This window comes from Streptomyces sp. NPDC003016 (assembly GCF_053591455.1).
In genome coordinates this window covers 147,506-204,865 of the sequence record NZ_JBSFTV010000002.1, presented here as the reverse complement: position 1 = coordinate 204,865, position 57,360 = coordinate 147,506, and the positions used below count along the sequence as shown (strand labels likewise).

General features: G+C 73.0%; 47 protein-coding genes and 1 pseudogene (1 of these 48 running past the window's edge). 26 read left to right on the top strand and 22 right to left on the bottom strand.

Annotated elements, in window-relative coordinates; genetic code table 11:
- A protein-coding gene (locus ACWDZ4_RS02350; RefSeq protein ID WP_451506582.1) for a phosphocholine-specific phospholipase C crosses the window boundary here: on the bottom strand, positions 1–1,464 show its 5' portion. 600 nt of this gene lie to the left of the window's left edge; only the first 1,464 of its 2,064 coding nucleotides appear in the window; the start codon lies at positions 1,462–1,464; its stop codon lies off the left edge, out of view.
- 316 nt (positions 1,465–1,780) lie between these two features.
- On the opposite strand from ACWDZ4_RS02350, the gene ACWDZ4_RS02345 reads away from it, so the two are divergent.
- The 5 genes from ACWDZ4_RS02345 (at position 1,781) to ACWDZ4_RS02325 (ending at position 6,259) form a co-directional block, all read left to right on the top strand.
- The gene (locus ACWDZ4_RS02345; protein ID WP_451506581.1) at positions 1,781–2,098 is read left to right on the top strand and encodes a zinc-ribbon domain-containing protein; all 318 of its coding nucleotides are present in this window, start codon (positions 1,781–1,783) and stop codon (positions 2,096–2,098) included.
- 144 nt (positions 2,099–2,242) lie between these two features.
- On the top strand, positions 2,243–2,680 hold the full coding sequence (locus ACWDZ4_RS02340; protein WP_451506670.1) for an SH3 domain-containing protein: 438 nt from the start codon (positions 2,243–2,245) through the stop codon (positions 2,678–2,680).
- A 195-nt stretch (positions 2,681–2,875) separates the two neighbouring features.
- Positions 2,876–4,255, top strand: a complete 1,380-nt coding sequence (locus ACWDZ4_RS02335) for an FtsW/RodA/SpoVE family cell cycle protein (protein WP_451506580.1) — start codon at positions 2,876–2,878, stop codon at positions 4,253–4,255.
- On the top strand, positions 4,252–5,709 hold the full coding sequence (locus tag ACWDZ4_RS02330; protein ID WP_451506579.1) for a penicillin-binding transpeptidase domain-containing protein: 1,458 nt from the start codon (positions 4,252–4,254) through the stop codon (positions 5,707–5,709). The genes ACWDZ4_RS02335 and ACWDZ4_RS02330 overlap by 4 nt, the downstream gene beginning before the upstream one ends.
- 67 nt (positions 5,710–5,776) lie before the next feature.
- Complete coding sequence (locus ACWDZ4_RS02325; RefSeq protein ID WP_451506578.1) at positions 5,777–6,259, top strand: DUF3291 domain-containing protein; 483 nt, start codon at positions 5,777–5,779, stop codon at positions 6,257–6,259.
- On the opposite strand, the gene ACWDZ4_RS02320 is transcribed toward ACWDZ4_RS02325, so the two are convergent.
- Entirely contained in the window at positions 6,260–7,096 is an 837-nt protein-coding gene (locus ACWDZ4_RS02320; protein WP_451506577.1) for a hypothetical protein, read from the bottom strand. It lies immediately after the preceding gene.
- A 472-nt stretch (positions 7,097–7,568) separates the two neighbouring features.
- On the opposite strand from ACWDZ4_RS02320, the gene ACWDZ4_RS02315 reads away from it, so the two are divergent.
- From ACWDZ4_RS02315 to ACWDZ4_RS02280, 8 genes are all read left to right on the top strand, one after another.
- The gene (locus ACWDZ4_RS02315) at positions 7,569–8,498 is read left to right on the top strand and encodes an AurF N-oxygenase family protein (protein ID WP_451506576.1); all 930 of its coding nucleotides are present in this window, start codon (positions 7,569–7,571) and stop codon (positions 8,496–8,498) included.
- A 29-nt stretch (positions 8,499–8,527) separates the two neighbouring features.
- On the top strand, positions 8,528–9,256 hold the full coding sequence (locus tag ACWDZ4_RS02310) for a TetR/AcrR family transcriptional regulator (RefSeq protein ID WP_451506575.1): 729 nt from the start codon (positions 8,528–8,530) through the stop codon (positions 9,254–9,256).
- A 126-nt stretch (positions 9,257–9,382) separates the two neighbouring features.
- Positions 9,383–9,658 (top strand): hypothetical protein, encoded by a 276-nt coding sequence (locus ACWDZ4_RS02305; RefSeq protein ID WP_451506574.1) that lies wholly within the window; start codon positions 9,383–9,385, stop codon positions 9,656–9,658.
- Between the two features lie 75 nt (positions 9,659–9,733).
- Positions 9,734–12,436, top strand: coding sequence for an outer membrane protein assembly factor BamB family protein (locus tag ACWDZ4_RS02300; protein WP_451506573.1), 2,703 nt, complete (start codon positions 9,734–9,736; stop codon positions 12,434–12,436).
- Between the two features lie 221 nt (positions 12,437–12,657).
- Positions 12,658–13,428 carry a hypothetical protein gene (locus ACWDZ4_RS02295; RefSeq protein ID WP_451506572.1) on the top strand — a complete coding sequence of 257 codons (771 nt, stop codon included), beginning with the start codon at positions 12,658–12,660 and terminating at the stop codon, positions 13,426–13,428.
- Between the two features lie 217 nt (positions 13,429–13,645).
- Complete coding sequence (locus ACWDZ4_RS02290; protein WP_451506571.1) at positions 13,646–14,848, top strand: NlpC/P60 family protein; 1,203 nt, start codon at positions 13,646–13,648, stop codon at positions 14,846–14,848.
- Positions 14,849–14,961: 113 nt separating this feature from the next.
- Positions 14,962–15,624 (top strand): histone deacetylase, encoded by a 663-nt coding sequence (locus tag ACWDZ4_RS02285; protein WP_451506570.1) that lies wholly within the window; start codon positions 14,962–14,964, stop codon positions 15,622–15,624.
- Between the two features lie 109 nt (positions 15,625–15,733).
- Positions 15,734–15,979, top strand: coding sequence for a hypothetical protein (locus tag ACWDZ4_RS02280; protein WP_451506569.1), 246 nt, complete (start codon positions 15,734–15,736; stop codon positions 15,977–15,979).
- 110 nt (positions 15,980–16,089) lie between these two features.
- Here ACWDZ4_RS02280 and ACWDZ4_RS02275 read toward each other — a convergent pair whose 3' ends face one another.
- Positions 16,090–16,248: a hypothetical protein gene (locus ACWDZ4_RS02275; protein ID WP_451506568.1), complete on the bottom strand. Its 159-nt coding sequence runs from the start codon at positions 16,246–16,248 to the stop codon at positions 16,090–16,092.
- Between the two features lie 215 nt (positions 16,249–16,463).
- Here ACWDZ4_RS02275 and ACWDZ4_RS02270 point away from each other — a divergent pair, with 215 nt between their 5' ends.
- Both ACWDZ4_RS02270 and ACWDZ4_RS02265 read left to right on the top strand, forming a co-directional pair.
- A complete protein-coding gene (locus ACWDZ4_RS02270; protein WP_451506567.1) occupies positions 16,464–17,081 on the top strand; it encodes a dihydrofolate reductase family protein in 618 nt (205 codons plus the stop codon).
- A gap of 4 nt (positions 17,082–17,085) precedes the next feature.
- The gene (locus ACWDZ4_RS02265; RefSeq protein ID WP_451506566.1) at positions 17,086–17,928 is read left to right on the top strand and encodes an alpha/beta fold hydrolase; all 843 of its coding nucleotides are present in this window, start codon (positions 17,086–17,088) and stop codon (positions 17,926–17,928) included.
- A 444-nt stretch (positions 17,929–18,372) separates the two neighbouring features.
- Here the strand turns inward: ACWDZ4_RS02265 and ACWDZ4_RS02260 are convergent, their stop codons facing one another.
- The 5 genes from ACWDZ4_RS02260 to ACWDZ4_RS02240 are packed head-to-tail and all read right to left on the bottom strand — an operon-like array spanning position 18,373 to position 24,106.
- A complete protein-coding gene (locus tag ACWDZ4_RS02260) occupies positions 18,373–19,608 on the bottom strand; it encodes a styrene monooxygenase/indole monooxygenase family protein (protein WP_451506565.1) in 1,236 nt (411 codons plus the stop codon).
- Positions 19,609–19,649: 41 nt separating this feature from the next.
- On the bottom strand, positions 19,650–20,351 hold the full coding sequence (locus ACWDZ4_RS02255) for a GTP-binding protein (RefSeq protein ID WP_451506564.1): 702 nt from the start codon (positions 20,349–20,351) through the stop codon (positions 19,650–19,652).
- Positions 20,332–20,751, bottom strand: coding sequence for a DUF742 domain-containing protein (locus ACWDZ4_RS02250; RefSeq protein WP_451506563.1), 420 nt, complete (start codon positions 20,749–20,751; stop codon positions 20,332–20,334). Before ACWDZ4_RS02250 ends, ACWDZ4_RS02255 begins: the two co-directional genes overlap by 20 nt.
- A complete protein-coding gene (locus ACWDZ4_RS02245; RefSeq protein WP_344492940.1) occupies positions 20,748–21,233 on the bottom strand; it encodes a roadblock/LC7 domain-containing protein in 486 nt (161 codons plus the stop codon). Before ACWDZ4_RS02245 ends, ACWDZ4_RS02250 begins: the two co-directional genes overlap by 4 nt.
- Positions 21,230–24,106: a nitrate- and nitrite sensing domain-containing protein gene (locus ACWDZ4_RS02240; protein ID WP_451506562.1), complete on the bottom strand. Its 2,877-nt coding sequence runs from the start codon at positions 24,104–24,106 to the stop codon at positions 21,230–21,232. The genes ACWDZ4_RS02245 and ACWDZ4_RS02240 overlap by 4 nt, the downstream gene beginning before the upstream one ends.
- A 380-nt stretch (positions 24,107–24,486) precedes the next feature.
- Here ACWDZ4_RS02240 and ACWDZ4_RS02235 point away from each other — a divergent pair, with 380 nt between their 5' ends.
- Positions 24,487–25,275, top strand: a complete 789-nt coding sequence (locus tag ACWDZ4_RS02235; protein WP_451506561.1) for a hypothetical protein — start codon at positions 24,487–24,489, stop codon at positions 25,273–25,275.
- Positions 25,276–25,397: 122 nt separating this feature from the next.
- Here ACWDZ4_RS02235 and ACWDZ4_RS02230 read toward each other — a convergent pair whose 3' ends face one another.
- Complete coding sequence (locus ACWDZ4_RS02230) at positions 25,398–25,892, bottom strand: MarR family winged helix-turn-helix transcriptional regulator (RefSeq protein ID WP_451506560.1); 495 nt, start codon at positions 25,890–25,892, stop codon at positions 25,398–25,400.
- 257 nt (positions 25,893–26,149) lie between these two features.
- Between ACWDZ4_RS02230 and ACWDZ4_RS02225 the strand changes: the two genes are divergently transcribed.
- Positions 26,150–26,983 (top strand): lysozyme, encoded by an 834-nt coding sequence (locus ACWDZ4_RS02225; RefSeq protein ID WP_451506559.1) that lies wholly within the window; start codon positions 26,150–26,152, stop codon positions 26,981–26,983.
- 142 nt (positions 26,984–27,125) lie between these two features.
- Here the strand turns inward: ACWDZ4_RS02225 and lon are convergent, their stop codons facing one another.
- Positions 27,126–29,528: an endopeptidase La gene (lon, locus tag ACWDZ4_RS02220; protein WP_451506558.1), complete on the bottom strand. Its 2,403-nt coding sequence runs from the start codon at positions 29,526–29,528 to the stop codon at positions 27,126–27,128.
- Positions 29,529–29,716: 188 nt separating this feature from the next.
- On the opposite strand from lon, the gene ACWDZ4_RS02215 reads away from it, so the two are divergent.
- From ACWDZ4_RS02215 to ACWDZ4_RS02190, 6 genes and pseudogenes are all read left to right on the top strand, one after another.
- On the top strand, positions 29,717–30,523 hold the full coding sequence (locus ACWDZ4_RS02215) for a nucleotidyltransferase (protein WP_451506557.1): 807 nt from the start codon (positions 29,717–29,719) through the stop codon (positions 30,521–30,523).
- Positions 30,524–30,632: 109 nt separating this feature from the next.
- Positions 30,633–31,340, top strand: a complete 708-nt coding sequence (locus ACWDZ4_RS02210; RefSeq protein ID WP_451506556.1) for a GNAT family N-acetyltransferase — start codon at positions 30,633–30,635, stop codon at positions 31,338–31,340.
- 121 nt (positions 31,341–31,461) lie between these two features.
- Positions 31,462–32,183 (top strand): annotated as a pseudogene (locus ACWDZ4_RS02205) (spermidine synthase).
- Positions 32,184–32,258: 75 nt separating this feature from the next.
- Positions 32,259–32,996: a response regulator transcription factor gene (locus ACWDZ4_RS02200; protein WP_451506555.1), complete on the top strand. Its 738-nt coding sequence runs from the start codon at positions 32,259–32,261 to the stop codon at positions 32,994–32,996.
- A complete protein-coding gene (locus ACWDZ4_RS02195) occupies positions 32,993–34,102 on the top strand; it encodes a HAMP domain-containing sensor histidine kinase (protein ID WP_451506554.1) in 1,110 nt (369 codons plus the stop codon). The genes ACWDZ4_RS02200 and ACWDZ4_RS02195 overlap by 4 nt, the downstream gene beginning before the upstream one ends.
- 260 nt (positions 34,103–34,362) lie before the next feature.
- Complete coding sequence (locus ACWDZ4_RS02190) at positions 34,363–38,214, top strand: multifunctional oxoglutarate decarboxylase/oxoglutarate dehydrogenase thiamine pyrophosphate-binding subunit/dihydrolipoyllysine-residue succinyltransferase subunit (protein ID WP_451506553.1); 3,852 nt, start codon at positions 34,363–34,365, stop codon at positions 38,212–38,214.
- A gap of 125 nt (positions 38,215–38,339) precedes the next feature.
- On the opposite strand, the gene fxsT is transcribed toward ACWDZ4_RS02190, so the two are convergent.
- The 7 genes from fxsT to ACWDZ4_RS02155 form a co-directional block, all read right to left on the bottom strand.
- The gene (gene fxsT / locus ACWDZ4_RS02185) at positions 38,340–41,363 is read right to left on the bottom strand and encodes an FxSxx-COOH system tetratricopeptide repeat protein (RefSeq protein WP_451506552.1); all 3,024 of its coding nucleotides are present in this window, start codon (positions 41,361–41,363) and stop codon (positions 38,340–38,342) included.
- 67 nt (positions 41,364–41,430) lie between these two features.
- Positions 41,431–42,714, bottom strand: coding sequence for an aKG-HExxH-type peptide beta-hydroxylase (locus tag ACWDZ4_RS02180; protein ID WP_451506551.1), 1,284 nt, complete (start codon positions 42,712–42,714; stop codon positions 41,431–41,433).
- A gap of 105 nt (positions 42,715–42,819) precedes the next feature.
- Positions 42,820–43,023 carry an FxSxx-COOH cyclophane-containing RiPP peptide gene (fxsA, locus tag ACWDZ4_RS02175; RefSeq protein ID WP_451506550.1) on the bottom strand — a complete coding sequence of 68 codons (204 nt, stop codon included), beginning with the start codon at positions 43,021–43,023 and terminating at the stop codon, positions 42,820–42,822.
- A 100-nt stretch (positions 43,024–43,123) separates the two neighbouring features.
- Complete coding sequence (locus ACWDZ4_RS02170; RefSeq protein ID WP_451506549.1) at positions 43,124–46,342, bottom strand: SAV_2336 N-terminal domain-related protein; 3,219 nt, start codon at positions 46,340–46,342, stop codon at positions 43,124–43,126.
- Positions 46,343–46,349: 7 nt separating this feature from the next.
- Entirely contained in the window at positions 46,350–47,387 is a 1,038-nt protein-coding gene (locus tag ACWDZ4_RS02165) for an AAA family ATPase (protein ID WP_451506548.1), read from the bottom strand.
- Positions 47,388–47,571: 184 nt separating this feature from the next.
- Positions 47,572–49,779, bottom strand: coding sequence for a VMAP-C domain-containing protein (locus ACWDZ4_RS02160; RefSeq protein ID WP_451506547.1), 2,208 nt, complete (start codon positions 49,777–49,779; stop codon positions 47,572–47,574).
- A gap of 7 nt (positions 49,780–49,786) precedes the next feature.
- Positions 49,787–50,239 (bottom strand): CU044_2847 family protein, encoded by a 453-nt coding sequence (locus ACWDZ4_RS02155; RefSeq protein WP_451506546.1) that lies wholly within the window; start codon positions 50,237–50,239, stop codon positions 49,787–49,789.
- Between the two features lie 137 nt (positions 50,240–50,376).
- Here ACWDZ4_RS02155 and ACWDZ4_RS02150 point away from each other — a divergent pair, with 137 nt between their 5' ends.
- On the top strand, positions 50,377–50,562 hold the full coding sequence (locus ACWDZ4_RS02150; RefSeq protein WP_010061466.1) for a DUF6104 family protein: 186 nt from the start codon (positions 50,377–50,379) through the stop codon (positions 50,560–50,562).
- A 9-nt stretch (positions 50,563–50,571) separates the two neighbouring features.
- Here ACWDZ4_RS02150 and ACWDZ4_RS02145 read toward each other — a convergent pair whose 3' ends face one another.
- Positions 50,572–51,462 (bottom strand): hypothetical protein, encoded by an 891-nt coding sequence (locus ACWDZ4_RS02145; RefSeq protein ID WP_451506545.1) that lies wholly within the window; start codon positions 51,460–51,462, stop codon positions 50,572–50,574.
- 150 nt (positions 51,463–51,612) lie between these two features.
- On the opposite strand from ACWDZ4_RS02145, the gene ACWDZ4_RS02140 reads away from it, so the two are divergent.
- Both ACWDZ4_RS02140 and ACWDZ4_RS02135 read left to right on the top strand, forming a co-directional pair.
- A complete protein-coding gene (locus ACWDZ4_RS02140) occupies positions 51,613–52,614 on the top strand; it encodes a DUF4097 family beta strand repeat-containing protein (RefSeq protein ID WP_451506544.1) in 1,002 nt (333 codons plus the stop codon).
- Between the two features lies 1 nt (position 52,615).
- The gene (locus tag ACWDZ4_RS02135; RefSeq protein ID WP_451506543.1) at positions 52,616–53,656 is read left to right on the top strand and encodes a helix-turn-helix transcriptional regulator; all 1,041 of its coding nucleotides are present in this window, start codon (positions 52,616–52,618) and stop codon (positions 53,654–53,656) included.
- Positions 53,657–53,910: 254 nt separating this feature from the next.
- On the opposite strand, the gene ACWDZ4_RS02130 is transcribed toward ACWDZ4_RS02135, so the two are convergent.
- The 4 genes from ACWDZ4_RS02130 to ACWDZ4_RS02115 form a co-directional block, all read right to left on the bottom strand.
- Complete coding sequence (locus ACWDZ4_RS02130; RefSeq protein WP_451506542.1) at positions 53,911–54,474, bottom strand: Clp protease N-terminal domain-containing protein; 564 nt, start codon at positions 54,472–54,474, stop codon at positions 53,911–53,913.
- Positions 54,474–54,683, bottom strand: a complete 210-nt coding sequence (locus ACWDZ4_RS02125; protein ID WP_451506541.1) for a helix-turn-helix domain-containing protein — start codon at positions 54,681–54,683, stop codon at positions 54,474–54,476. Before ACWDZ4_RS02125 ends, ACWDZ4_RS02130 begins: the two co-directional genes overlap by 1 nt.
- Positions 54,684–54,715: 32 nt before the next feature.
- Positions 54,716–56,137 (bottom strand): cellulase family glycosylhydrolase, encoded by a 1,422-nt coding sequence (locus tag ACWDZ4_RS02120; RefSeq protein ID WP_451506540.1) that lies wholly within the window; start codon positions 56,135–56,137, stop codon positions 54,716–54,718.
- An 80-nt stretch (positions 56,138–56,217) separates the two neighbouring features.
- Positions 56,218–57,183 (bottom strand): zinc-binding dehydrogenase, encoded by a 966-nt coding sequence (locus tag ACWDZ4_RS02115; RefSeq protein ID WP_451506539.1) that lies wholly within the window; start codon positions 57,181–57,183, stop codon positions 56,218–56,220.
- Positions 57,184–57,360 lie beyond the last annotated feature (177 nt).

Here is a 57,360-nt window from a genome sequence, read left to right as displayed (position 1 = left end):
CATGGCGCCGACCGCCGGCGCGGTGGGCCGGTAGTCGGGGTGGCGTTCGCGGTCCGGTGGCTCGTACGCGGCGGTGCCGGGCAGTTCGGCGGGGCGCGGGTCGGCCGTACCGAAGTCGAAGGCCGAGGTGAGGTCGCCGCAGATCGCGCGGCGCCACGGGGAGATGTTCGGCTCGTTCACGCCGAAGCGGCGCTCCATGAAGCGGATGATCGAGGTGTGGTCGAAGACCTCGGAGCAGACGTAACCGCCGGTGCTCCAGGGCGAGACGACGAGCATCGGGACACGCGGTCCGAGGCCGTAGTTGCCCGCCGCGTACGACGTGCCGCCCGCGTAGAGCTCGGTGGTGGTGTCGGCGGTGGACTTGCCCTGGGAGGGGGAGGCCGGCGGGTACGGGGGCACGACGTGGTCGAAGAAGCCGTCGTTCTCGTCGTACGTGATGAACAGGGCCGTCCTGCTCCACACCTCCGGGTCGGACGTCAGCGCGTCCAGGACCTGCGCGATGTACCAGGCGCCGTAGTTCGAGGGGAAGTTGGAGTGCTCGGTGAAGGCTTCCGGGGCGGCGATCCAGGAGATCTGCGGGAGCTTGCCGGCCAGCACGTCGGCCTTCAGGTCGTCGAGGTAGCCGTCGCCGTTCTTGACGCTGGTGCCGGTGCGGGCCTTGTCGTAGAGCGGGTCGCCGGGCCTGGCGTTGCGGTACTGGTTGAAGTAGAGGAGGGAGTTGTCCCCGTAGTTGCCGCGGTAGGCGTCGTTGATCCAGCCCCAGTGGCCCGCGGCGTCCAGGCCGTCCCCGGTGTCCTGGTAGATCTTCCAGGAGATCCCGGACTTCTCCAGGCGTTCGGGGTACGTCGTCCAGCCGTACCCCGCCTCCTCGTTGCCGAGGACGGGGCCGCCGCCGGTGCCGTCGTTGCCGGTGTGACCCGTCCACATGTAGTAGCGGTTCGGGTCGGTGGCTCCGACGAACGAGCAGTGGTACGCGTCGCAGACGGTGAACCTGTCGGCGAGGGCGTAGTGGAACGGGATGTCCTCGCGCGTCAGGTACGCCATGGTGGTGGGGGTCTTGGCCGGCACCCACTGGTCGTACCTGCCCTGGTTGATCGCCTTGTGGCCGCCCGCCCAGTCGTGGTTGAGGCCCTGGAGGAACTGCATCCCCAGATCGTCGGCCGTCGGGTGGAACGGCAGCGTCACCTTCTTGTTGCCGTCCGCCTGGTGCCAGACCGGCTTGCCGCTCGGCAGCGTCACCGGGCGCGGGTCCCCGAAGCCCCGTACGCCCTTCAGCGCGCCGAAGTAGTGGTCGAAGGAACGGTTCTCCTGCATCAGGACGACGATGTGGCCGACGTCCTGGAGGGTGCCGGAGCGGCGGGCGGCCGGGATGGCCGCGGCGCGGTCGATGCTGCTCGACAGGGCGGCGAAGCCCGCGGTCGCCCCCGCGATCTGGAGGAAGCGGCGCCGGTGGAGATCTGGCATGAGTGCGGGGTCTCCTGGGGTGTGGGGGGACGGGAGCGAAGAGAATGTTCCAAGAGGACCGGGGGGAAGGGAAGAGGGCGTGTCGTCGCCGTGAAAAGCGGCGGTACACGTCGCCAACGCGAAAACGCGGGCCGGACGGCCGGGCCGGTCAGGAGGTGGCTGGTGCGCCCGGTACCGCGTCACCGCACCGGCGCCGCGGGGGCAGTGAGCCCCGCCGGTCCGGTTGGTGCAGACTCGACAGCAGGGCGGGCCTGCGGGCAGACGGTGCAGGCAGGCGCCGCGACCGGCACGCACGGACACACGAGGGGACCATCGAATGATCATCTTTGGCAGCAAGGGCTACCTCTACCAACTGGCGATGCTCACGCTGGTGTGCGGGCGCTGCGGCAATCCGGCGGCGCACACGCTCAAGAAGCGCGTCAACAAGTTCACGCTGTTCTTCGTGCCGCTGTTCCCGTTCTCCACGAAGTACACGACGCAGTGCACTTTCTGCGGCGCCGAGCAGCAGGTCTCCAAGGAGCAGACGGAGCAGCTCCAGGCGCAGGGCGGCGACGGTCGCGGCGGGCAGGGGCACGGCAGCGGTTACGGGCAGGCGCCCCAGCAGCATCCCGGGCAGAACCCCTACCAGCGCTGAGCACGCAGAGTGACAGATTGCGATCAATGGGTGGCGAAATTAGTGTGATCCGGGCGAGTCGAGGAGCCGGTTCGTCACGGACCGGATCCCCTGCCGCCCTTCGCCGTGGCGAAGACCTCCCACCCCTCAGGAGCCAGCATGCACATGCCCCTGCTCCCCCGGTCCCCGCTGTTCAGGTCCGCGCTCCCCCGGACGCCGCTCCCCCGGACGCCGCTCTCCAGGTCCCCGCTCTCCCGGCTCGGCCTCTACGCCGCCGCCGGCGCCGTCGCCGCGCTCGCCGCCGCGGGCCCGGCGCTCGCCGCCGCGGACCCCGGCCGGCACCCGGAGCCCCAGACCGGAAGTTCCCCCACGCACAAGGGGCGCGTCACCGCCAAGTCGGGGCTGCTGCTGCGCGACAAGCCCACCCGCAGCAGCAAGGTCATCGGCAGCAGGCCCTACGGCGCGGTCGTCCGCATCTTCTGCGGGGCCCACGGCGAGAACGTGCACGGCGACAGCCACTGGTACCTGCTCACCGACGGCACCTGGGCCTGGGGCTCGGCGCGCTACATCGCGAACACCGGGCCCGCCCCGCGCACGTGCTGAAGCCCACGTGCCGAACCCTCCGCACCCGTACTGACGCCCCCACGGCCAGGCGGCCCTCCGTCCCCGTCCGCGCCCCGAGGAGCCCGGCCCCCGCCCCGGCGGGTCCCTCGGGCGCGAGCAGCCGGCCGCAGTCACCGGCCGGAACCCCTTGACATATACGGACATACGGCCCGCTTGCTTGCTACGTTGCCTGACATGACCGCAACGACGGTGGACGCTCCCCCGCCCGACGTACGCCTCCCCAAGCGGCGCGGCGTCGAACTCTCGCTCCTCGTCTGCGCCGTCCTCATCGCCGTGTACGGCTACATCGCCGTCGGCCTCACCCAGGGCGGCGTCGTGCCGCCCGGCGCCGCCGGTTACGGCGCCGGTCTCGGCGCCCTCGCGCTCCTCGCCCATCTCGCCGTCCGCTTCCGCGCCCCGTACGCAGACCCGCTGCTCCTGCCCATCGGGGTCCTCCTCAACGGCCTCGGCCTGGTCCTCATCTACCGTCTCGACCTGGAGACCCCCAGGGACCAGGCGGCCCCCACCCAGCTCATCTGGTCCACCCTCGGCGTCGCGCTCTTCATCGGTGTCGTGATCCTGCTGCGCGACCACCGCGTCCTCCAGCGGTACGCCTACCTCTCGGTCGCCGCCGCCCTCGTCCTGATGATCGTGCCGATCTTCTTCCCGGCCATCAACGGCGCGAAGATCTGGATCCGCGTCGGCGGCTTCTCCTTCCAGCCCGGCGAGTTCGCGAAGATCCTGCTCGCCGTCTTCTTCGCCGCCTACCTCGCCGGGAACCGCAACGCCCTCGCCTACACCGGCCGCAGGATCTGGAAGCTCCAGCTCCCCACCGGCCGCGTGCTGGGCCCGATCGTCGCGATCTGGCTGCTCAGCGTCGGCGTACTCGTCCTGGAGCGCGACCTCGGCACCTCGCTGCTCTTCTTCGGACTCTTCGTGATCATGCTGTACGTCGCGACCGGCCGCACCGGCTGGATCGCCGTCGGCCTGCTCCTCGCGGCGGTCGGCGCCTTCGTCGTCGGCTCGCTCGAACCGCACGTCCACAGCCGCGTCCAGGACTGGCTGCACCCCTTCGCGTCCATCGAGGCGGGCCGGGGAGCGAGCCAGCTCGCCCAGTCGCTCTTCGCCTTCGCGGCCGGCGGCATGCTCGGCACGGGGCTCGGCGCCGGCGACTCCGTCCTCATCGGCTTCGCCGCCAAGTCCGACTTCATCCTGGCGACGGCGGGCGAGGAGCTCGGCCTGTCCGGGCTCACCGCGATCTTCCTGCTGTACTCCCTGCTCGTCGCCCGCGGCTACCGGGCGGGCCTCGCGCTGCGCGACCCGTTCGGGCGGCTGCTCTCGATCGGCCTCGCCTCGATCCTCGCCCTCCAGGTGTTCGTCATCGCGGGCGGTGTGATGGGGCTGATCCCGCTGACCGGCATGGCGATGCCGTTCCTCGCACAGGGCGGCTCGTCCGTCGTCACCAACTGGATCATCGTGGCGCTGCTGATCCGGGTCAGCGACTCGGCCCGCCGCCCGCCGCCGGAACACGTCGAGACCGGCGTCATCGCGACCGTCGTGGAGGACGACCAGTGATCCGCTACATCCGCCGCGCGGCCGGACTGTGCCTGCTGCTGCTCGTCGCGCTGCTGCTGAACGCCGCCCGCGTCCAGGTCTTCCAGGCCGAGTCGCTGAACGACGATCCGGCCAACCGGCGCCAGACCATCGTCCGTTACAGCCAGCCGCGCGGCGACATCGTCGTGGACGGGAAGCCGGTCACCGGCTCCCGGGACAGCGGCGAGCAGCTGCGGTACGAAAGAACGTACCGGCACGGTCCGCTGTACGCGCCCGTCACCGGCTACGCCTCCCAGACGTACGGCACGACCCTCGTCGAGAACGCCGCGGACGACGTCCTCTCCGGCACCGACCCGATGCTCGCCCCGCTCCCCCTGTGGAACGAGGTCACGCGCGCGCAGCAGCCCGGCGGCGACGCCGTCACCACCATCAGGGGCGCGGTCCAGCGGGCGGCGTACGACGGACTCGCCGGCCGGAAGGGCGCCGTCGCGGCGATCGAGCCCTCGACGGGGAAGATCCTGGGGCTGGTCAGCAGCCCGTCGTACGATCCCGAGCGGATCGCCGGGACCGGGAAGGCGGTCACGGACGCGTGGGCGCGGCTGACCGGCGCGTCGAGTCAGCCGATGCTCAACCGGGCCATCCGGCAGACGTACCCGCCGGGATCCACCTTCAAGATCGTGACGGCGGCCGCGGCGCTCGAGTCGGGCGTGGTGGAGGACGTCGACGCTCCGACGGGGACGCCCGATCCGTACGTCCTGCCCGGCACCGCCACCACGCTCCCCAACGAGGCGCGCGGCTGCCGCGACGCGTCGCTGGAGTACGCGATCCGGGTCTCCTGCAACACGGTGATGGCGGAGCTGGGCGTGCGGACGGGGCTGGCGGGGATGCTGGACACCGTGCGGAAGTTCGGCTTCAACGACGACGGGCTGAAGATTCCGTCCGGGGTGTCCCGGAGCAACTTCGACACCAGCATGAGCGACGACCAGCTCGCGCTCTCCTCCATCGGCCAGTACGACACGACGGCGACGCCGCTCCAGATGGCGATGGTCGCCGCGGCCGTCGCCAACGACGGTGACCTCAAGTACCCCTACCTGGTGGACAGGACGACCCGGGCGGACGGCGACGTCGTCTCGCGGACCCGCCAGAAGTCCCTGCACCAGGCGGTGAGCCCGGCCACCGCCCTGCGGCTCCAGCGGATGATGGTCGACGTCGTGGAGAAGGGGACGGGCACGAACGCCGCCGTCCCGGGGGTGACGGTGGGCGGCAAGACGGGCACGGCGCAGCACGGTGTCGACAACACGGGTACGCCGTACGCCTGGTTCATCTCCTGGGCGCAGGAGGAGGGCGAGAGCCGGCCCGCGGTCGCGGTGGCGGTGGTCGTGGAGGACGCGTCGGCGGACCGCGCCGACATCAGCGGCGGGGGAAGCGCGGCGCCGATCGCGCGGGCGGTGATGCGGGCGGCGCTGGACGGCTGACGGGCCGTCATGTCTCGCTGTGCGGAACGGTCGGGGCGGGAGCGCCGTACGCGCTTATCGTGCGGCCATGACTACCGACTCCGCCGCCCCCGCCGCGTACGAACTCGCCCAAGTGAACATCGCCCGGCTCAAGTTCCCGCTGGACTCCCCGGAGCTGAAGGACTTCGTGGACGCCCTGGACCCCGTGAACGCGGTGGCCGACGGCGCCGACGGCTTCAGATGGCGGCTGCAGAGCGAGACGGGCAACGCGACGGACGTGCCGGTGTTCGGGGACGCGTGGCTGATCCTGAACATGACGGTGTGGCGCGACACCGATGCCCTGACCGCCTTCATGTACCAGGGGCAGCACCGGGAGCTGCTCGCCCGGCGCCACGAGTGGTTCGAGCGCGTGAAGGAGGCGATGACGGCACTGTGGTGGGTGGAGGCGGGGAACCGCCCGACGGTGGCGGACGCCGAGAAGGCGCTCCTGCGCCTGCGCGAGCAGGGCCCGACGCCGGAGGCCTTCACCCTGCGTACGACGTTCCCGCCCCCCGGCGGCGCGGCCGCGTGATCAGCCGGCCTTCCGCCTGGTCTCTTCCCGGACCTTGACGGTGATCTCGGCGATCTCGGCGAGGTCCACGGACTCGGGGTCCTGCTGGGAGATCTCGGGGGTGACGACGGCCACCGAGGCGCCCGTGTTCCCGTCGGCCCAGGCGCACATCGGCATGGTGAAGCCGGCGCCGTTCTGCGTCGAGGTCAGGACCTGGCAGCTCAGCGTGAGGGAGGTGCCCGCCGGCTCGATCTCCTCGGCGGGCACGGCCGGCGTCGCGCCCCGGCCGTCCTCCGCGCCTTCCAGCATCTTCCTGCGCATCTCGTCGGGATCCTTGAACTGGCCGTACAGGCCCGAGATCACCAGCACACTCGGCCCGGTCGGGGGCCCGGAGGTGTACTGGCCGACGGCGGGCTTCGGATCGCGGACCTCCGGGTCGTACGTCCCCTCCAGGGCTTTCTCGCCCTCGGTCCCCGACATGTCCTGGGCCAGCTTGTACTCGCCGTCGAGCAGGGTCTTCGGCACGGTGAGCTCGTACTCGGCCTCGGGGAAGCCGGCCCCGGAGGCCACGGCTCCGGCTGCGGACAGCTGCTTCGCCGTGAATCCGAGGGCGCCGAGCGCGACCAGCGAGACCGCGACGATGCCGATCACCATGCCGGTGCGGTTCTTGCGCGGCGGGGGCGGCCCCAGGGGCGGCCGGCCCCAGCCGCCCTGCCCCGGGTACGGCTGCTGCTGCGGGTAGGGCTGCTGTTCCTGTCCCGCGTACTGCGGCTGCGGGGGCTGCCCGCCGTACGGATTCAGCGGCTGCGGGGGCCCGTACGGGCCGGGTGGCTGCTGGGGCGAGGGCGGCATGCTCATGACCGCACGTTACTTCCCCCCTGCGCACACGAATCGCCCCGGCCCCCTCGTCGTCCCAGCGCCTCCCGCCGCCCCGTCCACTCCTTGGGCATCGCGCCGACTCCCGTACGGGCGCCGGCGGTTGCCCCGGTGATCGCGCACGTCGTGCCGGCGCCCCCGAGCCCCTCCGCCGCGCACCGACCCGTCGCGGACCGGCCCCCCGGGCGTACGTTCCGCCGCCTCCGGGACCCCCACCGCCGCCCCGCCACCGTGCCGGCCGGGCGCCCGGCCGGCGGCTTCCCCGCCCGCCCTTCGCACCCCTGTGTCCCTTTGCGGGAGGGGTGATCGGCAGGATCACCCCTCGGCGAACGAGCGGCCGGCGAGGCGGCCAACAAGTCCTGCGCGGGGGATTGACGGGCTTGCTGACAAGCAGTCTCATAAGAGGCGAGCACGGCTGTGACCGCCAGTAACCCACCCGTGAGGTGCCCCCGCCATGACCACAGTGACCGAACGCGACGCACTCAGGGACGCACTCGGCCTCCTCAAGGACCGTGAGCAGGTCGCCGAGCGCCTGCTGGAGTCGTCCGCCAAGCACTCCTTCGACCCCGAGACGGAACTCGACTGGGACGCCCCCGTCGAGGAGGGCAAGTGGTTCTGGCCGCCCGAGCTCGTATCGCTCTACGACACTCCGCTCTGGCGGAAGATGTCCGAGGAGCAGCGCATGGACCTGGCCAGGCACGAGGCCGCGTCGCTGGCCTCCCTCGGCATCTGGTTCGAGATCATCCTCATGCAGCTGCTGGTCAGGCACATCTACGACAAGTCCGTGACCAGCAACCACGTGCGCTACGCGCTCACCGAGATAGCCGACGAGTGCCGGCACTCGATGATGTTCGCCAAGATGATCCAGAAGGGGGGCGCGCCCGCCTACCCGGTGCCGCGCTTCTACCACAACCTCGCACGCGTCCTGAAGACCGTCTCGACGACGCCGGGTTCGTTCGCGGCCACGCTGCTCGGCGAGGAGATCCTCGACTGGATGCAGCGGCTGACGTTCCCGGACGAGCGCGTCCAGACCCTCGTGCGCGGCGTGACCCGCATCCACGTGGTCGAGGAGGCGCGCCACGTCCGGTACGCCCGCGAGGAGCTGCGCCGCCAGATGGTGACCGCGCCCGCGTGGGAGCGCGAGCTCACCCGGGTCAGCTGCGGCGAGGCGGCCCGGGTCTTCTCGACGTGCTTCGTCAACCCGCAGGTGTACGAGAACGTCGGCCTCGACCGCCGCCAGGCCGTCGCCCAGGTCAAGGCGAGCGGCCACCGCAGGGAGGTCATGCAGAACGGCGCGAAGCGGCTCACCGACTTCCTGGACGACATCGGCGTGCTCCAGGGCGTCGGCCGCCGGCTCTGGAAGAGCTCGGGACTCCTCGCGTAAACGGGCACATACGGGGCTACGCTGCGGACATGACCCCGGCAGCAGCCACCCCCGCGTACCGCAGGCTCAGCGTCGAGGAGCGTCGCAGCCAGCTCCTGGGCGCCGCCCTGTCGCTCTTCGCGCACCGGGCGCCCGAGGAGGTCTCGCTGGACGACGTGGCGGAGGCGGCCGGGGTGTCCAGGCCGCTCGTGTACCGCTACTTCCCGGGCGGAAAGCAGCAGTTGTACGAGGCCGCGCTCGGCTCCGCCGCCGATGAGCTGAAGCTGTGCTTCGCCGAGCCGCAGACCGGGCCGCTCACCCGGCGGCTCACCGCCGCCCTGGACCGCTACCTGGCCTTCGTCGACCAGCACGACGCCGGGTTCAGCGCGCTGCTCCAGGGCGGCAGCGTGGCCGAGACCTCCCGTACGACCGCGATCGTCGACGGGGTACGGCGGGCCGCGGCCGGGCAGGTCCTGGCGCATCTGGGCGTCGCGGAGACGGCCGGGCCGCGCCTGCGGATGATGGTCCGCACCTGGATCACGGCTGTCGAGGCGGCCTCCCTGATCTGGCTGGACGAGGACAAGCAGCCGCCGGCCGGCGAGTTGCGGGACTGGCTGGTCGACCACTTCGTCGCGCTGCTGACCGTGACCGCGGCGACGGACGCGCGGACGGCGGCCGTGACGAGGGCGGCCCTGGCGACGGAGACGGCGGACGGCCCGGTGGGGGTGCTGGCGCGGCGGGTGGTCCCGGTGGTCGCCGAAGCGGCGCACCTCCTGTGAAACCTGAAGCGGCCCACCTCCCGCGAAACCTCCTGCGGCTGCGGTGAGACCTTCTGCGGCTCCGGCGGAATCTCCTGCGGCCGCTGTGGAATCTCCTGTGTCCGCTGTCCCTGCGAGACTGGCCGGGTGAGAAGCGAGAACACGCCCTTCGTGGGCGGTCCCCTGGACGGGCGGGTGCTGCCGGTGCTCGTCGGGCCGACCGGACACCCGCCGAAGTGGTACGAGGTGCCGGTGCCGGACGACGGCGGCGGACCGCCGACCGTGCACGCCTACCTGCGCGTCCCCGCCGGATACAGCAAGCGGCTGGGGCTCCAGCGCGGCTGGAGGTACGAGTACGCGCCGGACGGACGCGGGCGCCACCGCCCGAGGTGGCCCTGGTCGAAGCCGGACAGCACGCCATAAGATCGACGGCTGTGCAGGGTGTGGCCGCTGTGTCCGAGGGAGCGGCCCCGGCACGGTGAGCACAGGGGGTGCGCCTTGGAAGCGCTGCGTCAGGACGATCCACGCCGCATCGGGCCGTACGCCCCGCTGTCGCGCCTGCGGGAGACGGCGAGCGCCGTGCAGTACCTGGCACGCTCCGCCGACGGTACGACGGCCGTGGTCTCGGCCGCCCGCCCCGCTCTGGCCGGACTGCCCGCCTTCCGCCGCCGCTTCCAGGCGGAGGCGCGGACCGCCCAGCGGCTGGCCGGCGGCTGGGTGCAGGCCCCGGTCGACGCGTGCGCCGACGGCTCCGGGCTGTGGACGGCGACCCCTTACGTACCCGCGCTGACGCTGGGCGAGGCGGTCGGGCTCGCCGGGCCGCTGCCGGAACGGACCGTACGCACCCTGGGCGCCGCGCTCGCCGAGACCCTGTCCCGGGTGCACGCCACCGGTGCCGTACTCCACGGCCTCGCCGCCGACACCGTGCTGCTGGCCTCCGACGGGCCGCGGCTGACGGCTTTCGGCGCGCTGGGGGCCTCGGCGGCCGCCGAGGCGGGTCCCGGCGGCCAGTTGTCCGTACGTCTCGGCTATCTCACCCCGGAGCAGCTGGCCGGCCAGGAGCCCGGCCCCGCGTCCGACATCTTCGTCCTCGGCCTGCTCCTGGCGTACGCCGCGACCGGCGCGACCCCGCTGGCGGCGGGCCCCGAGGGCGCGGCCGCCGAGCGCATCGCGCACGCCGAGCCGGAACTGGCCGCCGTACCGCAGGAGTTGCGCGCGCTGATCGCCCGCTGCCTGGCCAAGTCTCCGGCGGACCGCCCGGCCCCGGGTGTCCTGGCGGCGGAACTGGCCCTGGAGGGCGCGGCGGCACTGGCCCGCCACGGCTGGCTCCCGGAGCGGCTGGTGTCGGCCCTGGCGGACCAGGCGGCGAGGGCGCTGGAGCCGGGCGCGGGGACGGGAGCGGAAGCAGGAACGAGGGCGGGGACGGGGACGGGGGCGCAGAACCTGATTCCCCTGCCCGCCCCTTCCCGCCGCCTGGGTTCCGCCCCGGGCCCCGGCCCCCGGCCGCCGGGCGGGCCGGGAGATCCGGCCCGGCAAGGGGACCCCTCCCCTGCCGCTGAAGCCGCGGAGGAGACCGAGGGCACGTCCGCAGGCGCCGCGGACGTCGGCGGCGGGCCGACCCTGCGTCTGCCGGCGCTGCGGCGCACGGCGGCCCCGGCCGTGAGCACAGGCGCGGCGCCGGTCGTGAGCACAGGCGCGGCCCCGGCCGTGACGGCGACCGGGGGCGCCGCCGGAAGTACGGACGGAGGCGCACGGCGGCCCGGCCCCGCCCCTCTCCTCCCCCACCCCGCCACCGCGCTCGCCCTGCCGCCCACCACCGCCGTGCTCCCCGCGCCGCAGCCGCCCGCCCGTACCGCCGCCCCGCGCGGCCTCGGCGGCCTCAGCAGGCGCGGCCTGTTCACCGGGATCGCGGCGGGCGCCGCCGGACTGGTGGTGGGCGGAGGCGCGGTGCTGGCCTTCCCGGGCGGCGAGGACGACGCGCCCGCGCGCCCGGCCGGGGGCTCCAGGCCCGCCGCCCGCCCCGGACCGCTGCCCGGACTCGCTCCCGATCCGCTCTGGCACTACCAGCACCCGGTCGCGCTCGCGGCCGGCGGTCCGCCCGCCCGCCTCTGGCGCGACCAGGTCCTCCTGATCCCGGGCGAGGAACTGACGACCGGGCTGGACCTGCGTACCGGCCGCCCGCTCTGGGAACAGAAGGCCGCCGGCACGGAGTACGCCCCCGAAGCCGCCGACGGCACCCACTGCTTCGTCGTCACCCCGGCCGACTTCCTGTGGCTGTCCGCGAAGGACGGGCGGGTCAGGCACCGGGTGCCGTACGGCCCCCTCCTGACGAAGGGCCGGAAGGACACCCGGGCCGTGCTCGGCGCGAAGGTGGCCGCGGACGGCCCCGTGGTCTGGTTCTCGGCGAAGGTCGACGCCCTCGGCGGAAAGAAGGACAAGGTGACGCGCACGCGCACCTACCTCTTCGCGTACGACATGGCCGCCCGCAAGGAGCTGTGGCGCACCGAGATGCCGAACGGCCGCTCCGGCGCCGTCCCCCGCTACGAGACGGTCGGCATCCGCCCCGACAGCCTGCTCCTGCGCCGGAGGACCTCGTCCCTGACCGCCGCCCAGATGAAGAAGGCCAGGGGCAGGGCGGCCTTCGTCCTCGTCGACCGCAGGACCGGCAGGACGCTGTGGAGCAAGTTCTTCACGGGGGTACGGCCGAGCGCGGGCATCACCGACGACCCGTCCGGCCGGCTCTACGCGGCGGTGGAAGGCGGCCTGCAGGCGTACGACACCCGCAGCGGCAGGAAGCTCTGGAAGCTCAAGGGCTCCCCGGGCCCCTCCGACGACGCCCCCTACGGCTTCGGCCACGGCGTCGTACGCGACCAGACGCTGTACGTCCCGGGCGACTCCAACGAGGTGTACGCCGTCGACAGGGCGACCGGCGCCCAGCGGTGGAAACGTGCCACGGAGTACCCCGGCCGGGCCACCCCCCGGGTCACCCTCAGCAGCAGCGGCCGTACCGTCTTCGCGCTCAACGAGACGCAGGCCACCGCGATCGGCGCGCGCGACGGCCGGCGGCTGTGGAAGTTCCAGGACTCCGGCGTCACGGCGCCGGGCGCGGAGGAGAGCAGCGCCCCGTACCGGGCGGAGGCGTTCGGCAGCAGGGCCGTGCTGTGGCGCGGCCGCACCTTCTACGCGCTCCCTCTCGACTGAGGCGCGGCGCGGTGCGGCGGCGAAGGTTGCAGCGGGACGCGTCTCGATCGGGTGCCTCTGGGATTGCGCGGGCGTCACAATCCCGCCGACGGCCGAAATCCGTTGATCATCGGGCGGGCAGAGGCCGTAGATTGCGTGATCACAACAGGTTCCGCGTGTCACCGGCTGAGTGGACTTCGCGCGGGGGGACCGTTGTTCACCGATCCAGAGGGAACTGTTTCATGCGCCGTACCACCGTCCGCCGTACCGTCGTCACCGCCTCCGCGCTCTCGCTGGCCCTGCTCGTCGGCGCCTGCGGGTCCGACAAGAGCGTCGATGCCGCCCCCGAGGGCAAGGGCAGGGAGGGCGCGACCGCCGCCGAGCCCACCGCGAAGGCCCTGTCGCAGGCGGAGCTGGACAAGCTCGTCCTGGCCGGGGGCGACCTGAAGAACCACAAGGTCGCCAAGCCCTCCGAGGTGGACCTCGTCGCGGTGAAGAATGCCACCGCCGACAAGTCCGAGTGCAAGCCGCTCGTCGACGCCGTCGCACTGCGGTCCGCGGGCAAGCCCGCCGCGACCTCGGCGCGCAAGATCACCACTGTGCCCCGGAAGCCGGCCGAGGACGCCTCGCCCGAGGAGAAGCTGGAGGCCGGCCTGACCGGTCTGGGCAACACGACGCTCATGTCGGACACCCTGGGCTCGTACGAGGGCGAGGGCGCCCAGGACGCCCTCGCCGAGCTGCGCGCCGCGGGCGGGGCATGCGCCGGCGGTTTCACCGTGACCTCCGGCTCGGACAGGACGAAGTACACCGAGGTCGCCCCCGCCGCCTACACCGGCGGTGACGAGGCGGTCGCCTTCACGCTGACGATGGACCTGGAGGGCGAGCCGAGCACGTCCCAGCTGGTGACGGTGCGCAAGGGCAGCACGCTCGTGACCTTCTACGCCCAGAGCTTCACCGGCAAGACGGAGCAGCCGAAGGCCGAGATCGAGGCGCAGCTGGCCAAACTCGGCTGACCGCAGCCCAGCTGACCCCGCACACCCCCGCACCCCGCCCCGGCGCCTCCGCCGGGGCGGGGTTGCCCGTGGTAGCCACGCCGGTGGCACCGCGGATTGCCTCTCGGCGGGTGACGGCGTTGGCCCAACCCGCCCAGCCGCCCGCCCACGCCCCCGCCACCGGTGCACATCATCACCGTGAGGCCGGACCGCCCGGCCGCGAACCGGAGGTGATGACGTGTCAGGCAGACTCACCCGGACCGTCTGTACGGTCGCACTGGCCGCCGCCACAGTGCTCACGGCACTCCCGGCGCCGTCCACCGCGGCGGCGCCGGCCACTCCAGCCCCTCCACCCGCACCCGCCCCTGCTGCTCCACCCCCGTCCCGGCAGGCACCGACCGTCACGGAGCTGCTGACGGAACTCCAGAAGCTGTACCAGCGGGCCGAGGAGGCCAGCGAGACGTACAAGGCGACGGAGGAGTCCGTCAAGGAGCAGCTGGGCGAGGTCGAGAAGGTGACCGCGGGCCTGGTACGGGCCCGGACCGAGCTCGCCGAGAGCCGGAGCGCGGCGGGCCGGCTGGCGCGCGAGCAGTACCAGGGGCGGACCGGCCTCTCGCCGTACCTGCGGCTGCTGCTGGCCAGGGACCCGGAGCGCGCGCTGGCGCAGGGCCACGTACTGCAGCGGGCCGCCGACGACCGGGCGGTGACGATCGCACGGCTGGAGAGCGGTGAGAGGCGGGCGGACAAGCTGGCGACCAGGGAGCGGTACGCGCTGGACAAGCAGCAGACGCTCGCCAGGAAGCAGAAGAAGCAGCGCGACGCGGTACGGGAGCGGATGCGGGACGTGGCGGAGCTGCTGGCCTCGCTGACGGAGGAGCAGCTGGCCGGTCTGGCGCGGCTGGAGGAGCGGAACACCGGCAGGGCGCAGCGGGGCCTGCTGGCCTCGGGCGCGCTCGGCAGCCCGGGCGAGGCCGCGAAGCGGACACCTTCGCGGCTGGGCGGCAAGGCGCTGGAGTACGCCGTACGCCAGATCGGGAAGCCGTACGTGTGGGGCGCGGAGGGGCCGGGCTCCTTCGACTGCTCGGGGCTCACGTCGCAGGCGTGGGCGCACGCGGGGCGGGAGATCCCCCGGACGAGCCAGGAGCAGTGGCGGCGGCTGCCGAAAGTACCGCTGGGGAAGCTGCGGCCGGGCGACCTGGTGATCTACTTCCCCAAGGCCACGCATGTGGCGATCTACCTCGGCGACGGCATGGTCGTCCAGGCCCCGCGCCCCGGAGCCCGTGTCAAGGTCTCCCCGATCGCGGCGAACCCCCTGCTGGGCGCGGTCCGCCCGGACCCGCGCCTGAAGCCGCTCCCGTCCTACACCCCGCCGAAGCTGCCGCGGGGCGCGGCGGAAGGGCCGGACCGGGGATACGCGTCGGAGGAGGCGCCGGGGGCGTAACCCTGTGGGGGCTGCCTCCCCGCCCGGGACCGGCACGTCATCCGCCACGGCGTGCCGACGCGAGTCCTGCGCCGGCGGCCGTTCGCACACCGTCCACGGGGTACCAGGAGACCATGACCGGCACCCGCGTCATCGGCGCAGCGCGGTTCGAAGGCGCCGCACCGCGGCAGGTCTGGTACGCGTCCTACGGCTCCAACACGCATCTGGACCGCCTGGCCTTCTACCTCGCGGGCGGTCGCCCTCCGGGAGCTTCCAGGACCTGCCCCGGATGCCGGGACGGGCGCGCACCGGCAGCGTCCGTCCCGGTGGAGCTGGAGGGCACCCTCTACTTCGCCACGGAGTCTGCGGTGTGGACCGGAGCGCGAGCCTTCTACGACCCCGGGGCGGGCGGACGTGTTCTCGCGCGGGCGCACCTGGTCACGGCCGAGCAGTTCTCCGACATCGCGGCTCAGGAGATGTACCGGGAACCGGGTGTCGACCTGGACCTGAGCGAGGCTTTGACCAGGGGCAGGGCAGCACTCGGCGACGGGCGCTACGAAACGCTGGTCTGCCCGGGCGTGCTGGACGGCCTGCCCGTCCTCACCTTCACGGCCCCGTGGAGCGTCAACGACGTCCAGTGGGCCGAGCCCTCCGCCGCCTACGTGCGGTACCTGTCCACAGGGCTCCTCGGAGCAGGCGCGTGGGACGTGCCCACGATCGCGGGCTACCTGGCGGCTTGCCCCGGTGCGGCGGGCCGCTGGACCGCGGGAGAGCTCGAAGAACTCATCGGTCGGTGACCGGGCCGGACCGCCGTCCGCCCCCGGCTCGGGGGCTCTGCGGCGCGGTCGTCCGGCTGCCAGGACCGGGGGGTCCGGGTGACACCCGGACAGGGAGGACACTGGACGTATGGCCCTACCTGAAACACATCACTGCTCGGCCTGCTCGGACGACGCCGCGCAGGACACCGTCCTCCACCAAGACCTCGTCATCGGAGCGCCGCTGTCCATGGAGGATCTCACCGACGCGCAGCGCCTGGAGCGGTTCGCCCGCAAGTACGCCCACGACGGTTGCCAGGTCAGAGAGGTCCGGCGGGTTCCGCACGACAACCTGAGCGGCTACGCCTGGTCCGTCCGCTTCACCGAGAATCCGTGACGACCCGGTCACCGGGCAGCACTCAGTGATCTCGTACGGCAGTGGGGAGCCCCGGCCGGGCGGCTTGGGCGGACGGCCGGGGCGGTACGGGACCACGGCGCGTCATCACCTCATCCGTGCGCGTGGACGAGGAGCGTGCCGGTTTTCCGCCGTCCGGGCGGTGCGGGCACCAGGCGGGCCGTGGGCGACGTGAAGTCGTGCTCTCGCAGGATCTCCACCGCGCGCTCCGCGTGGTGGTGGCCGCGCTCCACGTCGGACGTCGTGGTCATCACGGAAGCGCGGCCGCAACCCTTCACCTGGCCGTTCCGAGCACCCCAGAGGTCATACCCTCTGACCTGCGCATATGCGTCTCCGAGGTACTCGGGGGCGAGCGTCCGCCGTACGTCCGGCGTGCCGCTTCGGGCGTCGTGCCCTCGGGTTCGCATCCGGCACACGCTTCACGCGTGAGCGATGAGTTCGGGCGGCGGATCGGGTCTGCCCCGGCATGACTCGAATCATCGCTGAGATCTCGGTCTCCCCCGACGGCTTCGTCACCGGGCCCGACCCCGGCCCGGACAACGGTCTGGGCACCGGCGGCGAGGCCCTGCACACCTGGGTGTTTTCCGACGACCCCGGCGACCGCCGGGTCCTGCGCGAGGCGACCGCCCGCTCGGGCGCCGTCGTCCTCGGCCGCCGGCTCTTCGACGTGGTCGACCGGCCGAACGGCTGGGACGACACGTCCGGCTACGGCGCCGGCGAGGTCGGCAAGCCTGCTTTCGTCGTCGTGACGAGTGCGCCGCCGGAGTCGGTGCGGCTCACCGGCCTCGACCGGACGTTCGTCACCACCGGTCTGCCCGACGCCGTCACCACCGCGCGGGAGCGGGCCGAGGCGGCGTCGTCGGACAGCGGCAAGGACCTCGACGTCATCCTCATGGGCGGCGGCGCCACGATCGGCTCGGCGCTCGGCGCCGGGCTGGTCGACGTGGTGTCGCTGCACCTCGCGCCCATGGTGCTGGGCGCCGGGACACCACTGTCCACCGGCACAGCGCCGCGCACGCTGGTGCAGCGGAGCGTGATCTCGACATCGACCGCGACGCACCTGACCTACGACGTCTTCCGGTGATCCGATGACCACTGTCAACGCCCATGAGATCGCCTTGGGCATCGAGTCGTTCGGTGACGACGACGCGCCACTCGTTCTGCTCGCGGGCGGGACGACGATGCTCTCCTGGCCCGACGCGCTGTGCGAACGCCTCGCCGCCGGCGGGCGCCGTGTGGTGCGCTACGACCTGCGCGACAGCGGGGAGTCGTCGACGGCGGACCCGCAGGCGCCCGCCTACACCCTGCGCGACCTCGCCGCCGACGCGGCGGCCCTTGCCGACGCGCTCGGCGGAGGGCCTGCGCACCTCGCGGGGATCGGCGTCGGCGGGATGGTCGCCCAGGTGGCCGTGCTCGACCATCCGGGCGCGTTCGCGGCGCTCACCCTGGTCGGCACCCGCGCGGTTGCCCCTGGCCCGCCCGACGACGACCTCCCCGGCCATGACCGGGCGACGATGAGCCGGCTGTTCGCGCGTCCGATGCCCGACTGGGCCGACCGCGAGGCGGTTGCGGAGTTCGCCGCCGCCGGCGCGGAGATCCTTGGCGACGACCCCGTGGCCGCGCGCGCGATCGCTGCGCGCATCTGGGACCGCACGCCCGGCACCGCACCCCCGGTCCAGATGGCCAACCAGATGGGCATGGTGTTTTCCAGGCTCGACTGCAGACCCCGCTGGCGCGAGCGTCTGCCCGGGATCGAGGTCCCCACGCTCGTCGTCCACGGCCGCCGCGACCGGTTCTTCCCCGTCGGCAACGGCGAGGCGATCGCGCGCGAGATCCCCGGGGCGCGGCTCCTCGTCCTCAGGGAGGCCGCCACTGCGATCCCCGATGCGGCAGTCGGCGAGGTCGCCGAGGCGATGTTCACACTCGGATAGAGGACGGCGGGTGCCGCGCGGGTCCGGCCTCCACGCAGCAGTGGACGCCGGAGGCCCGATCCATGTCCCGCAGACCCACGGCTTCTGCCGTCAGCGCTCCCCGTCGAACGTCGCAGTCATCACGGAAGCGCACGGCCGATCGGGGTCCAGGGCGGCCCGGCCGAGCGCCGGCGGGCTCGCCCCTGTTGCGCGGGTGCTGACCTGCCAGGTCTGGCCTGTGGGCGGCGCCAGGCCCGCAAAGCAGATGCCGGTGGTTCGAAACCACCCGCGCCAGCCGGCGAGAAGACCCCCGGCCGGTCAGGGCTGGGGGTCATTCGTCACCGGATCCGGCGTCACCGCGGGCCGGGCACAGCGCTCACGGCCGGGCCGTCTCCGGGCCGTCCGACAGGAACCGGCTACGACCACCAACGACCACCAGCGGTTGGACCGCCGGTCGGACGCCCGTCATGCTCCGGCGACCTCGGCCAGGTAGGCGTTCGTCTTCTCCGGGTCGTAGAAGAAGTTCTCGAAGTCCGCCGGGTCGTTGAAGCCGTTCGCGAAGCGGTCGGCCACCGGCTGGAGGCCGCCCGCCGCGCCGATCAGGTTCAGGACGTGCTCCGGCGGGACGCCCAGCATCGCGTTCGTCCACTTGGTGACGTGCTGCGCCGTGTCCCAGTACCGGTCGAACGTGGAGCGCATCCACGCCTCGTCGAACGGCCGGTCGCCGTGGGACGTGATGGAGGAGAGGTACGAGGCCGCGCACTTGGACGCGGAGTTGGAGCCCTGGCCCGTGACCGGGTCGTTCGCGACGACGACGTCGGCGACGCCCAGGACCAGGCCGCCGCCCGGCAGCCGGCCGACGGGGTTGCGCACCGTCGGGGCGTACCGGCCCGCCAGCGTGCCGTTCGCGTCGGTCAGTTCGACCTTCGTCGCGCGGGCGTACTCCCACGGCAGGAACTTCTCCATCAGTTCCAGGGTGAGGGACAGGTGCTCGGAGGGGTCCTTCACCCCCTTGAACACGTCGACGGGACCGCCGGGGACGCCCTCCCAGAAGAGGATGTCCGCGCGGCCGGACGTGGTCAGCGTCGGCATGACGAAGAGCTCGCCGACCCCCGGGACCAGGTTGCAGCGGACCGCGTCGAACTCCGGGTGCTCGGGGCGCGGGCCGAGCCCGTGGACGTACGCCACGGCCAGGGCGCGCTGCGGGGCGTCGTACGGGGAGCGGGACGCGTCGCGGCCGAACATCGACACCAGTTCGCCCTTGCCCGCCGAGACCATGACCAGGTCGTACGTACGGGAGAAGTAGTCCAGGTCGGAGACGGCCGCGCCGTGGATGACGAGCTGCCCGCCGCGCTGCGCGAACGTCTCCATCCAGCCGGCCATCTTCACGCGCTGGTCGACGGACTGGGCGTAACCGTCGAGCCTGCCGACCCAGTCCACGGCGCGCGAGGAGTCGGGCGCGGCGACGGAGACGCCGAGGCCCTCGATCTTCGGGGCCTGCGACTCCCAAAAGTTGATCTGGAGGTCGCGCTCGTGCTGGAGGGCGGTGTGGAACATGCACTGCGTCGACATGACCCGGCCCGACCGGATCTCGTCCGCCGTGCGGTTGGACATCAGGGTGACCTCGTACCCGCGGCTCTGGAGGCCGAGGGCGAGCTGGAGCCCGGACTGACCGGCTCCGACGATGAGTATCTTCCGCATGGCGGTGGTTCTCCGTTGAGTAGCTGTTCGGGGGTGCGCCGCTATTCGGGCGTGGTGGTGAGCGCGTGACCGACGAGGGCGAGCAGCGACTCGACCACCGTGATCCGCTTGCGCGCGTCCATGATCACGACCGGTACGTGCGCCGGTACGGTCAGGGCTTCCCTGACGTCCTCGGCCTCGTACGCCGTCGTTCCCTCGAAGTGGTTGACGGCGACGATGTACGGCAGTCCGCAGCTCTCGAAGTAGTCGAGCGCGGGGAAGCAGTCGGACAGCCGGCGCGTGTCGGCCATGACGACCGCGCCGATCGCACCGCGCACCAGGTCGTCCCACATGAACCAGAACCGCTGCTGGCCGGGCGTCCCGAAGACGTACAGCACGAGGTCGTCGTCGAGGGTGATGCGGCCGAAGTCCATCGCGACCGTGGTCGTGGTCTTGTCGGGCGTCGCGGTGAGGTCGTCGGTCTCCTCGCTCGCGGTGGTCATCACCGCCTCGGTCTTGAGCGGGGTGATCTCGGAGACCGAGCCGACGAAGGTCGTCTTGCCCACGCCGAAGCCCCCCGCGACCACGATCTTGGTGGCGATCGGTGCCCGGGTGCGGTCCGTCTGCCAGTCCTGGGCGCCTTCGTCCGCCTCCGGCGGCAGGGCCGGGGCCGGGGCGGGCAGGGGCGGCCGGGTGCGGTCCGGGACCGACGGCAGGGGCCCGGAGGTGCGGGCCGGGACGGTCTCAGAGACGGCGGAGTCCACTCAGCACCCTTTCGAGCAGCGCGCGGTTGGGCTGGCCGGGGGCGTGCCCGGTCCCGTACACACGGATCTTTCCCTGGTCGGCCAAGTCGCTGAGCAGCACACGGACCACGCCCAGCGGCATCTTCAGCAGCGCGGAGATCTCCGCGACCGTACGCATGCGGCGGCAGAGCTCGACGATGGCCCGCATCTCCGGCATGACGCGCGTCTGGAGGCCGCCGTTGGTCAGCTCGCGCCGCTCCTCGGGGGCTTCGATCGCCGCCACGAAGGTCTCGACGAGCAGGACGTGCGTGAAGCGGGTGCGGCCGCCGGTGAGCGAGTACGGGCGTACGCGGGCGGGCCTGCGGCCCTCGCCCCGTACCGGGAGCTTGGCGGCGGACGACGGAGTCGGCGTCGGCGTCACAGAGCACTCTCCATCGATTTGCGCAGCTCGCTGCGGAGTTCGGGGGTGAGGACGTGTCCGGCGCGGCCGACGAAGAGCGCCATGTGGTACGCGACGACGCTCATGTCGCAGTCGGGCGAGCCGTGCACGCCGAGCAGCGAGCCGTCACTGATCGACATGACGAAGACGCTGCCCTCCTCCATCGCGACCATCGTCTGCTTGACACCGCCGCCGTCCATCAGCTTCGCGGCGCCCTGGGTGAGGCTGGCGATGCCCGAGACGATGGTCGCGAGGTCCGCGCTCGATCCCTTCGGGCCGTCCTGACGGGCGGCCGGGGCGGCCTGTCCGGCGTTCCGCTCCGGGTCGGAGGAGAGGAGGAGCAGCCCGTCGGACGACACGACGGCGACCGAGAGGAGCCCTGGCACCTCCTCGACGAGGTTGCTCAACAGCCAATGGAGATTGCGGGCCTCGCTACTCAGCCCGAATGTGCTGGACGCAGTCAACTGCGTTCCTCCTCAACTGTGTCCCCCTTGGTCTCCGGACGTTCCCCGTTGCCTGAGATCTCTGCCTCGACATCACGACGGCCCTTGATCGCACCCTGCTGGAAACCGCCGAGCCGGCGCCGCAGGGCGTCCGCGTCGACGCCGGTGGAGCGCTCCTTGGGCTGGGCGGGGCCGGGCTTGACGATCTTGGGGGTGCGCTTGGGTAGTCCCTTGTCTGTGACCGGCTCATCGGTGGCCGGCTGGTCGGTGATCGATTCCGCCTCGGGTGCGGCGGACTGCCTGGGCAACCGCATCGTCCAGGTGGGTTCGTCGGCCGGTGTCCCGGTGTCCGCTTTCCCGTCGGCGACGCGCTCATGCGTGTCGGGGGCGATGGCGTAGGGCCCGGGAACCGGCGCCTCGGGCCCGGCCTCCGCGGGCTCGGGCCCCGGCTCGGTGGGCTCGGGCCCCGGCTCGGTGGGCTCGGGCCCGGCCTCGGGCTCCGGCTCGGTGGGTTCGGCGGGTTCGGGCTCCGGCTCGGTGGGCCCGGCGGGTTCGGCGTCCTGTGCCGACTTCTGCGCGTCCTCGCGGATCGACCGCTCGGCCGCCGCCACCAGCGGGTCCTCCGGACCCTCCCGCGGCGGCTCGTCGAGAGGCGAACGCCCCGGCAGCGTATTGGAGTTGGCCTCCGCGACCGACCCCGGGAGGTTCAGCGTGGGCGCGTCCCCCGCCACCGGCACCACGGGCGGCGCGGCCACCGGCGGCGCGGTGGGCAGCAGCGTGGTCGGCAGTACGGCGACCGCGGCGATGCCGCCCTGCTTCTGCTCCCGCAGCGTCACGCGTACGCCGTGCCGTGCGGCCAGCAGCGCGGCCACGTGCAGGCCGATGCCGCCGTCGGTGCCGTCGCCCGGCTCGTACGCGCAGGGTTCGGCGAGCCGCGCGTTCAGCTCGGTGAGGCGGTCCTGCGTCATGCCGATGCCCTCGTCCTGGACGGAGAGCATCACCTCGCCGCTCTCCAGGAGCCAGCCGGAGAGCTCGACCTTGGCGTCCGGCGGGGAGAAGGAGGTGGAGTTCTCCAGGAGCTCCGCGAGGAGGTGGCTGAGGTCGTTGGCGGCGAAGCCCGCGACCTGGGCGTGCGGCGGGATCGACCGGATGTCCACCCGCTCGTACCGCTCGATCTCGCTGACGGCGGCGCGCAGTACGTCGACGAGCGGCACCGGGCCCTGCTGTCCCTGTCCGTGCTCGGTGCCGGCCAGGACGAGCAGGTTCTCGCCGTGGCGGCGCATGACGGTCGCCATGTGGTCGAGCTTGAAGAGGGTCGCGAGGCGCTCCGGGTCCTGCTCGCGCTCCTCCAGGCTCTCGATGATGCCGAGCTGGCGCTCCACGACGCCGAGCGTGCGCAGCGAGAGGTTGACGAACGTGGAGTGGACGGTGTGGCGCATCCGCTCCAGCTGCGTGGTGGCCTCGGCCACCTGCTCCTGGAGTTCGGCGCGCTGGGTGGCGAGGGTCTCGCGCTGGCCGATCAGGTGCGTACGGTCACCGGCGAGCTTCTCCGCGCGGGCGCCGGCCTCGGCGAGCCTGGCGTGCAGCGTGTTGAGGGACCGTACGACCTGGGCGAACTCGTCGTTGCGGCCGGTGAAGCGGATCGGCTCCACGGTGGTCGCGCCCTCGGTCCCGCCGTCCGCGGCCTTGGCGCCCGCGGCCTGCGGGCCGGCGGCCAGCCTCGCCGCGCCGAGCCGCAGCACGGCCAGCGGGCGGGTGAGCGTACGGGCGACGGCCGTGCTGGCACCGACGGCGAACAGCAGGCAGGCGCCGGCCAGGGCGATCCGGACCTCCAGCGCAGTGACGTCGTCGTCGCGCAGCCGGGAGAGCCGGGTGACCTGCGCGGAACCGAGGGAGGACTCGACGCCGCGCATCAGGTCGATACGGGCCGACAGCGCGGCTCCGGCCTTCGCGCGGTCGGTGCCGAGTTCGGCGTCGGAGAGCCGGGGCTGGTCGGTGAGACGGGTGAGGTACTCCTCGGCGGCCTTGACCTCGGGGCCGGTCACGGTGACCTTGAGGGACTCGCGGGCGGCGGACCCGGCGGCCTGGTCGAAGTCGGCGAGCGCGGCGAGTTCGCGTACCCGCGACTGCTGGGCCGCGGTGCTCAGCGCGTCGCGGGTGCGGGCGCTCGGGGAGTCCGGGTCCTCCTCGGCGGGGACGAGGAGCCCGGTGACGGGGTCGACGCGGCTGCCGGTGTTCTCGCGCGGGACGGACAGCGCGGCGAGCAGGAGCCCGCGGGTGGCGGCGGCCTGATCGACGGCCCGGCCGAGCGCGGCGGGCGCCCGGGTGGCCTCGGCGGCGCGGGGGGGCGTCCTGTCGGCGAGCTCGTCGGCGAGGTCCTGGAGCTTCTCGATCGCCTCGGTGTACGCCTTGTGGGCCTCCAGCGCGGTGCCCTCGCCGGTCAGGGCCTCCCTGCGGATGCCGGGAATCCTGGCCAGGTCGCGGCGCAGGCCGGCGGGGGCGGCGAGTTCGATCTCGTCCATCTGCCGGTCGACGCGGGCGCTGTGGTTCTCCGACAGCCCCTCGCCCTTGCCGGCGCGTGCGGCGCCGTCCCCGCCGGCGTCCCCGTCGGCGTCCGCGCCGCCGCGTCCGGCCGCGATGTACGCGGTGACGTCGTCGCGTTCGTCGGCGAGGGAGTGGGCGAGGGTGACGGCCTGCCGGTTCAGCTCGGCGAGGGTGACCAGACGCTGGGAATCGGAGAGTTCGGAGGAGGCGCTGAGGATGGCGGGCGTACCGGCGGCGAGGACGGTGACGCCGACGACGGCCACGCCGGCGACCAGCCGACTGCGTACCCGTACGGTGCGTTCGGTCCGCTCGCCATTACCGCTATCGCCCCGAGGCCGCTTTTTCTGCACCGGTGCTCGCATTCTTGCTTGACTCGTCTGCTCATGTGGCCGAGGTGACGACTCGTCACACAAGAGAGCGCCCCCACCCCAGGAATGGCTTCAGACCATTCCAGCGCTTTTGGGAAGAAGTCGCGCATCACCCGCTCCGCCACTTGAACGAGTGAACAACACTCGGGAGTTGACGAACAACTCCCGATCCGGTCCGCCTCGCGGGCACGCGGAGCGCCGGTTGGAAGTTCCGCCCGGCCTTTGGCAGGATGCGCCCCCGCAGCTTCGCGGAGTGTCCCATTCCGCCCATAGACCCGCGCCTTACCTGCTGGTACGGGCCAATTGGCGGCGCGGGGGAAGCCGTCGGACGGCACCCGGCGCCCTCCTGCAGACTTGGCCGTATGCGCTTCGAACTGGCCACGGCCCCCGGGGACCCCGAACGCCCCAACGAGGACTGGGCGTCCGCTGCCCTGCCTGCCACCGGCCGGGGCGGCGCGCTCGTCCTGCTGGACGGCGTGACCCCTCCGGCGGGCGATGACGGATGCCTGCATTCGGTCCCCTGGTTCACCGCCAGGCTCGGTGGCGCATTGATCGAATTGTCCACTTCTCGGCTGGATCTGCCCCTCACCGAGATCCTCGCGGAGGCCATTCGCCGCACCGCCGACGCCCATCGACCCACCTGTGACCTTTCTCACGTGCGGACGCCGCAGGCGACGGTGGTCCTGGCGCGCTGGGGCGCGGAAGAGGTCGAACACCTGGTGCTGTCGGACTCGGCGCTGCTGCTGGAATCCCCGGACGGCACGGTGCGCGCGGTGCTCGACGACCGTCTCGGCCTCGTCCCCCGCGAGGTGCTCGCCTCGCTCACCGCGACCGACGCCCTGCGCAATGCCGAGGGCGGCTTCTTCACGGCGGCGGCCGATCCGGCGGTGGCGGCGCGGGCGGTGACGGGCGTGGAGCCACGGGCGCGGGTGCGGGCGCTGGCGGCGCTCAGCGACGGGGCGACGCGCTGGGTGGACATGTTCGGGGAGGGCGACTGGGCGGACTGCCTGGGCGTACTGCGCAAGGAGGGCGCCCAGTCCCTGATCGACCGCGTCCGGTCCCTGGAGCTGGAGACCGGCGGTACGAGGGCGCCGCTGGTACGCCGCTGGAAGCGGCACGACGACGCGGCGGTGGTCTACGCGGAGCTGTGAGCGGGGGCGGGTGACGGGATGCGGGCGGGGGACGGGGCGGAGGCAGGTGACGGGGCGGCGGCAGGTGACGGGGCGGCGGCCGAAGCGGGGCACGCCCGCCCCGGACCCTCCGGGGTTCCGGCTCAGCTCTCCGCGCGGCTGTTCAACTGGTGCAGCAGGCGGGCGAGTTCCGCCACCTCCGCGCGGTCCCAGTCCGCCAGCTTGCGTACGTAACGGGCGCGGCGCGCGTCCCGTACCCGCCGGAAGCGCGCGCGCCCCTCCTCGGTGAGCGCGACCAGCGAGGCCCGGCCGTCGGCAGGGTCGGGCTCGCGCGTGACCAGGCCGAGCTCCTCCAGGGCGCGCAGCTGCCGGCTCATGGTCGCCTTGCCCACGCCGAACCACGAGGCCAGCTCGGTGGCCCGCTGCCGGTCCGCCTCGTCGAGCCGTACGAGCAGTCCGTACGCCGCCGGCTCCAGTTCGGGGTGGACCTCGCGGGCCATGTCACCGGAGGAGGCGCGGGCCCGGCGCAGGAATACGGCCAGTTCGCGTTCCAGCGCGAGGAATTCGTGGTCCACGGCGCTCGCCTCCGGAACGCGCCCGTCATCCGCTCTTCCGCTTCCGTGCACGTCAGGACTCATTGCGCGCTTTCCTCACCCCTGAAGTTTTCTTTCACCGGCGGCCATTGCCGCAGCTCGCTCAGTATTTCGTAGGTTTAGACCAACGGCAGCATCCGGATGCTCTTCCCCACCTCCTGTCTACGTGCGTAGCTTCATTGCTGACATGTCCACACCAGTGGCTCTGTCGACAGGTCGCCCGCCCGGACCTGCCGGACCAGAGCTGTCTCCAGCGCCCCAGCACCTCCAGCATCCCCACCGAGCCTTTCGGAGGCACGTACATGCCCGTGCACAGATCCGGAACGGCCCGCCGCCCGCGCACCGCGGCGGCCGGGATTCTCCTCTCCGTCCTCTCCGCTCTCGCCCTCGTCCTGACCCTGCCGGGGGCCGTCACCGCCGCCGAGAAGCCCGAACGCGGCTCGGCCCGCATGGGCATGGGCGTCGTCAAGCACGACGGCCAGGGCGGCCTGCCGCCCGGCATCCGCGTCACGCAGACCGAAGGCGTGGACGTCAGCAGCCACCAGGGCAACGTCAACTGGTCCTCCCTGTGGGCCAGCGGTGTGAAGTGGGCCTACGTGAAGGCCACCGAGGGGAACTACTACAAGAACCCCTACTTCGGACAGCAGTACACCGGCTCGTACCACGTCGGCATGATCCGCGGCGCGTACCACTTCGCGACACCGGACGACGCCGGCGGCGCCGACCAGGCCCACTACTTCGTCGACAACGGCGGCGGCTGGTCGCGCGACGGCAGGACGCTGCCCGGCGTGCTGGACATCGAGTGGAACCCCTACGGCGCGCAGTGCTACGGCAAGACGCAGAGCGGGATGGTCGCCTGGATCCGCGACTTCCTGGACACCTACAGGGCCCGCACCGGCCGTGACGCCGTCATCTACACGGCGACGAGCTGGTGGAAGACCTGCACGGGCAACTACGGCGGCTTCGGTTCCGTCAACCCGCTGTGGATCGCCCGCTACAACACCACCGTGGGCGAACTCCCGGCCGGCTGGGGCGTACAGACCATGTGGCAGTACACCTCCACGGGTCCCGTCGTCGGCGACCACAACAAGTTCAACGGCGCCCTCGACCGCGTCCAGGCCCTCGCCAACGGCTGACCGGCCGTCCTCGGCCTTGCGTTCTCCGGTTCTCGCGCAGAAGCAGAAGCGGAAGCGGAAAAGCCCCAGCAGAAGCAGAAGCCCCCTTCCCCCACAGCGGGGGAAGGGGGCGTTCCGCAGCCGGGTCACCGGCAGGCGTCCGTCACGCCGCCACCGGCACCCGTACCTCTGCCGGAGCCAGTGCGATCTCCAGGACCTGGCGGACGTCCGTCACCGGGTGGATCTCCAGCTTGTCCAGGATCTCGGCCGGGACGTCGTCCAGGTCGGCCTCGTTCCGCTTGGGGATCACCACCGTCGTGGTGCCCGCCCGGTGCGCCGCCAGCAGCTTCTGCTTCAGGCCGCCGATCGGCAGGACGCGGCCGGTCAGGGAGACCTCGCCCGTCATCGCCACGTCGGTGCGGACCAGCCGGCCGGACAGCAGCGACGCGAGGGCCGTCGTCATCGTGATGCCCGCGCTCGGTCCGTCCTTGGGCACCGCGCCCGCCGGGAAGTGGATGTGTACGCTCCGGTCCTTCAGGTCGCCGACCGGCAGCTCCAGCTCCGCGCCGTGCGAGCGGAGGAAGGAGAGCGCGATCTGGGCGGACTCCTTCATGACGTCGCCGAGCTGGCCCGTGAGGGTCAGGCCCGCGCCGCCCGTCTCCTTGTCCGCCAGCGACGCCTCGACGAAGAGGACGTCGCCGCCCGCACCCGTGACCGCCAGGCCGGTGGCCACGCCCGGGACCGCCGTGCGGCGCTCCGCCGGGTCCTGGGCGGACTCGGGGACGTGGTGGGGCCGGCCGATCAGAGCGCGCAGGTCGCCGTCCGTGATCGTGAACGGCAGCTCCCGCTCGCCCAGCTCGCTCTGCGCCGCCACCTTGCGCAGCAGGCGCGCCACCGACCGCTCCAGGTTCCGTACGCCCGCCTCACGGGTGTACTCGCCCGCCAGCTTGCGCAGCGCCGAGTCGTCGAGGGTGACCTCCCCGGGCTCCAGGCCCGCCCGCTCCAGCTGGCGCGGGAGCAGGTGGTCACGGGCGATGACGACCTTCTCGTCCTCCGTGTAGCCGTCGAGCCTGACCAGCTCCATACGGTCCAGCAGCGCCTCCGGGATGGCCTCCAGGACGTTGGCGGTGGCGAGGAAGACCACGTCCGACAGGTCCAGCTCGACCTCCAGGTAGTGGTCGCGGAACGTGTGGTTCTGGGCGGGGTCGAGGACTTCGAGCAGCGCCGCGGCCGGGTCGCCGCGGAAGTCGGAGCCGACCTTGTCGATCTCGTCGAGGAGGACGACGGGGTTCATCGACCCGGCCTCCTTGATCGCGCGCACGATCCGCCCGGGAAGAGCCCCCACGTACGTACGGCGGTGTCCGCGGATCTCCGCCTCGTCGCGTACGCCGCCGAGCGCGACCCGTACGAACTTCCGGCCCATGGCGTGGGCGACGGACTCGCCGAGCGACGTCTTGCCGACGCCGGGCGGGCCTACGAGGGCCAGCACCGCGCCGCCGCGACGGCCGCCGACCACGCCCAGGCCGCGCTCGGCCCGGCGCTTGCGGACCGCCAGGTACTCGGTGATGCGCTCCTTCACGTCGTCCAGGCCGGCGTGCTCGGCGTCCAGGACCGCCTTGGCGCCCTGGATGTCGTACTGGTCCTCGGTCCGCTCGGTCCAGGGGAGTTCGAGGACGGTGTCGAGCCACGTCCGGATCCACGACCCCTCCGGGGACTGGTCGGAGGACCGTTCCAGCTTGTCGACCTCCTTGAGGGCGGCCTCGCGCACCTTCCCGGGCAGGTCGGCGGCCTCGACGCGCGCCCGGTAGTCGTCGGACTCGTCCTCGCCGTCCTTGCCGTTGATCTCGCGCAGCTCCTTGCGCACGGCGTCGAGCTGGCGGCGCAGCAGGAACTCGCGCTGCTGCTTGTCCACGCCCTCCTGCACGTCCTTGGCGATGGACTCGGCCACGTCCTGCTCCGCCAGGTGCTCGCCCAGCCACTTCACGGCGAGCTTCAGCCGGGCCACCGGGTCGGCGGTCTCCAGCAGCTCGACCTTCTGGGCGGTGGTGAGGAACGGCGAGTAGCCGGAGTTGTCGGCGAGGGCGGAGACGTCCTCGATCTGCTGGACGCGGTCCACGACCTGCCAGGCGCCGCGCTTCTTCAGCCAGCTGGTGGCGAGCGCCTTGTACTCCTTGACCAGTTCGGTGACCGCTCCGGGGAGCGGGTCGGGCAGCGTCTCCTCGACACTCGCGCCCTCGACCCAGAGCGCCGCGCCGGGTCCTGTCGTGCCCGCACCGATCCGGACGCGCTCGCGGCCGCGGATCAGGGCGCCGGGATCGCCGTCGGAGAGCCGCCCGACCTGCTCGACGGTGCCCAGGACGCCGATCGCGGCGTACGTGCCGTCGATCCGCGGAACGAGAAGGACCTCCGGCTTGTTGCCACTGGAACGGGCGGCGGCCTGTGCGGCCTCCACCGCGGCGCGTACGTCGGCGTGCGAAAGGTCCAGGGGCACCACCATTCCCGGCAGCACGACCTCGTCGTCGAGCGGCAGCACGGGCAGGGTGAGCGGGTTGGACGTCGATGCCATGATCTCCCCTTCGGCAGTGAACTTGAGCTATGCCGACTCAATGATCGTGAGCTTCCGAATGTTCCCGGACGCATGTTCGCTGTGAGCGATCAGCGCGCGGAGCCGGTCCGCGCGCGCACGAGCGAAGCCGCGGCGCCGCCCCGGACCTTCGCTCGGCAGCGCACAGCGGCCCGGGGCACAGTGCCCTCATGAACGCACGCGGGCTGAACCACGACGGGACGATCGCACGCGAAGGCGCGCTGGACCGGGTGCCGCCGGCGTTCGCCGGCGCCGTCGACGCGGCCCGCGCCCACCTCACCGAGACGTTCGGCGGCGCGCGGCTGCACAGCGCCTACCTCTACGGCAGCGTGCCCCGCGGCGCCGCCGTCCCCGGGGTCTCCGACCTGGACCTGCTCCTCGCCCTCCACCACGAGCCCACCGAAGCCGACCGCGCCGACGCCGAGGCGGTCGAGGCCGCGCTGGACAGCGCGTTCCCGCAGCTCGACGGCGTCGGCGCCCTGCTGTTCAGCACCCGCGCCCTGCTCAGCGATCTCGAACGCCACGATCTCGGCTTCTTCGTCTCCTGCCTCTGCACCCCGCTGCTCGGCGCCGACCTGGCCGAACGGCTGCCCCGCTACGGCCCCACGACCCTGCTCGCCCGCGAAACGAACGGCGACCTCGCCCTCGCGCTCCCGCGCTGGCGCGCCCGGACCGCCGAAGCCACCACGGACAGCGCCCGCAGGACTCTCGGCCGCACCGTCGCCCGCCGCCTCGTCCGTACGGGATTCACTCTGGTCATGCCCCGCTGGGGCGGCTGGACCAGCGACCTCGACGAGTCCGCCGAACTCTTCGGCCGCTACTACCCCGAGCGCGCCGCGCAGATGCGCCTGGCCGCGGCCGTCGGCCGTACCCCTTCGGCCGATCCGGCGGTGCTCGCCCTGCTCGTCGACGACCTGGCTCCCTGGCTGGCCGCCGAGTACACGGCCGTGCACGGCGAGAAGACACCGCGCCCCTGACCGGGGCCCCTCTCCGCTGCCGGCGATCTCTTCCCGCATACCGCACATCCGCCCGGAGACACTATGTAATGATCGAAGCAAGCACCTGACTATTACACAAGGAGTGCAGATGACACCCCGGGCCCCCTCGCCGCTCTTCGATTCCACCGCCGATGCCGTCCGCGCCTGGGTCGGCGGATGGGTCGTGTCCCGGGGCGCGGCGGACCCCGTGCCCCAGCCCTGGGGCCTCACGGTCGATGTCGGCCTCCCGCACCACGCCACCCGGCACGTCCTGACCGACGCCGACGAGGCGACGGTCCGCAAGCTGGCCGAGGCGTACGCCGCACCGGCCGTCTCGCTCAAGGTGTTCCTGGAGCCGGAGACGGTCGTGCCCTGGCTCGGCCCGGAGTGGAGGCCGGACGGGCCCGGCTGGCTGATGACGACACCGCTGCGCCCGCTGCCCGGCACCGACGCCCGCACCCACGCCGACACCCCCACCCACGCCCACGCGCTCGAGGGCTACACGCTCAAGTCCTGGCGGCGCGGCGGCGTGACGCGCCTGCTCGTCACCGCCCCCGACGGCGGGTTCGCCGCGCGCGGCCAGGTCGCCCCGACCGGCAGGACAGCGGTGGTGGACCAGGTGGAGACGGCCCCCGCGCACCGGCGCAGGGGCCTGGGCGCGCTGGTGATGCGCACGCTCCAGGACGCGGCGTACCAACAGGGCGCCACGGCCGGGCTCCTGGGCGCGACGACCGACGGGCGGGGGCTGTACGAGTCGCTGGGCTGGCAGGTGTGCGCCCCGCTGACCGGCGTGACGTGCCCGGGGACCCCGGCATGACGGCGGGCCCCGGCACGACGGCGGTCCCCCGGGGACGGAAAAGGTTTGATCCCGCTGCCGCCCGGCGCCAGGACGGCGCCGACGACACCAGGAAGCACCCGAACCGCCCCGGAGGTTCCCCATGGCCGTCCAGGCCCTCCCCCAGACTCCGCACGCCACCACCGTCGACCGGTGCGAGGGCCCGTACGGGGAGGTCGTTCTGCGGGAGCGCGGGGGGCACTTCGAGATCATCGCCAACGGCTGCTTCCTGATGGACACCTCCGACGGCCGCTCCGAGCGCCTCCTCGTCGACGCCGCCCTCGCCGCGCTCCCCGGCGCGGCCGGCCTCCCCTCCCCCGCCCTCCTCATCGGCGGCCTCGGCGTCGGCTTCTCGCCCGCCCGCGCCGCCGCGCAGCCGCGCTGGGGCGGATCGCGGTCGTCGAGCGCGAGCAGGCCGTCATCGACTGGCACCGCGCGGGACCGCTGGCCCGGATCTCGGACGACGCGCTCGCCGATCCGCGATGCGAGATCATTCACACCGACCTGGTGGATTACGTTCGGGAAAACCGGATCGGGAACGCTGGTACGTACCAGGACACCTACGACGCGCTCTGCCTCGACATCGACAACGGCCCCGACTGGACCGTGACCGACGGCAACGCCAATCTCTACTCCCCACAAGGGCTTGCGGGGTGCATGAGGCGGCTGAGGCCCGGCGGAATCCTCGCCGTCCGGTCGGCCGGACCGTCCCCGGAATTCGAGGACGCGTTGTGGAATGCCGGATTCAACTTGGTTAGGACGGAAGAGATCCAAGTTGCCCGAGGCGTGCCTGACGTGGTCCACCTCGCGGTTCGCCCTGCGTAGCCGGGACGCCGTCGGTGCCTTTACGCTGCTGCCTTACACGTGGGAATAGAGAAGAGAACTCCCAGGGGCGGGGCAATGGAGCAGACACACACCAGCCACAACGGCCTCGCGGCCACTCCGGGCGCCCAGCGCCGGGTGCTGGTCGTCGAGGACGACGCGACCATCGTCGACGCCATTGCAGCGCGACTGCGCGCCGAGGGCTTCCAGGTGCAGACGGCCGTCGACGGACCGGCGGCGGTGGACGCCGCCGAGGCGTGGCAGCCCGATCTGATGGTGCTCGACATCATGCTGCCCGGCTTCGACGGGCTCGAAGTCTGCCGCCGCGTCCAGGCGCAGCGGCCCGTGCCGGTACTGATGCTGACGGCACGCGACGACGAGACCGACATGCTGGTCGGCCTCGGTGTCGGCGCCGACGACTACATGACCAAGCCGTTCTCGATGCGCGAACTCGCGGCCCGCGTGCATGTCCTGCTGCGCCGGGTGGAGCGGGCGACGCTCGCCGCCTCCACGCCGCGCAGCGGCATCCTGCGCCTGGGCGAACTGGAGATCGACCACGCGCAGCGCCGCGTGCGGGTGCGCGGTGACGACGTACACCTGACGCCCACCGAGTTCGACCTGCTGGTGTGCCTGGCGAGCACGCCGCGCGCCGTGCTCTCGCGCGAGCAGCTGCTCGCCGAGGTGTGGGACTGGGCCGACGCGTCGGGCACCAGGACCGTCGACAGCCACATCAAGGCGCTGCGCCGCAAGATCGGCGCCGAGCGGATCCGTACGGTCCACGGCGTGGGGTACGCGCTGGAGACCCCACCGGCATGACGCGGCAGGGAAGGCAGGCGAGGCAGGGTCAGGGGCAGGGAAGGAACGGGCTGCGTCCCTTCTCGATCAAGACCAAGCTCGGCACGCTCGTCGTCGTCTCGGTCTTCATCACCACGGGCCTGATCCTGGTGGCGCTGCGCACCAAGACGGAGCTGCGCTTCATCACCGTCTTCTCGGTCATCGCCTCGATGCTGATCACCCAGTTCGTGGCACACAGCCTGACCTCTCCGCTGGACGAGATGACGACGGTGGCCCGGTCCATCGCGCACGGCGACTACACGCGGCGGGTGCGCGGCGCGGGCCGCAGGGACGAGCTGGGCGACCTGGCGGCCACGATCAACCACATGGCGGACGACCTGGAGGCCGTGGACCGCCACCGCAAGGAACTGGTCGCCAATGTCTCGCACGAGCTGAGAACCCCCATCGCGGGACTCAGAGCGGTGCTGGAGAACGTCGTGGACGGGGTGTCCGAAGCCGATCCCGAGACGATGCGCACGGCGCTGAAACAGACCGAGCGCCTCGGCCGGCTGGTCGAGACGCTGCTCGACCTGTCCCGGCTGGACAACGGCGTCGTCCCGCTGAAGGCGCACCGCTTCGAGGTCTGGCCGTACCTCTCCGGCGTGCTGAAGGAGGCGAACGTGATCGCCTCGCAGCGCGGCCTCGCCTCGGGGTCCGGCAGTCATACGCGTACCGACGTGCATCTGCACCTGGACGTCTCGCCGCCCGAGCTGACCGCGCACGCCGACATCGAGCGGCTGCACCAGGTCGTCGCCAACCTCCTCGACAACGCGGTCAAGCACAGCCCGCCGCACGGCCGCGTCACCGTGCGCGCCCGGCGCGGCTCGCAGCCGGAGAGCCTGGACCTGGAGGTCCTGGACGAGGGCCCCGGCATTCCGGAGTCCGAGCGGCACCGGGTCTTCGAGCGTTTCAACCGCGGCGCCCTGCCCGCTCCGCACGGTCCGGGCAGCGACGGCGGTACGGGTCTCGGCCTCGCGATCGCACGCTGGGCGGTGGATCTGCACGGCGGCCGGATCGGAGTGGCCGAATCCGCGCGCGGCTGCCGCATCCAGGTCACCCTTCCGGGGAGCCTCCGGACGGGCAGTTGACGTAGGGTTCGAACCGGAAGCGCACGTTCCTGCGTGTCGTCCACCGGGGGGCACGGTCCAGAGGGGCCGTGGCCGCCTTCAGCCCTACCCGAATACAGCGGAACCAGGCTTGTTTCCCGCCATTCCAAGCGCCGAAACCAGCTCTCCCATGTGACTTACGCGACGGATGGACAGCCCGGCCTGCACGTCCCGGCCCGGGAGGCGTAGCCTTTATTTCCGCTGTCCATCACCTTGCGAAGCGGAAGAGGGCGGTTAACGCCGTGTCGTCTCAGTCCCCCAGTAGCCCGAGCGTCTCGACCGACCAAGACGGGCAAGGGAAGAACCCTGCCGCTGCCTTCGGTCCCAATGAGTGGCTCGTCGACGAGATCTACCAGCAGTACCTCCAGGACCCGAATTCGGTCGACCGCGCCTGGTGGGACTTCTTCGCCGACTACAAGCCCGGTTCCACCCCCGCGGCGGAGAAGACCGCCACCCCCGAGGCCGATGACGTGACCGGGGCCGCCGCACAGCCGGCCCAGGCCGCTCCGGCACCCGCCGCGCCCGCCACCCCGGCGACGCCCGCGGCCACCCAGCCGGCCCCCGCGGCGGCGCAGCCCGCCGCCCGGACCCCGGCCCCCGCCAAGGCCGCTCCGGCCGCGGCCCCCGCCGCCCAGCCCGCCTCCGCCCCCGCACCGGCCGCCGCACAGCAGGCCGGCGCGAAGGCGAAGACCGAGCCCAAGGCGGAAGCCGCCAAGGAGGCCCCCGAGGGCCCCGAGTACGTGACGCTGCGCGGCCCGTCCGCGGCCGTCGCCAAGAACATGAACGCCTCGCTGGAACTGCCCACGGCCACGTCCGTGCGCGCCGTCCCGGTGAAGCTGCTGTTCGACAACCGCATCGTCATCAACAACCACCTCAAGCGCGCCCGGGGCGGGAAGGTCTCCTTCACGCACCTGATCGGGTTCGCGATGGTGCAGGCCCTCAAGGCCATGCCGTCGATGAACTACTCCTTCGCGGAGAAGGACGGCAAGCCGACCCTGGTCAAGCCCCCGCACGTCAACCTGGGCCTGGCCATCGACCTGGTCAAGCCCAACGGCGACCGCCAGCTCGTCGTCGCGGCCATCAAGAAGGCCGAGACGCTCAACTTCTTCGAGTTCTGGCAGGCGTACGAGGACATCGTCCGCCGCGCCCGCGCGAACAAGCTGACGATGGACGACTTCACCGGCGTCACCGCGTCGCTGACGAACCCCGGCGGCATCGGCACCGTCCACTCCGTGCCCCGCCTGATGCCCGGACAGGGCCTCATCATGGGCGTCGGCGCGATGGACTACCCGGCCGAGTTCCAGGGCACCTCGCAGGACACCCTGAACAAGCTGGGCATCTCCAAGGTCATGACCCTGACCTCGACGTACGACCACCGGGTCATCCAGGGCGCCGCCTCCGGCGAGTTCCTGCGCATCCTCGCCAACCTGCTCCTCGGCGAGGAGGGCTTCTACGACGACATCTTCGAGGCCCTGCGGATCCCGTACGAGCCGGTCCGCTGGCTCAAGGACATCGACGTCTCGCACGACGACGACGTCACCAAGGCCGCCCGCGTCTTCGAGCTGATCCACTCCTACCGGGTCCGCGGCCACGTCATGGCCGACACCGACCCGCTGGAGTACAAGCAGCGCAAGCACCCCGACCTGGACATCAACGAGCACGGCCTCACGCTCTGGGACCTGGAGCGCGAGTTCGCCGTCGGCGGTTTCGCCGGCAAGTCGATGATGAAGCTGCGCGACATCCTCGGTGTGCTGCGCGACAGTTACGTCCGTACCGTCGGCGTCGAGTTCATGCACATCCAGGACCCGAAGCAGCGCAAGTGGATCCAGGACCGCGTGGAGCGCCCGCACTCCAAGCCGGAGCGCGAGGAGCAGCTGCGCATCCTGCGCCGCCTGAACGCCGCCGAGGCGTTCGAGACGTTCCTCCAGACGAAGTACGTCGGCCAGAAGCGCTTCTCCCTGGAGGGCGGCGAGTCCGTCATCCCGCTGCTCGACGCGGTCATCGACTCCGCCGCCGAGTCGCGCCTGGACGAGGTCGTCATCGGCATGGCCCACCGCGGCCGCCTGAACGTCCTGGCGAACATCGTCGGCAAGTCGTACGCGCAGATCTTCCGGGAGTTCGAGGGCAACCTCGACCCGAAATCGATGCACGGCTCCGGCGACGTCAAGTACCACCTGGGCGCCGAGGGCACCTTCACCGGTCTGGACGGCGAGCAGATCAAGGTCTCGCTCGTCGCCAACCCCTCGCACCTGGAGGCGGTCGACCCGGTCCTGGAGGGTGTCGCCCGCGCCAAGCAGGACGTCATCAACAAGGGCGGCACGGACTTCACGGTCCTGCCCGTCGCCCTGCACGGCGACGCGGCCTTCGCCGGCCAGGGCGTCGTCGCGGAGACCCTCAACATGTCGCAGCTGCGGGGCTACCGCACCGGCGGCACGGTCCACATCGTCATCAACAACCAGGTCGGCTTCACCGCCGCCCCGGAGTCCTCGCGCTCCTCGATGTACGCGACCGACGTGGCCCGCATGATCGAGGCGCCGATCTTCCATGTGAACGGCGACGACCCGGAGGCCGTGGTCCGCGTCGCGCGCCTGGCCTTCGAGTTCCGCCAGACGTTCAACAAGGACGTCGTGATCGACCTCATCTGCTACCGCCGCCGCGGTCACAACGAGGGCGACAACCCGCAGTTCACCAACCCGCAGATGTACACCCTGATCGACGTGAAGCGCTCGGTGCGCAAGCTCTACACCGAGTCGCTCATCGGTCGCGGCGACATCACGCTGGAGGAGGCGGAGCAGGCGCTCCAGGACTTCCAGGGACAGCTGGAGAAGGTCTTCGCGGAGGTCCGCGAGGCCACCTCGAATCCGGCTCCGGCCCACGCCCCGGAGGTCCAGGCCGAGTTCCCGGTGGCCGTCGCCACGGCGGTCTCCCAGGAGGTCGTCAAGCGGATCGCCGAGTCCCAGGTCAACATCCCCGACCGGATCACCGTCCACCCCCGCCTGATGCCGCAGATGCAGCGCCGCGCGGCCTCGGTGGAGGACGGCACGATCGACTGGGGCATGGGCGAGACCCTCGCCATCGGCTCGCTGCTGATGGAGGGCGTCCCGGTCCGGCTGTCCGGCCAGGACACCCGCCGCGGTACGTTCGGCCAGCGCCACGCGGTGCTCGTCGACCAGAACACCGGCGAGGACTACACCCCGCTCCAGTACCTCTCCGAGGACCAGGCCCGCTACAACGTCTACGACTCGCTGCTCTCCGAGTACGCGTGCATGGGCTTCGAGTACGGCTACTCGCTCGCCCGGCCCGAGTCGCTGGTCATGTGGGAGGCCCAGTTCGGTGACTTCGTCAACGGCGCGCAGACCGTCGTCGACGAGTTCATCTCCTCGGCCGAGCAGAAGTGGGGCCAGACGTCCGGCGTCACGCTCCTGCTTCCGCACGGTTACGAGGGCCAGGGGCCGGACCACTCGTCCGCCCGTCCCGAGCGCTTCCTCCAGATGTGCGCGCAGGACAACATGACGGTCGCCATGCCGACCCTGCCGTCGAACTACTTCCACCTGCTGCGCTGGCAGGTCCACAACCCGCACCACAAGCCGCTCATCGTCTTCACCCCGAAGTCGATGCTGCGTCTGAAGGCGGCGGCGTCGAAGGCGGAGGAGTTCACCACCGGCGGCTTCCGCCCGGTGATCGGCGACACGACCGTCGAGGCGGCGGCCGTCCGCAAGGTCGTCTTCTGCGCCGGCAAGGTCTACTACGACCTGGAGGCCGAGCGTCAGAAGCGCGGCACCACGGACACGGCGATCATCCGCCTGGAGCGCCTCTACCCGCTGCCGGGCAAGGAGCTCCAGCAGGAGATCGCCAAGTACCCGAACGCCGAGAAGTACCTGTGGGCGCAGGAGGAGCCGGCGAACCAGGGTGCGTGGCCGTTCATCGCGCTCAATCTGATCGACCACCTCGACCTGGCGGTCGGCGCCGACGTCCCGCACGGCGAGCGGCTGCGGCGCATCTCGCGCCCGCACGGCTCGTCCCCGGCGGTCGGCTCGGCCAAGCGTCACCAGGCCGAGCAGCAGCAGCTGCTCAACGAGGTCTTCGAGGCCTGAGCACCGCCTGTCCGATCACCGCCGTACAGCCCGAAGGGCCCGGCACCGCAGCGCTGCGGTGCCGGGCCCTTCGGCGTACCGGGCGAGGGGGCGGCTCAGGACGTCTCAGGGCGGCTCAGGGCGGCTCAGCCGAGGTATGCCTCGAAGTCCCAGTAGGGGCGGTTGCGCTGGCGTGCGGAGAGGGTGTGCGGGTGCTGCGCGCCGAGCGTGCGTGTGAGGGTGAGCAGCGCGTCCGCCTCGACCTTGTCGGCCTCCTCGTACTCGCGCAGGGCCCGGAGGTCGGCGGCCAGCGCCGTCTGGCAGGACAGGGTGAGCGGGTGTTCGTCCCCGAGGACCTGGCGGGACCTGCGCAGGGTGTCCCGGCTCAGCTCCGCGGCGTCCGCGACGCGGCCGTTGAAGTTGCGGCCGCCCGAGGCGTTGAGGGCGCAGCCCAGTACCCACGGGTGGTCGCTCCCGAGGGTGGCGGTCAGGCCCGCGAGCGCGGACTCGAACATGGACATGGCCTCGCTCCGGTCGCCGGTCGCCTGCATCACGAGCCCGGTGTTGGCGAGCATGCCGGTGGCGACGGGGTGCGCCGGGCCGAGCAGCTTCCGGTATCCGGCCTCCGCCTCGGCGATCAGGTCCCTGGCCTTCGCCAGGTCGCCGTGCTCGCGCTGGAAGTTCCCGTAGTCGTTGACGAACGACAGGGTGTTGTGGTGGGTCCGGCCGTGGACCTGCTCCAGCTGTTCCATCAGGCTGTCCATCAGCGGTCCGATGTCCTGCTGGAAGCCGCCCTCGCGCCGCCGGGCGAGCGCCAGGTGCACGCGGGCCACCAGCGTCTGCGGGTGCAGCGGCCCGAGCACCTGCACGTGGAGCCGCACGACGGGCTCCTGCCGGGCCACGGAGTCACGGTACTGGCCCAGCAGCCGCAGTCCGTGGGCCACCGCGTTCCCGGAGTTGAGCGTGGTGATGTGCCGGGCCCGCAGGACGGCCTCGCGCCGGCTGAGGGTCTCCAGGTCGAGTTCGTACGCCTCCCGGTAGCGGCCCAGCAGCCGCAGTCCGACGCTGAGGTTGTGCCGCGCGTTGATGGAGGTCAGCTCGTTCTCGCCGAGCAGCCGTTCCGCGTCCTCCAGCACCTGCTCCTGCAGTTCCAGCGCCTCGCCGTACCGGCCGAGCCGGCGCAGGCTGCTGGCGAGGGCGCCGTTGACGCCGAGTTCGCCCAGCTCGTTGCGCGGCTCGGCGGTCCGCAGCCGTTCCCGCAGGGCGCGTTCGAGTTCGTACGCCTCCCGGAAACGGCCGGAGGAACGCAGCAGGTTGCCCTGCTGGATGGTCAGGTCCAGCATGTGCTGGGCCAGCGGGTCCATGAACGCCGTCCAGTGCGTCCGGATCTTCTCGGCGAGCCGGTTGCCGGCCGTGGACTCGCCGCTGCGCACGCAGTAGCGCAGGCAGTTCAGCACGGCGGCCTGGACCCGGCTGTTGGAGCTGCTGAGCGCTCCCGACGGCTCCAGGTGGGGCAGCAGCTCGGCGTACCGGGGCCACTGCCTGCTGTCGACCGGGTTGCCCGGGTCGGCCTCGGCCAGCAGCGTGCGGACGGCTTTGCGGTGGGTGTCGCGGCGCTCGTCGCTGGTGAGCCGGGACACGATGTCGTGGACGAGCCGGTGCATGTGCACGGACTCCTGGTGCGGGCCCATCTCGGCGTTGACGGGCCCGCGGCTCTCGCGCGTGAGCACCGAGTAGTTGACCAGGGTGTCCAGGGCCCGGGTCCAGGCGGGCAGGTCGGTGCTCATCCACCGCAGGTCCTCGGGCAGGTCGGCCTGCGGGTAGGCGCGGGCCAGGCCGAGGGGGATGCGGCCGGGGGCGAAGGAGGCGCACAGGCTGAGCACTTCGACGGCCTGCGGCTGGGTGCGCCTGAGCCGGTTGATGAGGATGGACCAGGAGGTGAGCGAGGAGTGCGGGAAGCCGTCGCCGGCGGGCTCCTCGACGGTGGACAGCTTGCCCTCGCGGACCATGCGCAGGTACTCGGGGACCTCCATCCGGGACTCGCCCAGCCAGGAGGCGGCCTGCACGAGCGGCAGCGGCACGTCGCCGAACTCGGCGGCGACTTCGTCGGCCTGCTGCGCGGTCACGTGCGGGGCGCGGCGCATGAGGTAGCCGGTGGACTCGGCCCGGTCGAAGCTGGGGACTTCGAGTACGTCGGTGTGGTCGCCCCAGCCCCTGTTCCGGGAGGTGACGATGGTGTGACCGGGGCCGTGCGGCAGCAGGACGTTCGCGCCCTCCGTGTCGTCCCAGCCGTCGAAGATGACGAGCCAGCGGCCGTACGGTTCGCCGCGCCGCAGCGCCTCGCGGACCGCGCGGATGCGCTCGCCGGGCTCACTGCCGCTGTGCAGGCCCAGTTCGACGGCGAGCTCGCCGAAGCGGTCGCGCTGGATGTTGCGGTCGTCGGAGTTGACCCACCAGATGACGTCGTAGTCGGTGCTGAAGCGGTGGGCGTACTCCGCGGCGAGCTGGGTCTTGCCGATGCCGGACATGCCCAGGAGCGTGCAGGCGGAGTTGCCGCGTTCGGCCTCGGTCAGGCGTTCCTGGAGTTCGGTGAGGAGGTCGTCGCGGCCGGTGAAGCGGCCGTTGCGGCGCGGTACTTCGCCCCAGATCTCGGGGGGCGTGTTCGGGAAGCGCGAGCCGGTGGACGGCGGGCGGCGGCCGGAGGCGCGCCGGAAGTCGATGCCGAGTCTGCCGAGCAGCCGTTCCTCGGCCTCCTGCTCGCCCGCGCTCCACAGGCTGACCGGTTCGAGTACGGCGGTGGCGGGCGGCAGCTGGCGGTTGGTGAGGTTGACGGCGGCGAAGCGCTCGGCGTGCGCGGCCACGTACCCCCGCAGGACGTCGTTCCACTCGCCCGCGGCCCGGGGACCCAGCTCGAAGAACCAGTCGTTGAGGACGAGCAGGACGCGCCCGGTGGACAGCAGCAGGTCACCGAGCGACTCCTCCAGCGGCACCTCGCGGGGCGGGTCCCAGCGCTGGAGCGTGACCCGCCGGCCGTGGGCTTCCAGGCGCTGCCCGATCCAGTTGGCCCAGGGCCGGTGGTATCCGGGGAAGACCACGAGGAAGTGTTCCGGCCCGTCCTGGCCGCCACGGTCCGCCGCACCGGCCCCGCCCGAGCGCCGCTGATCCACCATCTGCACGTCTCCCTGTCCTACTCCGCCAGCACCTGCCGACCGACTGTCACGGCCGGTCGGCACAGTGTCACTCAAAGCCCTGCCGAGCCGCACCGAGGCTCGCATGATGTTCCCGCATGTCCCCCGCGAACTCCCTTCCCGCAATGGTCAGTTCATCGGATTCAAGCAGTACGGACAGTGCTTGTGCGACCTGTCCGCGATGGCGGCCGAACTGTTCGGCGGCCCGCCGCCGCCAGGCCGCCGGGACATCGGCGGCGGTGGTCGCCCGCCGCCACAGGTCGGTGAGCGCCAGATGCGCGTACGCGCCCTGGAGCACGCCCGCCACCGGCCGGGGGTCGGGCCGCCAGGCGACCCGGTGCAGCTCCCCGCCGCCGGGCCGGTACAGCGGAACGCGTTCGTGCAGGGCGGCCAGCTTCGTGTGGTGGGTCTCGTGGACCAGCACCTCGGCCAGCTCGTCGGCCCCGGCCGGCAGGGACGTCAGTACGCCGCCGGGCGCGGCCCGCAGCGTCGCGCTCATCGGACGGGGCCCGTCGTACACGGCGGGGTCCGCGGGGGCGAGGGGCACGACCACCCGCTGCACGGCCAGGATCTCGGCGGCCCGCCCGGGGTCCGTCCCCTCGACCAGGGCGAGGGCCTGCCTCCACAGCCGCGGCCAGGGTTCGCGGGCGACGGTGGCCCGGTCCGCGGCGGGCATCGTGGCGGCGGTGCCGGGCGGAACCCGGTAGGGGTCCAGGTCGTCGAGGACGACGGCGGTCGCGGGCAGGGTGCGCAGGCCCGACCAGCCCGGTCCGCCGCCGACGGGCCGGCCCTGCCGGGCGGCGGTGCGCCGCAGCAGGAGGGTGCCGGTCCGGTCACCTCCGGTGATCCGTACGGTAGGGCCGCGGGCGTGCAGTTCGGCCCGGTGGTCCGGGCAGCGCAGGGCGCCGAGGCCGGGGAGGGAGAGCACGCCGCCGGGAGCGTCGAGCGTGAGGCGCAGGTCGCAGCCCGCGCGCACGGCCGCGGTGGCCGCCATGCCCCCGAAGTACGCGAGGTGCCGGTCGAGGGAGGGGCCCTCGGGGGCGGTGAGGGCCCCGGCCAGCCAGGCTCCGGTCAGCGGGTAGTCGACCGCGGCGCGGACCGCCGCGGGGTCGCGCCGTTCGGCGTACTCCAGCAGTGCCCAGTGCCGGTGGAAGCGTTCACGCGTGAGCGGGTCGGCGTCGGCCCGCCGCCGGTCCACGCGCGTCAGCAGGGACTTGAGGAGCAGCAGCCGGCGGGCGTGCAGCCCGGTGCGCAGCGCGACGGTGCAGGCGGAGCCGGGCCTGGTGCGGGCGAGCTGGGTGAAGAGGGCGGAGGAGAAAGGGGCCGGCGTCATCGCGGCCCCCCTTCGTCGGCGTTCGTGCCGTGGCATCGGCGGTATCGACGGCATCGGCCCGAATCGGTCGACGGTGCCACCCATCTGTCCGGAAAGCGCCGCTGTTCAGCGGTTTCCCGGCTCGTCGCCCGTCCACCAGGCTTCCGCCAGCTCCCAGGGCCGGTCGAGCACGCGGCCGACCGCCTCGGCAGTCCCCGGATCGTCCATGGTGCGTAAAGTCCGCAGGTCGACGTCGGTGAGGTCGGGCACGGCCGGAGCCTTTCCGGCGTCCCGTCCCTGGCCGGCAACCACGGTGTTCCTGTGCGACACGCCCGACTCCCTCCTGCCGGCACCCGTCCCGCACGGCCGCAGCGGCTGCCCAGTTCTTCCCGAGACCGGTGAAACAGAAACATGTTCGACTTCACTCCGGTCAACCGGCCTTCATCCCGGTGAACGGCCACCAGGGGGGTGCCAGTCGCCGCCGGTCCGCCTCGGCCGGCCGCTGATCGTCCGTCCGGGCGCCCGGCCCCCGGCCCGGTTCCCGGTCGGCCTCCCGCAACCGGTCGGTCCGCTCCCGCGGCGCCCCGGCCTCCGCCCAGTCCACCTCGGTCAGGGACGCGATCAGTCGCTGCCAGCGGTCGTGCGCCTGCCCGAACGCCCGGCGCGCGGCCCCGGCGCGGCCCATGAACTCCAGGGTGCAGCCCTGGGCGTACAGCGCCCGTGCCGCCGTCCGGGAGCCCGGCCGGGCGCCGTGCGCGCGGTCGGCGTCACGCTGCGCGTTCTCGTACGCCTGGAGTGCGTCCGACAGCAGCGTCGCGGCCGACACGTGGGCGAGTTCGAACCTCACCCTGCCGAGCGTCAGCCATGCCTGGGCCCGTACCCCCGCGTCCGTCAGCCGCTTCGCGGCCTCCTCCAGCAGATGGCGGCCCTCGTACAGGTCCGGCAGGAAACCGACCCGCTGGAAGCGGAGCGCCAGTGCGCTGCCGAGCAGCAGGTTCAGCCGGCTGCGGGCCGGGGAACGGGCGGGCATCCCGGCGAGCGCCTCGCGCAGGACGCTCTCCGCCCGGCCCACGGTGCCCTCCCCGGCCGCCTCGTCCTCGGCGGCGGCGCGGCGCAGCAGCGACTCGCCCCACTCGGTGAGGAGTTCGCAGCGCCGGGCGCTGTCGGACGGTGCGAGGCCGGAAGCGGCCTCGTACGCCCGGTCGGCGGCGGCGTGGCCGCCCGCCGCGTCGTGCAGCCGCGCCTGGGCCGTCAGGCAGCGCAGGCGCAGCGCCGGGTCCTCACCGGCGGCCTGTCCGGCGCGGGCCAGGACCTCGGCGGTCTCCGCGTGCGGGGCGTCCGCGGCGCGCAGGGCCTCGGCGAGGTCGAGGAGGGCGGGGCAGCGGAGGCCGTCGGGGGCGCCCTCGGCGTCCAGCGCCGCGCATCCGCCGCGCAGTTCGCGTACCGCCTCCCCGGCCCGGCGCAGTACGAGCAGCAGCCTGCCCCGGCGCAGGTGCAGCGCCCGGCGGGACTCGGCGGGCCAGTCGGAGGCGTCACCGGCGAGCGCGTCCAGGGCCGCGTCGAGGTGGAGCGCGTCATGTGTCAGCCGCCACAGCGCGTGGTGGACGGCGGCGAGTTCCAGGCGGGCGTCGGCCCGCTCCCGGCTGCCCTGCGGGGCACGGTCGCGGGCTCCGGCGAGCGTGTGGGCCGCGCGCAGGAGGAGTTCGCCCGCCCGGTCGGTGCCGCGCACGGCCGGAGTCCCGGCTTCCGCGAACAGCACCCGCCCCAGCACGACTCCGGCCCGCGCTCTCCCGGGCGCGTCGCCGGCCGGCCCGCCGGTGTCCGTTCCGCCGCCGCGGGTTCCGCCGCCGCGGGTTCCCTCGTCGCGCAGCGCGGCCTCCGCGCGCTCGCGGGCGCGGCGGAGCAGGGACGGGTCGGCCTGGGTGTGCCACTGGTCCAGGAGGCGTTCGGCCTCGTCCAGCGGTACGGGGGTGACGAGGTCGGGCTGGTAGAAGCGCAGCACCCGGGCCGGGACGCGGGCGAACAGCTCGGGCTCGGCGCCGGACGCGTCGTCCTCGCCGTCCTCGCGCCGCTCCCCCCGCAGCCCGGGAGCGGCGCCCGTGCCGCGCTCGGAGAGCCTGGCGGCGGCGAGCGCCGAGAAGTTGCGGGCGCCCCTGCCGAAGTTGCGTTCCACGTACGAGGAGCAGTGCTTGAGCACGAGGGCGGCCGCGTCCTGGTCCAGCGAGTTCAGCAGCAGCTCCTGCACCCCGTCCGCGTACACGTAACAGGGCCTGGAGCCGGGCCCCGGAAGCTGCCTGAGCAACCCGCCGAGCAGCACTTCGGCGAGCTCCATCGGGCCGGTGTCCGGCAGCATGGCGCGCTGCACCAGCTGCATGACGGGCAGGGTGAGGGGCGCCGCCGCGAGGTGGACGGCGAGCCGGACGGCGCCGGGCGACGCGTTCGCCCGGAAGGCACGCAGCAGCTCGTCCGCGCTGCGGCCGGGCGAAAGGGGCGGTGGTGCGGCGGGGAAGGCCGGTTCCTCGGCGGCGGCCGCCGGTTCGCCGGCGTCGGCCCAGGCAGCCCAGCCGCGCACCGTACTGCCGCCGTGGTCGGACAGCAGCCGCGCCCAGGACGCGAACGCCTCGGGGGTCGGCGTGAGCACCGGCACGGGCCTGGCCGTCGCCTCCAGCGGCTCCCACGGCTCCTCGTCCGGAACGAACGCGGTGCGCCCGCCGGACGCCGCGGACCGCACCAGGAGCCCCGGTTCGGCGGGCAGTGCGGTACGGGCCCACAGGCGGGGCGGCAGCGGCTGCACGACGGCCAGCGGGGAGCGGCGCGGCCACTGGTGGATGAACCGCTGGGCGCGGCCCTGCTGCCACAACGGGCCGACGCAGTCGCTGACGAGGAGGGTGAGCCTGCGGCCCGTGGGGTCGTGGAACTGGTCGGCGGGGCGCAGCCGGGTGCGGCCGCCGGGCCCCGTCGTGGTGCCGATGAGGGGCGCGCCGCCGTCCCCGGCGTCGTACAGCTGGTGGACCTGGACGTCCCGGAAGACACCGGACTGCTGGCATGCCTGGCGCAGCTCCTCGACCATGCGCTCCCAGACGGCCATCGCGGGCCCGGTGTCCATGAGCAGCTGGATGTCCACGCGGTGGCGGTCGGAGGGGCGCAGTACCGGGCTGATGACGCCGGACATGGCGCTGTGCTCCGCCGTGGCGTCCTCGTCCAGGTGCCCGCCGGCGGCCGGGGGCGCGGCGGCGCGGTGGCGCAGGGGGCGCAGGGCGCGTTGCAGGCCCAGCAGTCCGGGCAGCGCGGCGGCCGCGGGAGCGCGTACGGGGAAGGCTGGCCCGGCGGCGCCCGCGGCGCCCGCGGCCCGGCTCCTGCCGCCGGGCGCGTAGAGCGATACGGGACCGGAGCCGGAGCCGGGGCCCTGGGACAGCCCCGGCACGCCGGAGCCGGCGCCTGGGTCCGGGCCGGCGCCGGCCGGATCGGGCCGGGTCGTCCGTCCGGTCCGGCCCGCGCCCCGGTCCTCCTCCAGGGGGCCGCCGGGGGCGCCCGCCGGCGTACGGCCCGGCGGAAGCCATCGGGCCAGCCAGACGGCGTCCGCGACCTCCTCGGCCGTGGGGTCGAGGCCGCCGCTCCTCAGCCTGCCGACGAGTTCCCCGAGGTCCATCCGGTCCTCACCTCGGGCGGTCGAGTGGCCGCATGAGCATTTCGGCGATGCGTTCCCGCGTGACGCGCTCCGCGCGGGGGGCGTGCTGGGTGAGGTAGAGCGCGTTGAGGAGCTGGTCGGCGGCGATGACCTCGCCCGGTGCACGGCCCAGGAACCGTTCGATCAGGTCCCGGCCCTCGACCGCCGCGTCACTGCCGAGGTGCGCCTCGACCATGGCGGTGAGCTGTTCCTCGCCGGGCGGTTCGAGCTCCAGCTGAATGCAGCGGCGGAGCAGCGCGGCGGGGAAGTCCCGCTCGCCGTTGGAGGTGAGGACGATGAACGGGAAGGTCGTGCAGCGGACCCGGCCACCGCGCACCGGCACCTTGCGGCCGTCGTCGGTCAGGACGTCCACGACCGGCTCGCGGTCGGCGATGCGCTCCAGCTCGGGAAGGGCGAACTCGCCCTCTTCCAGGGCGTTCAGCAGGTCGTTGGGCAGGTCGAGGTCGCTCTTGTCGAGTTCGTCGACGAGCAGCACCCGTGGCTGGTCGGACGGCAGCAGCGCGGTGCCGAGCGGTCCGAGGCGTACGTACGAGCCAATGCTCGAAGGCGCCGAGGGGGCCGGGGCGGCCGCCCCCGTTCCGCCCTGCGCCCGCTCCAGCTGCACGTCCTGGAGGCGGCCGATGGCGTCGTAGCGGTAGAGCCCGTCCTGAAGCGTGGAACGGCTGACGATCGGCCAGCGCAGGACGCGGCCGAGGCCGAGTTCGTACGCGACGGCCTGCGCCAGGGTGGATTTCCCGGTGCCCGGGTTGCCGGTCACCAGCAGCGGGCGGCGCAGGTACAGCGCCGCGTTGACCGCGTCGACCTCGGCGGGCCTGGGGTGGTGGTTCTCCACCAGCCGGCGCTGGACACCGAGCCTGCGGGCGGCGCTCGGGTCGGTGGCCGCGGGGTCGGTGGCGTCCGCGTCCGGTCCCACGGCGGCGAAATCACGCCACGGAGGCGGGCCGGGTAACCGCTGGACTCCGTCGTGCGGCGTTCCCGCGCCGCGATAGATCCGCCAGTCTGTCACTGAGTTTCACCTCGCGGGTAGGTGGGAAGGGAGCCGGATCCGACGGTCGTGCGGCTGTCGGGGCTGCCGAGGTTACCGCTCAAGACCTGCTCTGCCGACCTGGATTCCGGCCCGGTTGCCGACTCGGTCACCGGCCCGGTTGCCGGGAATCGAGCGGGCGATCGAGACACCCCCTGGCGGGCCGTCATGGGGTGGGTCCGGACAGCTGCTGCGGCACCCGGAGCGGCACACCGTCGTACGGCGGGCGGTCGGGCGGGTCGAAAAGCACGGCCATGGAGCCGGCCCAGGCCGCTTCCGACACCGTGTCGGGTGTCGCGTCGGGGTCCATGGAGATGATGCGCAGGGCACGTATGTGCCGGTGCAGTCCGTCCACGCCGTCGGCGCGTGTCAGCAGTTCGTCGGCGCGCGCCTGGAACTCCCGGCAGTCGCTGTGGTCCCGGCCGCATCTGCGCCACAGGGCGAGCGGGTGCCCGGCGGCGAGCGCGGCGGCCATCGCGTCGAGTCCGTCGCCACTGCCGACGGGCCCGCAGTACACCGGCACGGTGCCGTCCCCGGCGTCGGACAGCCTGGCGTACGCGGCCCTGCGGGACTCCCGGCGGGCGCCGGGGCCGTGTCCGGACGCGGGGACCTCGCCGCGCAGCGGCACGACGGTGAGCGGCCCGCGCACGGCGGCCTTCCAGCGGCGGCGCCATTCGGGGCTCGCGGGGCGGTCGCGGCGCCTGCGGTCCCGTATGACGACGATGCGCCGCTCCCCCAGCGCCATGCTGTGCTCGTCGAAGACCTCGTCCTCGGGCGACAGCCGCCAGGTGTCGAGGGGTTCGTCGAACAGCTCGCGCGGCAGCAGGGCCTCGACCGCCGCGAGGTGCTCCCCGCTGTCCCCGCGGCGCAGGGCGTCGGCGAGCGGCTCGCGCAAGGTCTCGCGGAGGCGGGGGCGGGGCACACCGCGGTCGTCGCCGTACAGCGGGCTGACGGTCCGCCCCTCGTAGAGGAGCTTGACGCGCCACGGGTAGCGGTCGCCGTAGTGGACCGGGTCGATCTCGACGAGCACGTCGGCACGGGCCTGCCCGGCCGGGCGCTCCCGCACGGACTCGAACGTGAACCCGGACTCCGCGCCGGGCCCCGGTCCCGGTCCCGGCCCCGGTCCCGTGCCGGATTCCGGTCCGGGCGCGTCCTCTTCATGGAGGTCCAGGGCCAGGACCTGTGCGATCTCCTCGCGGATCGCCTGGTGCGCCGACTCGCCCTGCGTGGTGATCCACTCACCGAGCCAGGTGAGCGCGGCCCGGTGGGGGCTTGCGGACCCGCCGCGGTCCCAGCCCCGGCCCTGGTCCCAGCCCCGGCCCTGGTCCCAGCCCCGGCCCTGGTCCCGGTCCCGGTCCGGGCCCCGGCTCGCGAGGTGCCTGACGACCTTGGCGGCGTACAGCAGCACCGCGTCGACGTCGAGGTCGCGCCCGCCCTCCTGGCCGCGCAGGTCGTACAGCAGCCCGGCGCCGTCGCGCCAGGTGCGCGGGTCGTGTTCGATGGGCGACTGGTAATCGCGGTGCAGCACACGGCGTTTGACGTCGTCCACCAGGGTCATGACCTCGCCGGGCCCGGTGGGCGGCGGCAGTTCGGCGAACCGGCCGAAGAGGTGCGCGCGCACGGCGGGACCGAACCCGGGGGCGCCCGTGGGCCGCAGACCGGCCTGCGCCCTGGTCCAGCCGCCGCCGGCCGTGGTGCTGCGGAACCGGCGCAGGTGGTGGCGGTCGTGCTCGCGCAGGACGGTGTGGAGGACGCCGCCGCCCGGCAGGTCGTGCAGCTCACGCAGGGCCGTGATGGGCACGGCGGCCCCCTCGTGCTCCGCGCGCCCCTTGTTCATGCCGATGACCGCGCCGTGCCGCAGGTCGACGACGGGGCCGCCCGAGCAGCCCTCGACGGGCAGACTGCCGCGCAGCAGCAGCGCCTTGCCGTCGGTGGCGTGAGCCCGGCCGACGCCGTGCCGTACGCCGAGGTCGCCGGTCTCCCTGGACCAGCCGTGCAGGCTCACGTCGGCGGGTATCGCCGGGGGCCGCTCGCTGAGCCAGACGCAGGCGGCGTCCCGCGCGTCCGGTACGCGGACCAGCGCGATGTCGGGGAACTCCCAGTGGTACCGGGGCTCTTCGGGGTCGGCGGGCCGCGGCTTGGCGAGGACGACCTCGCCCGTGGTCGTACCGCCCTGCCACGTGATGCCCAGCGCGCGCTCTCCCCTCCACACGGCGGCCTCCCCCTTTCCCACGACATGGGCGCAGGTCAACACCCAGCCGGGGGCGATGAAGAAACCACTGCCCCAGTAGTGGGTGCCGTGCGGGTCATACCCGCCTCCGGGCGCGGCAATGCGTACGAGCGAGGGGCGCACCATCTCGTCGAAGGGGTTCACGCCGCGCTCATACCGCGCCGGGGGCGGACGGCCGGGGCACGGACGCCGGCTCTGCGACCGGCCCCGGTCCCGTGCCGGGGGTCGCGCCCGTACCCGGGTCCGTGACCGCGCCCGGGTCCGTGACCGCGCCCGCGACCGGCTCGGTCCAGGTCAGGGAGACGGAGACGGACGCCGTGCCCCCGCCGCCCGCGAGGACCCCGATCACCTTGCCGGACTGCGCGGACAGTTCGATGCCGAAGGTCACGGCGACCTCGACGGGGGCGGCGGGGCGCAGCCCGGCGCGCAGCGACTGCACCACGCCCTGGACGACGTCGGTCAGCCCGCCCGCCATGGAGACGACCCGGTCGCCGATCCCGGTGTCCCGGAAGCCGCCGCCCCGGTCCAGCTCCTGCACCTCGCTGACACGGGCCCAGACGACGGTCCCGTCGTCGAGCCGAACCTGTGCGATCCCATTGGCCACAGCGCCCCCCGCTCCCCCACGCGATGAAGGGTGAAGGGTAATCGCTGCAGGGTACGAGCGCGAGGTCCCGGGGATCAGTGCCTATCCTGGCTTGGAACAACCGCTGTCCACCCCTGTCCACCCCACGGAGCAACACCTTGTACTTCACCGACCGAGGCATCGAGGAGCTGGAGAAGCGGCGCGGCGAGGAGGAGGTCACCTTCGAGTGGCTCGCCGAGCAGCTGCGCACGTTCGTCGACCTCAATCCGGACTTCGAGGTCCCCGTCGAGCGCCTGGCGACCTGGCTGGCCCGCCTGGACGACGAGGACGACGAGGACGAGTAGTACCTCGCCTCACCGGTGGCGGGCGCGCGTCCGGACGGCGCGCATCCGGTCGTACGCGAGACCCAGCGCGCCCTGCGCCACCAGCACCGCCCCCGCGAACGCCCAGCCGCCGCTGCGCCGCCGCAGGCCCCACAGGGCGAGCGGGACACCGGCCGCCAGCTGGACCGCGACCAGTACGCGGGCCCCGGGGCCGCGCGTCCAGGGGCCGGCGGGGCCCACGGAACCGACGGGGCCGGTGGAGCCGGCCTCGGCCGTGCCCGGTTCCGTACGGACCGCGTCGCACCGTCCCTGCCACTCGACCGGTTCCGTGTCCGGCCGCGCCAGTGCCGCCTCCCGCAGCCGGGCGGCCGGTTCGCCGGGGGTCAGGCCCGCGGGGAGCGTGAGGCCCGAGCGGGACAGCACCGCGATCACACCGAGCAGGCGGGTCCTGGCGTCCGCGTCGGGGTCGGGCCGGGTGAGCGCCTCCAGGGCCTCCATGTCGAGCACCGGGTCGAGCCCGAGCCGCGCCGCGAACGTGCGCATCGCCTCGTCCTCGCCCGCCGGTGTGCCGTCCGCCAGCCATACGTAGCCGACCTGGCGCCGGAAACCCGAAGCGAGCGTGAAGCCGGCCCAGTCCGCGTCCCACCACAGGGCGAGAACCGGCCAGCTGACGCCGACGGCGAGCGCCGTGACCCAGCCCGCCAGTACCCGGTCGACCGGCTCGCCGCCCTCCAGCCACGGCCTGCCCTCGGGTACGAGCACGCTCCACCGCTCCGCGGAGCCGCTCCTGCCACTCCGGTCACCGGCCGGGGCCAGCAGCAGCCGCTCGCGCAGCAGACGGGCTGCGGGGCGTACCGCATCGGGCTCGGCCCCGCACAGCAGCAAGGCCCCGGCGGGCCCGGATCCGGATGTCGCGTCCATGCCCTCACGCTAGGGCACTTTGCCCGCGTTCGGCGCGTATGAGTGGGCTGCCCGCGCCGGTCCGTCTCTTGACTTCACGAGTCCGCGATATATCGTGTTTAGCCATAGACGCGATATGTTGCGTCTGTCCCGTCAGATGGGGAGAGCAGCATGACAGAGCCGACATGGGCGGTCGCCGAGCCGCGGAAACTCACCTTCGAGGACCCGGTGACGGCGCTCAGCGTGCGCATCGTCAACGGGACGGTGAACGTCGTCGGCGTCGAGAAGGGCCCCGCCCGCCTCGAAGTGTCCGGGATCGAGGGCCCGCCGCTGACCGTGACCCACCGGGACGGCACCCTCACCGTCGCGTACGAGGACCTGCCCTGGCACGGCTTCCTCAAGTGGCTCGACCCCAAGAACCGGCAGCGCAGCGCGGTCGTCTCCCTCGCCGTCCCCGCCACAGCCTCCGTCGAGGTCGGCGTGATCGGCGCCGACGCCGTCGTCTCCGGGATCGGCGGACGTACGGCCGTGCGCGGCATCAGCGGCGACACCACCCTCGTCGGGCTCTCCGGCGCCGTCCGCGCCGACACGGTCTCGGGCAGCCTGGAGGCCCAGGGCGTCACCGGCAGCCTCAGCTTCCACTCCGTCTCCGGGAACCTGACCGTCGTCGACGGCTCCGGTTCCTCCGTACGGGCCGACTCCTTCAACGGCGACATGGTCGTCGACGTGGACCCCGCCGGAAAGCCCACCGACATCGCCCTGACCACGGTCTCGGGCGGGGTCGCCGTCCGTCTGCCGCACCCGGCCGACGCGACGGTCGAGGCGAACACGGCGAGCGGCTCCCTCTCCAGCGCCTTCGAGGGCCTGCGGGTCAGCGGGATGGGGGTTTCCCCTGCTCGAGGCGGTTCGAGAGCTTGGGGATGGGGCGCGAAGAGGATCACGGGCAGGCTGGGCGCGGGCAACGGCCGGCTGCGCGCGACGACCGTCTCCGGCGCCATCGCCCTGCTGCGCCGCCCGCCGGCCGGCCGGGACCCGGACGGCGCGGAGGCCGGCGGCGCCCCGCCCACCGGCGCGCCGCCCACGGACGGCTCCCCCGCGGACGCCCCACCCACCGACGCCCCGCTCACCGACGGCCCGCTCACCCACCCCCCGGTCGACAAGAAGGTGCTCTGACATGCCTCCCGTCTTCGCCCACGGCCGTCTGCGCCTGTACCTCCTCAAGCTGCTCGACGAGGCGCCGCGTCACGGTTACGAAGTGATCCGCCTCCTGGAGGAGCGCTTCCAGGGTCTGTACGCCCCGTCCGCCGGCACCGTCTACCCGCGTCTCGCCAAGCTGGAGGCCGAGGGCCTGGTCACGCACGCCACCGAGGGCGGCCGCAAGGTCTACTCGATCACCGACGCCGGCCGCGCCGAACTGGCGAGCCGCGGCGGCGAACTGGCCGATCTGGAGCTGGAGATCCGCGAGTCGGTCTCCGAACTGGCCGCCGAGATCCGCGACGACGTACGCGGCGCGGCGGGCAACCTGCGCCGCGAGATGCGGGCCGCCGCGAGGGAGACCCTGCACAACGCCGCGTCACAGCCCAAGGCGAGCGGCCGCGAGGGCGCGTTCGGCGACGGGTTCGGCGACAGCGAGGCGTGGCGCGCGGCGAAGGAGGAGCTGCGCAGGGCGAAGCAGGAGTGGAAGGAGCAGGCGCGCCGCGCGAAGGACGAGAGCCGCCGCGCCCGCGAGGACGCGCAGCAGGCACGCCACCAGGCCCAGGAGGCGCAGGAGAAGGCCCAGGAGAAGGCGCAGGAGCAGATGCAGCGGATCGCGCAGCGGGTGCAGGAGCAGGTGCAGGACCACTTCGCGCGGGGCGACTGGCCGAAGGGGGTACGGGAGGGTCTCGCCGAGATCACCAAGGAGTTCGGCTTCTTCGGCGGCCGGCCGCAGCCCGGCACCGAGCGGGACGCGGCGCCGGACACCGGGCCGGTCACGGAGCCCGCCGAGGTCAAGGTCGAGCGTACGGACGCGCCCGCGGAGCCCGAGTGGGCCCAGGAGCCCCCGTCCGGCGACCCGGCCCGCGACCTGGAGCGCCTCCTGGACCGCTTCCGCGACGACATCCGCGACGCGGCCCGCGACCGGGGCGTGACGGAGGACCAGCTCCGCGAGGCACGCCGCCACCTGTCCACGGCGGCGGCCCGCATCGGCGCGGTCCTGCGGAACCCGGAGGTCTAGGGTGTTTCCTCCGGACCGCGCGACGGCCCGGAGGAAGAGCCCCGAGCGGCCGGCACGGCCGAAGCAGCCCGATGGCGCCGACCAGCGGGAGGGGCGCGACGGCCGGGGCGAGGGCCGCCGTCGCGAGCCCCGGGCGGCTGTCGCGCCCGGCCCGGAAGCCGAGGAAGCCGTGAGGGGCGGCAGGACCGGCCCGGGACGCCTTCCCGGAGCGCCCCCGGGTACGCCCCCGGCCGCCGGACGGACTCAGGACGGACTCAGGACGCCTCCGGAGCCGCCTCCCGCAGCGCACGCTCCAGCGCGCCGTACGTCGCGCCGTACTCCGTCAGCACGTCGGCCACCGGGCCCGGCTGCGTGGTCAGCGCCAGCAGCAGGTGCTCGTCGCCGATGTGCCGGTCGCCGCGGCCCAGCGCGATGCGCAGGGACTTCTCCAGTACGCCCTTCGCCTGCCGCGTGAAGGGGCGGTGTCCCGTCAGCAGACCCCGCCGCGGACCGCGTCCGGACTGCATCGCACCCTCGCCGTGCGTCGCCTCCACCTTCGAGACGATCTCCGTGACGTCGATGCCGATCCCGGCGAGCGCCTCCTGGTCGGCCTTCGAGAGGCCGCCCCGGCGCCGCGCCTCGGCCAGCGCCCGTGCCACCGCTTCCCGGCGCCCGGCGATCCCCAGCGAGGCGAGAGCGGAGGACGAGCGCGTGCCCTCCTGATCCAGCAGGGCCAGCAGCAGGTGCTCCTCGGTGACCGAGTCGGCGCCCGCCCGTTCCGCCTCGGTGGCCGCGCCCTTCACCGCACTCCGGGCACTCTTCGTGAACCGCTCGAACATCAACGCCTCCCGTGCTTCTTGTGGACGGCCTGCCGGCTGACGCCCAGCTCGGACGCGATTTCCTGCCACGACCAGCCCTGGACGCGGGCGCTTCTGACTTGCACGGCTTCGAGCTGCTCCAGCAGCCGCCGCAGGGCGGCGACGGCGCGCAGTCCGACCCGGGGGTCGTGGTCGCCCGCGCGCTCGGCGAGATCCGTTGCGTCGGTCATGACTGTCAACTTACATTGACACCTCGCGGCCGTCAACCATGGTTGACACGGAGGGGCGGGCGGGAACCGGCCGGAGCGGCCGTCACGGAGATCCGCGCGCCCGGCCGGGCGTGGACCCGCCCGTCCCGCACCCACGCCGCCCCGGTCGCCTCCACCCGCCAGTCACGGGCGCGCGACGGCAGCGACAGCTCGGTGACGCCGCGCCCGGAGGCGACGTACGACAGGCGGTAGGTGCGGGTCGCCGGGTCGTACGACTCCCCGCGCACCCGGCCGGCGACGGCGGGCGCGTACGGCGACGCCGTCTGTTCCTTGTGCGTACGGAACTCCCCCGCCTCGTCCACCGCGCAGTAGCCGCCGCCGTAACACCACACGTAACCCGCCCAGCCGGAGCCGTAGCGGTTCATGGACGCCAGCGCCTCGCGGTAGAAGCGCCCCATGTTCGGGAGGGAGTTGTTGAGCGGGCCCCACTCCCCCACGACCACCGGGACGCGGTGCTCCTTCGGATACGCCGTCACCGCGGCCTCGTACGACTCGATCCAGCCGGCCGCCGGGTCGTAGTCGGCGCCCGCCTCCATCGCGGTGTTGTAGAAGTGCGGGGCGTACACGACCTTGGGGTCCTTGATCTTCCCGAGGCCGGTCTCCACCCCCTCGCCCACGATCGGCGTCGGCTCGACGAACACCCAGGTGTCCCGGTCGGTCGAACGCACCGCGTCCGCAAGCCGGTTGTGCATCGGTGTGATCTGGTCGCGCTCGATGCGGCGGGCGGCGGCGGGCAGGTCCTCGCCCTCCCGCAGCTCCCCCATCGGCTCGTTGATCAGGTCGTACCCGAGCACCGCCGGATGGTCCTCGAACCGGCCGGCGAGGACCCGCCACATGGCGGCCTGCGCGCGCTGGAGATCCGGGTCCTCGTAGAGATGGGTGAAGGCGCGCTGCACGGCCGGCTCGAAGTATTCGGAGAACCAGTCGTCGGGGCGCGGCGTGAACGGCAGCCCGTCGGTGCGCGTCGCCCACTCCGGGATGCCGCGATGGCCGAAGGCCGGTCCGAAGACGTCCTGGTGGGCGTCGATCAGCACCTGGACGTCGTACTTCCCGGCCCAGTCCAGGATCCGCTCGATCCTGCGGAGGTACGCCGCGCTGTACTGCCCGCGCCGGGGCTCCAGGTCGTCCCAGAAGACGAGGAGCCGGGCGAAGTTGAAGCCGCGGGCGTTCAGGTCGCGGAAGTGCTTCTCGGTGATGGCGGAGAGCGCCCTGTCGCCGCGGTTCGCCTTGTCCTCGACGTTCCAGCCGCGCAGGGTGAGGACGCGGCCGCGGTCGTCGGTGAGCCGCGGGATTCCGTCGCCGCCGCTTCCGCCGCCGGGGACACGTCCGCCGCCGGGATCACGTTCGCGCGCGCCGGCGGCCGGGGCGAGGACCCCGGCCGCCAGCGCGACCGTACAGACAACTGCGCCTACCATCCGGCCGGTTCGCACAGACACCCCTCCAGCACACGTCGTCGTCGCGTGCCGCAGAGCACATCAGCAGAACCGATGCCTCATCAAGGGGTCGTCAGCACGATCTTCCCGAAGAGGTCGCCGCCCGCCATCCGCTCGAAGCCCTCGCGGGCGCGGTCCAGGGGCAGCACCTCGTCGATGACCGGGCGTACGCCCGTCGCCGCGCAGAAGGAGAGCAGGTCCTCCAGCTCGTCCTTGGAACCCATCGTCGAACCGACGACCCTGAGCTCCAGGAAGAAGATCCGGTTGAGCTCGGCCGAGGGCGGGTTCGGGCCGCTCGTCGCGCCCGAGATGACCAGCGTGCCGCCGGGGCGCAGGGACTTCACCGAGTGCGACCAGGTGGCGGCGCCGACGGTCTCGATCACCGCGTCCACCCGCTGCGGCAGCCGCGCGCCCGGCTCGAACGCCTCCACCGCGCCCAGCTCGACGGCCCGCTTGCGCTTGGCCTCGTCGCGGCTGGTGGCGTACACCCGCAGCCCGGCCGCCTTGCCGAGCACGATCGCGGCGGTCGCCACACCGCCGCCGGCGCCCTGGACGAGGACGCTGTCGCCGGGGCGCACACCGGCGTTGGTGAAGAGCATCCGGTACGCCGTGAGCCAGGCGGTCGGCAGGCAGGCGGCCTGTGCGAACGACAGCTCCTTGGGCTTGGGGAGCACGTTCCACGCCGGGACGGTGACCTGTTCGGCGAAGGTGCCCTGGTACTTCTCGGTCAGGATCGACCGCTTCTCGCGCGGGCCGACGCCGTGGCCGGTCTCGCCGATGACGGAGTGGACGACGACCTCGTTGCCGTCGGCGTCGATTCCGGCGGCGTCGCAGCCGAGGATCATCGGGAGCGCCTCCTCGCCGAGGCCGACGCCGCGCAGGGACCAGAGGTCGTGGTGGTTGAGGGAGGCGGCCCTGACGGTGACGGTGGTCCAGCCGGGCTTCACCTCGGGCGCCGGGCGTTCGCCCAGTTCGAGGCCGTTCAGCGGCTGGTCGCGGTCGATGCGGGCGGCGTAGGCGGCGAACATGACCATGACGATAGGGCGGCGCGGTGCGTGGCGGAACCATGCTCCGGTGTGACGCGCGTCCCTCCCCGGCCCGCACCACCCCGGTGTGACGCGCGTCCCTCCCCGGCCCGCACCACCCCGGTGTGACGCGCGTCCCTCCCCGGCCCGCACCACCCCGGTGTGACGCGCGTCCCTCCC

Bases quoted from the DNA above. Each gene is read 5' to 3' on its own strand.
- ACWDZ4_RS02345 (WP_451506581.1), top strand. From the start codon at position 1,781: ATGATCATCTTTGGCAGCAAGGGCTACCTCTACCAACTGGCGATGCTC.
- ACWDZ4_RS02340 (WP_451506670.1), top strand. From the start codon at position 2,243: ATGCCCCTGCTCCCCCGGTCCCCGCTGTTCAGGTCCGCGCTCCCCCGG.
- ACWDZ4_RS02335 (WP_451506580.1), top strand. From the start codon at position 2,876: ATGACCGCAACGACGGTGGACGCTCCCCCGCCCGACGTACGCCTCCCC.
- ACWDZ4_RS02325 (WP_451506578.1), top strand. From the start codon at position 5,777: ATGACTACCGACTCCGCCGCCCCCGCCGCGTACGAACTCGCCCAAGTG.
- ACWDZ4_RS02320 (WP_451506577.1), bottom strand. From the start codon at position 7,096: ATGAGCATGCCGCCCTCGCCCCAGCAGCCACCCGGCCCGTACGGGCCC.
- ACWDZ4_RS02315 (WP_451506576.1), top strand. From the start codon at position 7,569: ATGACCACAGTGACCGAACGCGACGCACTCAGGGACGCACTCGGCCTC.
- ACWDZ4_RS02310 (WP_451506575.1), top strand. From the start codon at position 8,528: ATGACCCCGGCAGCAGCCACCCCCGCGTACCGCAGGCTCAGCGTCGAG.
- ACWDZ4_RS02295 (WP_451506572.1), top strand. From the start codon at position 12,658: ATGCGCCGTACCACCGTCCGCCGTACCGTCGTCACCGCCTCCGCGCTC.
- ACWDZ4_RS02285 (WP_451506570.1), top strand. From the start codon at position 14,962: ATGACCGGCACCCGCGTCATCGGCGCAGCGCGGTTCGAAGGCGCCGCA.
- ACWDZ4_RS02280 (WP_451506569.1), top strand. From the start codon at position 15,734: ATGGCCCTACCTGAAACACATCACTGCTCGGCCTGCTCGGACGACGCC.
- ACWDZ4_RS02275 (WP_451506568.1), bottom strand. From the start codon at position 16,248: ATGACCACGACGTCCGACGTGGAGCGCGGCCACCACCACGCGGAGCGC.
- ACWDZ4_RS02270 (WP_451506567.1), top strand. From the start codon at position 16,464: ATGACTCGAATCATCGCTGAGATCTCGGTCTCCCCCGACGGCTTCGTC.
- ACWDZ4_RS02265 (WP_451506566.1), top strand. From the start codon at position 17,086: ATGACCACTGTCAACGCCCATGAGATCGCCTTGGGCATCGAGTCGTTC.
- ACWDZ4_RS02260 (WP_451506565.1), bottom strand. From the start codon at position 19,608: ATGCGGAAGATACTCATCGTCGGAGCCGGTCAGTCCGGGCTCCAGCTC.
- ACWDZ4_RS02235 (WP_451506561.1), top strand. From the start codon at position 24,487: ATGCGCTTCGAACTGGCCACGGCCCCCGGGGACCCCGAACGCCCCAAC.
- ACWDZ4_RS02230 (WP_451506560.1), bottom strand. From the start codon at position 25,892: ATGAGTCCTGACGTGCACGGAAGCGGAAGAGCGGATGACGGGCGCGTT.
- ACWDZ4_RS02225 (WP_451506559.1), top strand. From the start codon at position 26,150: ATGCCCGTGCACAGATCCGGAACGGCCCGCCGCCCGCGCACCGCGGCG.
- lon (WP_451506558.1), bottom strand. From the start codon at position 29,528: ATGGCATCGACGTCCAACCCGCTCACCCTGCCCGTGCTGCCGCTCGAC.
- ACWDZ4_RS02215 (WP_451506557.1), top strand. From the start codon at position 29,717: ATGAACGCACGCGGGCTGAACCACGACGGGACGATCGCACGCGAAGGC.
- ACWDZ4_RS02210 (WP_451506556.1), top strand. From the start codon at position 30,633: ATGACACCCCGGGCCCCCTCGCCGCTCTTCGATTCCACCGCCGATGCC.
- ACWDZ4_RS02200 (WP_451506555.1), top strand. From the start codon at position 32,259: ATGGAGCAGACACACACCAGCCACAACGGCCTCGCGGCCACTCCGGGC.
- ACWDZ4_RS02195 (WP_451506554.1), top strand. From the start codon at position 32,993: ATGACGCGGCAGGGAAGGCAGGCGAGGCAGGGTCAGGGGCAGGGAAGG.
- fxsT (WP_451506552.1), bottom strand. From the start codon at position 41,363: ATGGTGGATCAGCGGCGCTCGGGCGGGGCCGGTGCGGCGGACCGTGGC.
- ACWDZ4_RS02180 (WP_451506551.1), bottom strand. From the start codon at position 42,714: ATGACGCCGGCCCCTTTCTCCTCCGCCCTCTTCACCCAGCTCGCCCGC.
- ACWDZ4_RS02170 (WP_451506549.1), bottom strand. From the start codon at position 46,342: ATGGACCTCGGGGAACTCGTCGGCAGGCTGAGGAGCGGCGGCCTCGAC.
- ACWDZ4_RS02145 (WP_451506545.1), bottom strand. From the start codon at position 51,462: ATGGACGCGACATCCGGATCCGGGCCCGCCGGGGCCTTGCTGCTGTGC.
- ACWDZ4_RS02140 (WP_451506544.1), top strand. From the start codon at position 51,613: ATGACAGAGCCGACATGGGCGGTCGCCGAGCCGCGGAAACTCACCTTC.
- ACWDZ4_RS02135 (WP_451506543.1), top strand. From the start codon at position 52,616: ATGCCTCCCGTCTTCGCCCACGGCCGTCTGCGCCTGTACCTCCTCAAG.
- ACWDZ4_RS02130 (WP_451506542.1), bottom strand. From the start codon at position 54,474: ATGTTCGAGCGGTTCACGAAGAGTGCCCGGAGTGCGGTGAAGGGCGCG.
- ACWDZ4_RS02125 (WP_451506541.1), bottom strand. From the start codon at position 54,683: ATGACCGACGCAACGGATCTCGCCGAGCGCGCGGGCGACCACGACCCC.
- ACWDZ4_RS02120 (WP_451506540.1), bottom strand. From the start codon at position 56,137: ATGGTAGGCGCAGTTGTCTGTACGGTCGCGCTGGCGGCCGGGGTCCTC.
- ACWDZ4_RS02115 (WP_451506539.1), bottom strand. From the start codon at position 57,183: ATGTTCGCCGCCTACGCCGCCCGCATCGACCGCGACCAGCCGCTGAAC.